Raw genomic sequence first — 55,306 nt, forward strand, 5'->3', positions numbered from 1 at the left:
GCTGCCGCTGAAGCGCAGGCGCCGCAGAACGATGCCGAGGCGCAACCCGAGCCGCACAACCCACCGTCCTCACCGCCCGCACCGTGTGATGATCCAGCGTCGGTGTGGGAACAGCTACCGCTGCCCACCACCTTCGACGAGCTCGCCGAGCGCATCGACGCGGTCGAGGCCGCCGCCGCAGCCGCAGCCACCCCGCCACCATCGCTGCCCCCGCTGACCGGCCCCGCCTACCGCGACACCCGCACCCAAGCCCAACGCCAACACGACGCCCTCAAAGCCGTGCTACGCGAGATCCTCGCCTCCGGGCGCCTGGGCCAACACAACGGGCTCCCCGTCACCGTCGTGGTCTCCACCACCTTGAGTGAGTTGGAATCCGGGGCCGGGATCGCGGTCACCGGGACCGGCACCCTGATGCCCATGCCGGACCTGATCCGGTTGGCCGAGCATGCCCACCACTATTTGGTGGTGTATCGACAACACACCGCCGAACCGCTCTACATGGGCCGCACCAAACGCCTGGCCACCAAGGCCCAACGCCTGCTGCTGTACAACCGTGACCGCGGCTGCACCCGGCCCGGTTGCACGAAATGTGCCAACCACTGCCAGGCCCATCACGCCGACCCCAGCTGGGCTAACGGCGGGCTCACCGACGCCGACACCCTCGGACTGGGCTGCGGGCCGGACAACCAACTCGCCGAACTGGGCTGGACCACCCGCATCGACCCCACCACCGGACGCGTGCACTGGCACCCACCACCGTTGATGGACACCGGCCAAGACACCATCAACCACCACTTCCACCCCGAAGAACTCCTGAAACCGGAGCGCCCGGAAGAGGATGAAAGTGGCTGAGCAGCTGGGCCGGAAGAACTCAGCCCGCCTTGAGCCGGATCTTCCAGCGCACGAAGCTCAGGTAGCCGATGCTCAGCAGCGCCAGCATGCCCATGTCGAACCACCAGGCCGACCCGGTGTGCTCCCAGTGCGAATCCTTGGGCGTCAGTGGCCCGGGCACCAGGTGGATCAAGTCCACCGTCGAGGCCGAGGCCGCGAAGCCCCAGCGCGCCGGGGTGAACCAGGACAGCTGATCCAGCACCAGACGGTCGGTCACCGGGATCATGCCGCCGGAGAACACCAGCTGGCTCATCACGGCCACCACCAGCAGCGGCATGATCTGCTCGTTGGACTTGGCCAACGCCGAGAGCGCCAGACCCACCATCGCGGCGGTCACCGTCGTCGCACCCATCACCACGAACAGCTCCAGCGTCGGGCTCAGGAACGTCAGCGCACCCTGGGTCGGCGCGCCCTTACCGGCGATGGCGATCGCGGTGACGATCGAGGACTGGATGATCGCGAACACCGCGTAGATGCACACCTTGGCCATCAGGTACGCCGTCGTCGACAACCCGACGGCCTGTTCGCGGCGGAAGATCGCACGCTCTCCGATCAGGTCGCGCACGGTCAGCGCGGTACCCATGAAGATGGCACCGACATTGAGCAGCACCAGGATCTGGCCGGGCTCGTTGGGGGCGTCGCCCATCGGATCGGGCACGCCGAAGCCGACGGTGCCGGGCACCGACAGCGACAGCACACCCATGATGAACGGCAGCACCGCCAGGAAGGCGAAGTAGCCGCGGTCGGAGACGATCAATCGCATCTGCCGTCGCGCGATGGTGGAGAACTGCCTGCGCACACTGGTTTTCGCGGGTTTGCCGAGATCGCCCGGTTTTTCCGAGGCCTCCGCCTGCGGTGGCGGACCGCTGCGCGCCAGGTAGCGCTGATGGGATTCGTCGGGATCACCGGCGACAGCGGAGAAGATGTCTGCCCAGTTGGTGGTGCCCAGCTCCGGGCCGATCTGGCTCGGCGGGCCGTAGAACGCGGTCTTACCGCCGGGCGCCAGCAGCAACACCTGATCGCACACGTCGAGGTAGGTCAGCGAGTGCGTCACCACCAGCACCACGCGGCCGGCGTCGGCCAGCTGGCGCAGCATGGTCATCACCTGGCGGTCCAGCGCCGGGTCCAGGCCCGAGGTCGGCTCGTCCAGGATCAGCAGCGACGGGCCCGTCAGCAGCTCCAGGGCCACCGACGCGCGTTTGCGCTGACCACCGGAGAGCTTGTCCACCCGGGTCTCCAGGTGCTTGGTCATCTCGAGCTCTTCGAGGACCTGCAGGACGACGCGCTCGCGGTCCTCCTTGGTGGTATCCGGGGGCAGCCGCAGCTCGGCCGCGTACATCAGTGCCTGCTTGACCGTCAGCTGGCCGTGCACCACGTCGTCCTGGGGCACCATGCCGATTCGGGAACGCAGCGAGGCGTATTCGGCGTGGATGTCGTGTCCCTCGAAGGTCACCGTGCCCGATGTCGGGTGGGTCAGGCCGGCGACCTGCTTGGCGAACGTCGACTTACCGGCGCCGGAGGGGCCGATCACCGCGGTCAGCGTGCCCGGCCGCGCGTCGATCGAGATGTTGTTCAGCAGCGTCTTGTTGTTCTCGATGGTCCACGTCAGGCCACGGACCTCCAGACCACCGGTGCGGGTGGCGGCCTGGGTCTCCGAGCCGCGCACCAGCGTGCCGCCGGTGAACACCAGGTCGACGTTGCCGATGGTGACGACGTCGCCCTCGCGCAGCAGCGCGTCGTCGACCCGCTGGCCGTTGACGAACGTGCCGTTGATGCTGCGGTTGTCCAGCAGCTCGGTACCGCCGGGGCCGGACACCAACGTGGCGTGATGCCGCGAGGCCAGCACATCGGGAATGACGATGTCGTTGTCGGTGGCGCGACCGATCTTGATCCCGCCGGGCGGCACGTCGGGTGCCTTCCCCGGACGCAGGATCTTCAGCATGCTCGTCGCGAGGTTGTTCTCCGATGGGCGGGCCACCGCCGTGGGTCCCATCGCTGTCGGTGCGGGATCCGACGGCGGGATGTAGGTCGGCTGTGAACGCGACACGGGCGCCGCCGGCCGGGGCTGCTGTCCCGTCGAGTAGGGCTGCTGTCCCGTCGGGTACGGGTTGTACGGCTGGGTGCCGCCGGGGTGGTGCGGCTGCGGACCGGACGGGTAGCGCGGCTGCGACGGCGACGGGCCGGTGGACCAGTTCGGGGGCGGCGGCGGGGGAGGAGCCTGCGGCGGAGGCGGCTGCGTCGGCGGTTGGGTCTGCCACGTGCCGCTGGGTCGCGACATCGGCACCGCGGCGGTCGGCGGGGGGCTACCCACCGCGCCCTGATGGCGGCCGACCTCGAACGCCAGCTGGGGTCCGTCCGGATTGCCGATGTTGATGTGCTGGCCGTCGGCGATATCCAGCGTCGGAACGCGCTGGCCGTTGACATACATGCCGTTGAGGCTGCCGTTGTCGATGGCGATCCAGCGGCCCTGATCGAAGCGCAGCACCAGGTGGGCGCGCGAGATCAGCGGGTGGGCGATACGCACGTCGGCACGCAGGTCGCGGCCGACGACGACGTCGTTGCCTGCGGAGAAGGTGCGGGTCGATCCCTCGTATCGAACGGTCAACGCGGGCGTTCCGGGGCGGCTCATCGGGACCAACTGTATCGGTTGGGCATCCCGCTGTGCCCGGCCGCAAGGGCGTTTGTTGCCGTTCTGGTGCCGAAGCGTCAGACGCTCAGCGTGTCCGGCGCACCGGTCACCACGCAGTGGGTGTGGCTGTAGATGGTCGGCATGCACTTGTTGCAGTGCGTGCACGCCGAGCGGACGGACGCGTCGGCCTTGATCCGATTGACCAGGTCCGGCTCGGCCAGCAGCGCGCGGCCCATCGCGACGAAGTCGAAGCCCTCGGCCATCGCCTTGTCCATGGTCTCGCGATTGGTGATGCCGCCGAGCAGGATCAGCGGCATCGACAGTTCGGCCCGGAACGCGCGGGCGTGCCGCAGCAGATAGGCCTCACGGTAGGGATACTCGCGCAGGAACTTCGTGCCGGTCATCCGCATGCCCCAACTGATCGGCGGTTTGAAGGCGCCGGCGAATTCCTTGAGCGGCGCGTCACCGTGGAACAGGTACATCGGGTTGACCAGGGAACTGCCCGCGGTCAGCTCGATGGCGTCCAGGCCGCCGTCTTCCTCGAGCCACTTGGCGGTCTGCAGGGACTCGTCGAGCGGGATGCCGCCGCGCACGCCGTCGGTCATGGTGAGTTTGGCGGTGACGGCGATCTGGCGGGCGCCGTGGTTGTCGACGGCATCGCGCACCGCCCGCACCACGCCGCGAGCCACCTTCGCCCGGTTCTCCAGTGAGCCCCCGAACTCGTCGGTGCGCCGGTTGAGCAGCGGGGAGAGGAAGGAACTGGCCAGGTAGTTGTGCCCGAGATGCACCTCGACGGCGTCGAAGCCGGCATCGATGGCCAGCCGGGCGGCATCGGCGTGGGCGGTGATGACCTCGCGGATGTCGTCCTTGCTCGCCTTGCGGGCGAACCGCATCGACAGCGGGTTGAAGAACCGGATCGGCGCCAGCGCGGGCGCTTTGTTCGTGCGGGCATTGGCCACCGGTCCGGCGTGGCCGATCTGGGCGCTGATCGCCGCGCCCTCGCCGTGCACCGCGTCGGTGAGCCTGCGCAGGCCCGGAATCGCCTCCGGGCGCATCCAGATCTGCCAGCCGTCGGTGCGGCCACCGGGGGCGACGGCGCAGTAGGCGACGGTGGTCATGCCCACTCCACCGGCCGCCGGAAGCTGGTGGTACTTGATCAGATCATCGGTGACCAGCGCATTCGGGCTGGCGGCTTCGAAGGTGGCGGCCTTGATGATGCGGTTGCGCAACGTCACCGGCCCGAGCTTGGCCTCGCCAAACACGTCGGTGAACACTTCGGGCTGGGTGTTCATACCGGGCGAGCCTGCCACAATGTCTGTCGTGGCAGCGACGATTCTGGACGGTAAGGCAACCCGCGATGAGATCCTCGACGATCTCAAGGGCCGGGTCGCGAAACTGACGGCGGCGGGACGGACCCCCGGGCTGGGCACCATCCTGGTCGGCGACGACCCGGGATCGCAGGCCTATGTGCGCGGTAAGCACGCCGACTGCGCGAAGGTCGGCATCAACTCGATCCGTCGCGATCTGCCCGCCGATATCAGCCAGGCCACCCTGGACGACACCATCGACGAACTCAACGCCAACCCCGAGTGCACCGGTTACATCGTCCAACTCCCGCTGCCCAAGCATCTGGATGAGAACGCGGCCCTGGAGCGCATCGATCCGGACAAGGACGCCGACGGCCTGCACCCGACCAACCTGGGCCGGCTGGTACTCGGTAAAGAGGCGCCGCTGCCCTGCACACCGCGCGGCATCGTGCACCTGCTGCGCCGCTTCGACGTCCCGATCGCCGGTGCCCACGTCGTGGTGATCGGCCGCGGTGTGACCGTCGGCCGGCCGTTGGGGCTGCTGCTGACCCGCCGTTCGGAGAACGCGACGGTGACGTTGTGTCACACCGGAACTCGTGACCTGCCCGAGCTGACCCGGCAGGCCGACATCATCGTGGCCGCGGTCGGGGTGCCCTTCATGGTCACCGCGGACATGGTCAAACCCGGTGCGGCGGTCGTCGATGTGGGCGTGAGCCGGGTAGAGGGCAAGCTCACCGGTGACGTGGCCCCCGACGTCTGGGATGTCGCCGGTCATGTGTCGCCGAATCCGGGTGGGGTGGGCCCGCTGACCCGGGCGTTCCTGTTGACCAACGTCGTCGAGCGCGCCGAACGCGCGTAGCGATGACACTGCAGGAGTTCGCCCGCAAGGTCTTCGCCGGCCAATGGCCGATCCTGTTGGTGGCGTTGATCTTCGCGGCGTCCTTCGGCCTGGTGGTCACCGGCTACTGGCGCCGCGGTGCGCTGGTGATGGGGATCGCCGTCGGGGTGGCCGCGGCGCTGCGGCTGGCGCTGCCCGACGACCGTGCGGGTCTGCTGGTGGTCCGTTCGCGGGCAATCGATTTCGCGACGACGGCGAGCGTCAGCGCGGCGATGCTCTACATCGCCTGGACGATCGACCCGCTGGGGACCAGCTAACGTCGAATCTGAAGTAGATGAGGAATTTTGACTGCTTTTCCGCCATCTACTTCAGATTCGGTATCCAATTCAGCCCAGCTCGGCGCGGATCCCCACCGTGACGTACGGCAGCGCCAGTCCCGAACTGTTGGCCAGCGCCGGATGCGTCGCCAGCAGATCGCGGACCTGGTCCAGCGTGCGGGTGCGCACCGCGGCCGGTGAGGTGATGCAGTAGCTGCGCGAGGCCACCAGATCGATCAGTGCCTGCGGTGTCAGGTAACTGGTCCACTCGACCTGGGTCCGCTCGATCGGACCGAACGGATCGGCGAGTGTCACCTCGTGGTTCAGCGGATCGTGCTCATGCCCGATGATGGCGCCCAGATCCTTGACCCAGCCCATGCGTTCGTCGCGGGTGTTCCACACCAGGCCGAGTCGCCCGCCGGGGCGCAGCACCCGAGCGATCTCCGCGGCCGCCCGCTGCGGGTCGAACCAGTGCCAGGCTTGAGCGACCAACACACAGTCGACGCTGTCGTCGGGCAGCGGAATCTCTTCTGCGGTTCCCAGCAGCGCGGGAGTGTCGGGCAGCGAGGAGGACAGCACGTCGAGCATCTCCGGGATCGGGTCCACCGCAACGACATCGAGGCCGCGTTCGACCAGGCGAACCGTCAACTTGCCGGTGCCGGCGCCGAGGTCGAGGACCTTGTTGGCGCCGTCGGGCAGCAGCCAGTCGATGGCCTCCGGCGGATAGGAGGGCCGCCCGCGTTCGTAGGCGGCGGCCTCCTCACCGAAGGACAACGACCTCGGATCAGGGCGGCTCACCGGGCCGCGATCTGCAGTGTCCGGCGGATCAGCGGCGCGACGGCGTCGGTCTCGACCAGGAAACCGTCGTGCCCGTAGATCGAATCGACGACCGACAGGCCGTCGCAACCCGGCAGTAGCTCAGCCAGTTCCTGCTGTTGGCGCAGCGGGTAGAGCCGGTCGGAGGTGATCCCGCCGACCACCACGGGCACCGGGCAGCCGGCCAACGCAGCCTGCACCCCGCCGCGGCCGCGGCCGACGTCATGGCTGCTCAGCGCGTCGGTCAGCGCCACGTAGGTGCCCGCGTCGAACCGGGAGACCAGCTTGCCGCCCTGATGCTCCAGATAACTCTGTACCGCATAGCGGCCGCCGTTGGTCGGGTCCTCGTCGCCTTGGGCCTCGTTGGCGAACCGCGAATCCAGTTCGGCCTCACCGCGATACGTCAGGTGCGCCACCCGACGGGCGATCTCCAGCCCGGCGGCCGGACCGCGTCCGGTGCCGTAGTAGTCGCCGTCCTGCCAGTCCGGGTCGGCCTTGATCGCGGCGACCTGGGTGCTCTGGGTGCCGATCTGATCGGCGGTGGCACGGGCCCCGACCGCCAGGACCAGCCCGGCGCGCACGGTGTCGGGGTGACCGACCAGCCACTCCAGCGCGCGGGCGCCGCCCATCGACCCGCCGATCACCGCGGCCACACCGGTGATGCCCAGCGCGGCCAGGGCGGCCAGGTCGGCGTTCACCTGGTCGCGGATGGTGATTGCCGGAAACCGTGAGCCCCAGGGCTTTCCGTCGGGAGCCGGCGAGCTGGGACCGGTCGAGCCACGGCAGCCGCCGAGGGCGTTGGTCGCGATGGCGCACCACCGGTCGGTGTCGATGGCCGCGCCGGGTCCGGCCACCCCGTCCCACCAACCCGGGGTCGGGTGGTCGGGTCCGGCGGGTCCGGTGATGTGCGAGTCGCCGGTCAGTGCGTGCAGCACCATGACGACGTTGTCGCGGGCTGCGGACAGCTCGCCCCAGCGCTGAAAGGCGATGGACACGTTGTCGAGGACGACGCCGCTCTCCAGGGTCAGGGAGCCGATGTCGACGACTCCGAGCTCACCGTCAGCGGGCAGCGTCGAGGGCACGTCGCGCACGATGTCGAAGATGGTCATGTCGCCTCACACCGACGCGACGCTCTGACCGGTACCCGCAAAGGCACGCGCAGCGGCGAAACCCCGATCCAGATCGGCGAGGATGTCGTCGATGCCCTCGATGCCGACGGCGAGCCTGACCAGCCCCGGTGTGACACCGGTAGTCAGCTGTTCCTCAGCGGTGAGCTGCTGATGCGTGGTCGAGGCCGGGTGGATCACCAGCGAGCGCACGTCTCCGATGTTGGCGACGTGACTGTGCAGGGTGAGCGCGTTGACGAAGGCCTTGCCCGCCTCGATACCACCGGCCAGCTCGAAGGCCAGCACCGCGCCGGTGCCCTTGGGTGCGAGCTTGCGCCCGATCTCATACCAGGGCGAGCTCGGCAGGCCCGCGTAGTTGACCGAGATGACCTCGTCGCGGCCTTCCAGGTACTCGGCCACCCGCTGTGCGTTGGCCACGTGGCGCTCGATGCGCAGGCTCAGGGTCTCCAGACCCTGGGCGATCAGGAACGCGTTGAACGGCGCGGCCGCCGAGCCCAGATCACGCAGCAGCTGCACACGCGCCTTCAGCGCGTAGGCCGGCGGGCCGAGTTCGGCGAACACCACACCGTGATAGCTGGGGTCCGGGGTGGTGAACGCGGGGTGGCGGCCCTGGGTCCAGTCGAAGCGGCCGCTGTCGACGATCACGCCGGCGATAGCCGAGCCGTGCCCGCCCAGATACTTGGTGGCCGAGTGCACGACGATGTCCGCGCCGTGCGCGATCGGCTGGATCAGGTACGGCGTGGCGATGGTGTTGTCCACGATCAGCGGGACGCCGTTGTCATGGGCCACCGCGGCGACGGTCGGGATGTCGAGCACGTCGATCTGGGGATTGGAGATCGACTCGGCGAAGAACGCCTTGGTGTTCGGCCGGACCGCCGCGCGCCAGCTCTCGGGATCGTCCGGGTTGTCCACGAACGTAGTCTCGATGCCGAGCTTGGGCAGCGTGTAGTGCAGCAGGTTGTAGGTGCCGCCGTAGAGCCGCGGGCTGGAGACGATGTGGTCGCCGGCGCCGGCCAGGTTGAGGATCGCGAACGTCTCGGCGGCCTGGCCCGAGGACAGGAACAGGGCCGCGACACCGCCCTCGAGGGCGGCGATGCGCTGCTCGACGACGTCGGTCGTCGGATTCATGATGCGGGTGTAGATGTTGCCCGGCTCGGCCAGGCCGAACAGCGCGGCCGCGTGCTCGGTGTCGCGGAACGTGTACGACGTCGTCTGGTAGATCGGCAGGGCCCGCGCATTGGTCGCGATATCGGGCGTCTGACCGGCGTGGATCTGTTTGGTCTCGAACGACCAGTCCTGATCTGGCGTGCTCATGAAGAACGAACCTCCATCTGTGTCTGGGGGCCCGGTTTGAGCGGACCCGCGCTTGCCGCGTAGCCGTCACGGCTACTCAACCTGGTCTTCACCCGGAGCACCCCACCGCGGTTGGAGGGTTGCCGGCCAGCAAGCCGGGGCTTGATGCTGGCGCTCATGACCGAAACAAAGACTAACTCACCACCTTGACCTGGTGCCACCTGGTTGCCGTCGTCCTGTCAGGACAAACCTACTGACCAGTAGCGAAAGCTGACCCGTCACGGGTTCGTCGGCCCTTGTAGTGTTGCCCGTGAGGGCAGCCCCCGGTCGTCACCCATGCGGTCGCGGGCCGTCCGCCGAGCGGAATCGTCGCTGTCGAATCACATACGGCAGAGCCGATTTTCGCTGCATCTGTCCGACAGTGACGCCGGGAGTACACATGAGCGCCGAGCAGCCGACCATCATCTACACGTTGACCGACGAGGCGCCGCTGTTGGCGACATACGCCTTCCTGCCGGTGATCCGTACCTTCGCCGATGCCGCCGGCATCGACGTCAAGACCAGTGACATCTCCGTGGCCGCGCGCATCCTGGCCGAGTTCAGCGACCGCCTGACCGACGAGCAGAAGGTGCCCGACAACCTCGCCGACCTCGGTGAGCTGACCCAGGATCCCAGCGCCAACATCATCAAGCTGCCCAACATCAGCGCGTCGGTACCGCAGCTGCTGGCCGCGATCAAGGAGCTCAAGAACAAGGGCTACGACCTTCCCGACTTCCCCGGCGACCCCAAGACCGACGAGGAAAAAGAGATCCGCCAGCGCTACGGCAAGGTGCTGGGCAGCGCGGTGAACCCCGTGCTGCGCGAGGGCAACTCGGATCGCCGCGCGCCCAAGGCGGTCAAGGAATACGCCAGGAAGAATCCGCACAGCATGGGTCAGTGGTCGCAGGCCTCGCGCACCCACGTGGCCACCATGAAGACCGGCGACTTCTACCACGGTGAGAAGTCGATGACCGTCGACAAGGACTGCAAGGTCAAGATGGTCCTGCAGACAGGCTCGGGCGAGACGGTGCTCAAGCCCGAGGTCAAGTTGACCGCCGGCGACGTCATCGACAGCATGTACATGAGCCGCAAGGCGCTCGTCGAGTTCTACGAGGAGCAGATCGAGGACGCCTACAAGACCGGCGTGATGTTCTCGCTGCACGTCAAGGCCACCATGATGAAGGTCAGCCACCCCATCGTGTTCGGGCACGCGGTGAAGGTCTTCTACAAGGACGCCTTCGCCAAGCACGGCAAGCTCTTCGAGGAACTCGGCGTCAACGTCAACAACGGCTTGTCCGACCTGTACGACAAGATCGAGACGCTGCCGGCCAGCCAGCGCGAGGAGATCATCAACGATCTGCACGCCTGTCACGAGCACCGGCCCGAACTCGCCATGGTCGACTCGGCCAAGGGCATCTCGAACTTCCACTCGCCCAGCGATGTCATCGTCGACGCCTCGATGCCGGCGATGATCCGCCTCGGCGGCAAGATGTACGGCGCCGACGGCCGCACCAAGGACACCAAGGCCGTCAACCCGGAGTCGACCTTCTCCCGGATCTACCAGGAGATGATCAACTTCTGTAAGACCCACGGCCAGTTCGATCCCACCACCATGGGTACCGTTCCGAACGTCGGTCTGATGGCGCAGAAGGCCGAGGAATACGGCAGCCACGACAAGACCTTCGAGATCGCCGAGCCCGGCACCGCCCAGATCGTCGACATCGACACCGGTGAGGTGCTGCTGGAGCAGGACGTCGAGGAGGGCGACATCTGGCGCATGCCGATCGTCAAGGACGCCGCCATCCGCGACTGGGTGAAGCTGGCCGTCAACCGGGCCCGGCTGTCCGGGATGACGACGGTGTTCTGGCTCGACGACGAACGCCCGCACGAGAACGAGCTGCGCAAGAAGGTCAAGGAGTACCTCAAGGAAGAGGACACCGAGGGCCTGGACATCACGATCCTGCCGCAGGTGTGGGCCATGCGGTACACCCTGGAGCGCGTCATCCGCGGCCAGGACACCATCGCCGCGACCGGCAACATCCTGCGCGACTACCTGACCGACCTGTTCCCGATCCTGGAGCTGGGTACCAGCGCCAAGATGCTCTCGATCGTGCCGCTGATGGCCGGTGGCGGGCTGTACGAGACCGGTGCCGGCGGCTCGGCGCCCAAGCACGTCAGCCAGCTGGTCGAGGAGAACCACCTGCGCTGGGATTCGCTCGGTGAGTTCCTGGCCATCGGTGCCAGCCTGGAGGACCTGGGCAACAAGACCGACAACCCCAAGGCCAAGGTGCTGGCCGAGACGTTGGACACCGCGGTCGGCCGGCTGCTGGACGAGAACAAGTCCCCGTCACGCAAGGCCGGCGAGCTGGACAACCGCGGCAGCCAGTTCTACCTGTCGCTGTACTGGGCGCAGGCGCTGGCCGACCAGTCGCAGGACAAGGAACTGGCCGAGCACTTCGCGCCGCTGGCCAAGACCCTGGCCGAGAACGAGGACACCATCGTCGGTGAGCTCAACGAGGTGCAGGGTGGGCACGCCGACATCGGCGGCTACTACTACCCGGACCCGGAGAAGACCGCGGCGGTGATGCGGCCGTCCAAGACGTTCAACTCCGCGCTGGAGTGCGCGCGGAGCTAGTTCGTCGCGATCTACGTCAGTTCAGCCTCGATGGGGTCAACCCGTCGAGGCTGAACTCGTGTAGGGGTCGGCTGCTTGGCCGCTATCCCGCCGGGGGTGACTCGCGCTTCGGCTCGGTGTGCTGGTCGACGAACTCGGCGATCAGCTCGGTGATCTGCCCGGGCGCCTCCAGCATCGGGATATGACCGAGTCCGGGCAGTCGGGTCACCTTCGCGTCGGTCGGCAAATTCTCGATGAAGTACTTCGTGCCGCGCGGGCTCGGGAACACCCGGTCCTTCTCGCACAGCACCAGGTGCGTGGGCACACCGACGCTGGCCAGCTCCAGCAGGCCGGGCAGCCGCAGCGTCTTCACCAGCAGCTGGATATAGGCCGTGCAGTGTGTCGCGTCGTCGACGAGGGCGACCAGGTCGGCGCGGCTCGGGCCGTCGGCCGGGCCGCTGACCGGCAGCGTGGCGATCCGCGTGCCGAACGGCAGGTCCAGGATGCGCGGGCCGATCAGCCGGGCGGCGATCAGAGCCGGGCCGCCGGCCAGGAACTTGAGCACGGTCTCGTACTTGGTGGGGGAATGCTGGCTCCAGCCGCCGGCCGGGGCGATGGCGGTCAGGGTGCGGGCCCGCCCGCGCCGTTCCAGTTCGAACGCTACCCAGCCGCCCAGTGAGTTGCCGACGACATGGGCTGTCTCCCAGCCGATCTGGTCCATCCGACGTTCCACGTCGTCGACCAGCGCGGCGGTGTCCAAGAACCAGGTGCCCGACCGGGCGCCGCCGTTGTGTCCCACCATGGTGGGCGCAAGCACCTCGAAGCGGCCGGTGTCGGCCAGTTGATCGGCCACCGTGCGCCAGACGTTCTGGGAGCACAGGAACGGGTGCAACATGAGTATCGGTTCACCCGATCCGCGATGGATGGGCGCGCGTTGGGTCATAGCGCCCGACAGTATGGCGGTACCGCCGGTACCGCAAGGGGTCCTTGTCGGGGTGCTGGACTAGGGTCGTCGACCGTGATCGTCACCACCGTCAACGCCAACGGCATCCGGGCCGCGGTCAAGCAGCGCTCGACGGAGAACCTCGGGATGCTGCCGTGGCTCAAGGAGAGCACTGCGGACGTCATCTGCCTGCAGGAGACCCGTGCCGACGACGAACAGCTGGCCGACGCACTGGCGCCGGCGCTGGCCGACGGCTGGCACCTCGCCTCGGCCGAGCCGCATGTGAAGGGCCGCAACGGCGTCGCCGTGTTGTCCCGCACACCGTTCGACGCGGTGCGCATCGGTTCGGGCGCCGACGAGTTCGCCGCGCACGGCCGCTACATCGAGGTCGACACCGCGGGCGCCACGGTTGCGAGCGTCTACCTGCCCACCGGCGAGGCCGAGACCGACCGCCAGCTGGAGAAGGAACGCTTCATGGCCGCCGTCCAGGCGCGCATGGCGGTGCTCTTGGCGCAGGGCCGCGACACCGTGCTGTGCGGCGACTGGAACATCGCGCACACCGAGAATGACATCAAGGCTTGGAAGAACAACGTCAAGAAATCCGGTTTCCTGCCCGCCGAACGGCAGTGGCTCAGTGATCTGATGGCGACCGGCTGGGTGGACGTGGTGCGCCAACTGCATCCCGACGTTGCCGGCCCGTACAGCTGGTGGTCATGGCGCGGCAAGGCTTTCGACAACGACGCGGGCTGGCGCATCGACTATCACCTGGCCAGTCCGGGTCTGGCTGCCCGTGCGGTGTCGGCGCGGGTCGAGCGTGCCGAGTTGTATGCGCTGCGGTGGTCCGATCACGCACCGGTGACCGTCGAGTTCTGTTGAGCCCAGTCCGGGCGCCGGCCCAGATGTGCGAGGATCCGGTCGAAATCGGTTGCGGCGGAACCGTGGTGGGCCGGGCCGAAGGGTGCCTCGGGTGCCGTTCGGGTCTCATCGTCGGGGATGCCCAGCACGATCGGTAATGCCGCGGTGACGCTTTCGTCCGACGGCCGGTAGTTGCGGCCCAGGCCGGCCGCGACATCCCAGCCATGCACCAGGTAGTCCACGAAGTGCATCGCCATGGCGACCGATCCGGGAACCGCGGCGTCCGGGCCGAATTCGGGCAGGGCACACATGGTGTCGGCGACGCCCTCGGCGCCGAACGCATCGAGCACGTCATGGGCGGCCGCGGCGTAGTCGTCGCGCGGATCGCTGACCGTGGCGGGATCCCATAGTCGCAGATCGCGGCCGGCGCCGCGGACCGAGGCGGCGAAGCCGCGGTGCTGGACGGTCATGTGTGCCAGCAGTTGTTCCAGCGTCCAGTCCGCGCATGGGGTGGGCCGCGCGAGGTCCGACGCGTCGACGGCGTCCACGATGGCGATGGAATCCAGGACAACCGCGTGGTGCAGGGGTGCGATGTCAGCGATATTGATAAGCATGTACATACGATAGGCGCGGGCTTATTATTGCGCAACGCTTAGCATGAGCCGGTGCCGCGACGTCCCGATCTGGCGGCCATGCTCGCCCCGTTGCTTCGCGACATGGCCGCCGCCGAAGTACCGGTGTTGACCGCGCACGGGCTGACCATGTGGGGCTACGCCGTGCTGTGTGCGCTGGACGGGGGGCCGGTGCGCACCCAGGCCGCCCTGGCCGAGGCCATCGGCGCCGACAAGACCCGCATCATCCGCACGCTCGACGAGCTGCAGGACCGCGGACACATCGAACGGCACGCCGATCCCGAGGACCGGCGGGTGCGGCTGCTGTCGATCACCGTGCGTGGCCGGGAGGTCAAAGACGCCGCCCAGGCCGAGATCCAGCGCGGAGAGGAACGCTGGCTCGGCCGGTTGAGTGCCGCCGATCGGCGCTCGTTTTTGCGCGTGCTCGACCTGCTGAGCCACGCCGAAGCCGAGTAGGCGAAAATCGAAGCATCATGAGCGTCCCCACCAAGAGCGTCGTGTTCTCCGGCGCGCAGCCCACATCGGATTCCCTGCATCTCGGTAACGCCCTCGGTGCGGTCAACCAGTGGGTGAGCATGCAGCGCGACTACGACGCCTACTTCTGCGTCGTGGACCTCCACGCCATCACCGTCCCGCAGGATCCGGCGGTGCTGCGCAGGCGCACCCTGGTCACCGCCGCGCAGTATCTGGCCCTCGGTGTGGACCCGGCCCAGGCGACGATCTTCGTGCAGAGCCACGTGCCCGCGCACACCCAGCTGGCGTGGGTGCTCGGCTGCTTCGCCGGGTTCGGCCAGGCCTCCCGGATGACGCAGTTCAAGGACAAGTCCCAGAAGCAGGGCGCCGAGGCGACCACCGTCGGCCTGTTCACCTATCCGGTGCTGATGGCCGCCGACATCCTGCTCTACGACACCGATCTGGTGCCCGTCGGTGAGGATCAGCGCCAGCATCTGGAACTGGCCCGCGACCTCGCCGAGCGCATCAACGCCCGGTTCCCCGACACCTTCGTCGTGCCCGAGGCGACCATCCCGAAGGCGACGGCGAAGATCTTCGACCTGCAGGACCCGACGGCCAAGATGAGCAAGTCCGCGGCCACCGACGCCGGTCTGATCAGCCTGCTCGACGACCCGAAGAAGACGGCCAAGAAGATCCGCTCGGCCGTCACCGACAGCGAGCGCGAGATCCGCTTCGACCGCGAGGCCAAGCCGGGCGTGTCCAACCTGCTCACGATCCAGTCCGCGGTCACCGGCGCCGATATCGACACCCTGGTCGCCGGATACGCCGGCCGCGGGTACGGCGACCTGAAGACCGAGACCGCCGACGCCGTGGTGGAGTTCGTCACCCCGATCAAGACGCGGGTGGACGAATTGCTCGACGATCCCGCCGAACTGCAGGCGGTGCTGGCCAAGGGGGCCGAGCGCGCCAACGGGGTGGCTTCAGCCACCGTCCAGCGGGTATATGACCGGATGGGTTTCCTGGCGCCGACCATCTGATCTGAAGGGATGCCATGCCTGAGCCTGACTCGGACGACAAACCCGGTGTGGTGGACCGGTTGCGCAATCGATATAGGTGGTTCGACCGGGTCATGGTGGCCCAGGAGCGCTACAACGACTGCAAGGGCGACTTCTACGCCGCGGGCATCACCTACTTCACGATCTTTGCGCTGTTCCCGTTGTTGATGGTGGGCTTCTCCATCGGCGGTTTCGTCCTGGCCAACCAGCCCGATTTGATGGTCGAGGTCGAGGACAGGATCCGTTCGGCGGTCTCGGGGGACCTCGGCGCCCAGCTCGTCGAGCTGATGGACTCGGCCATCGAGTCGCGCGGCACCGTCGGCATCATCGGCCTGGCCACCGCGGCCTGGGCCGGCCTGGGCTGGATGAACAACCTGCGCGAGGCGCTGAGCCAGATGTGGGAACAGCGCCACGAACCCGCCGGCTTCGTGGCGACCAAGCTCTCGGACCTGGCCGCACTGGTCTCGGCGTTCGTCGCGTTGATGTTGACGATCGGCCTGACCGCGCTGAGCAAGCAGTCGGCGATGACCACCGTGCTGGGGTGGTTCGGGCTGCGCGACGTCCCCGGCCTCGGGGTGGGGCTGCAGGTGGCGTCCTGGTTCGTCGCGATCCTCATCTCCTGGATGCTGTTCACCTGGATCATCGCCCGGCTGCCGCGCGAATCGGTCAGCTTCCGCAGCTCGCTGCGCGCGGGACTGCTCGCGGCGGTCGGGTTCGAGATCTTCAAGCAGGTGGCCTCGATCTACCTGCAATCGGTGCTGACCGGTCCGGCGGGCGCGACGTTCGGCCCGGTGCTCGGGTTGATGGTGTTCGCCTACATCACCGCGCGACTGATCCTGTTCTCCACCGCATGGGCGGCCACCGCGCCGGAGAACCTGGCCGCCGCCCCGGTGGACCCACCGGGACCGGTGCTGATCCGGCCCCGGGTGGAAGTCCGCGAGGGTGTCGGATTGCCGGGCGCAGCAGCCGGTTTCGCCGCAGGAGCGCTGGGCGGCCTGGGGCTGGCCCGGTTGTTGCGCCGCAATCGTCAGTGACCGATCGACGCCTCCGGCGTCAGTGACCGATCGACGCCTCCGGCGTCAGTGACCGATGAGTTTGAGACCGACGACGCAGCCGATGATCCCGACGATGAGCGCCACCTTGATCAGCGAGGCGCCCTCGGAACCGGTCAGCATGGCGTAGCCGACGGTCAGCGCGGCGCCGATGCCCACCCAGATCGCGTAACTCGTGCCGATCGGGAGGGTGCGCATCGCGTACGCCAGTCCGCCCATCGAAAGCACCAGTGCGACACCGAAGACCACCGACGGAACGAGCCGGCTGAAACCCTCCGATTTACCCAGCGCGGTGGCCCAGACGGCCTCCAGCACGCCCGACACCACCAAGATCAACCATGCCATGGCACACCTCCGTTGGCTGCCGTCTTGTCGCTGGCCGGGTACGGTGCCGTCTCGTCCGGTGTCACATGGTGACAATTCGACGGTAGCAAATGGGGGTAGCGTCGGGCCGGTGTCCTTGGTCACCAGCTGGTCGGAGTCGATGGGCCTGCGCGTCCCGATCGTGAACGCCCCGATGGGCGGTGCCGCGGGCGGGCGACTGGCCGCCGCGGTCACCGCGGCCGGCGGCCTGGGCATGATCGGGATGGGCAGTTCGGCCACCCCCGACGCGCTGCGCCACGAACTGGGCTTCGTCGACGGCGTTTTCGGGATCGGGCTGGTGCACTGGGTGATGCGCGACCGGCCGGAACTGTTCGACGTCGCCGTGGCCGCCGGGCCGGCCCTGCTGAGTATCAGCTTCGGTGACGAGTGGAGCTGGGTGCGCCGCGCCCACGAGGCCGGCGTCACGGTGACCACCCAGGTCGCCTCGGTCGAGGCTGCCCGGCGTGCGGTCGACGCCGGTGTCGACGTGCTGGTGGCCCGCGGTGCCGAGGGCGGTGGCCACGGCGAACCGCTGCTGGGGACGCTGCCGTTGTTGACGGGAGTGCTTGACGCCGTAGATGTTCCGGTGCTGGCCGCCGGCGGCATCGCGTCGGCGCGCGGGTTGGCTGCGGTGCTGGCCGCGGGTGCCTCGGGGGCCTGGCTGGGCACGGTGTTCGCGGCCTGCCCGCAGGCGCTGACCCCGGATTCCGCACGTACCCAGTTGGTGGCCGGACAGGACACCGAACTGACCACGGCGCACGATGTCGCCGCCGGATACCGGTGGCCGGCCCACATTCCCGAGCGGGTGCTGCGCGGGTCCCCGGTCAATGCGGGCCAGGGTGTCGGGCAGGTGCGCGCGTCCGTCGACGCGGGTCAACTGGTGGCCGATCTGTGCGCCGGAGCCGAGCAACTGTTGCGCCGCTGGGGATCTGGCTGATGTCAGGCGCGCTGCGGACGCCTGTTCAGTGACCTGGCCACCATGATGAGGGCGAACACGATGATCGCGCCGACCAGTCCGACCCCGATGCGCACCGGCACGGCATCGACGGTCGTGGGCAGTGCGGTGGCCGCGACGGCTGTCGGGTCCGGGGCTGCTTCGGGCTTCTCTGGACTGAGCGAGGGGTCGGGTTCGATGAGCGTGCCGACCTTGGTGCCCGCCGGCGTCGCGAAGCCGTAGTCCAGCAGTCGGGCCGCCTGCTCCCACGGCGCGATCGGGACCCGGGTGCCCTTGAGCAGGACCGCGACCAGACGGCGACCGTCGCGTTCGGCGGCGCCGACGAAGGTTTGTCCGGCGTCGTCGGTGTAGCCCGTCTTACCGCCGAGTGCGCCCGGGTAGTTGTACAGCAGCCGGACGTCGTTCTCCAGCTCGTAGGTCGGCCACGCGTACTTCTCGGTGGCGACGATCTTGGCGAATGTCTCGTTCTGCCAAGCGTATCGGTAGAACAGGCCGATATCGTAGGCCGAGGTGCTCATGCCCGGTCCGTCCAGGCCGGACGGGGTGGCCGCGCGGGTGTCGCGGGCGCCGAGCTTGCGGGCCAGGGCGTTGATCTTCTGCAGCGCGGCGTCCATGCCGCCCAGCTGCATGGCCAGCGCATGGGCGGCATCGTTGCCGGACACCATCATCAGCCCGTGCAGCAGATCGTTGACGGTGTAGCGCTCGCCGATCTTGACGCCGACGCTGCTGCCCTCGGCGTGCTCGTCACCCTCGGTGCCGGTCACCACCCGGTTGATGGGCAGTTCCTGGATGGACTGCATCGCGGTGAGCACCTTGATGATGCTCGCCGGGCGGTGCCGGCCGTGCGGATCCTTGGCGGCGATGACGTCACCGGTGTCCAGATCGGCGATCAGCCACGCCTCGGCCGACACGTCGCCGGGCACCGGTGCGGTGCCTGCCGCGGTGACGATCCCGCAGCCGCCGAGTGCGTCGCCGCCCAGTGGAGTGGCGGGCACCGGCAGCGGCCCCGGGGTCGGGTCGCCGGGCTTGGGGACCTCAGAGGCGTCGACGGCCGGCGGTGTCGTCTCCCGGTACGGGCACGGGTCCGGCGCCGGATCAGCGCCCGCGGCGGGCGTACCGACCAGCGCCGGACCGGTCAGCATCAGTGCCGTGGTGACCACACAAGCCACTCGGCGCAACGTCGCGAAGGAAGCCATGATGAGTGCAGATTAGGAGACCGCAGCCCGATTTCCGGCTCGCCACGCTGTGGCTGATGTGACTTATGTGATTGATGAGGTTCAACGACGGCGACGGTGCGCCCAGATCGAGAAAACACCGCTCATCTCGAGCTGGACGCACCGTCGGCGCTCGTCCAGGTGTGCCGCCGTCACATCCGGCGGCCGGCCTCCGACAACACGTTGTGCAGGATGTCGTAGATCGCGTCGAACTCGGCCTGCCCGCTGATCAGCGGGGGAGCCAACTGCACCACTGGGTCGCCACGGTCGTCGGCGCGGCAGTACAGGCCGGCCTCCCACAGGGCGGGGGTCAGGAAGCCACGCAGCAGCCGCTCGGACTCCTCGTCGTCGAACGTCTCCTTGGTGGTCTTGTCCTTGACCAGTTCGATGCCGTAGAAGAAGCCCTCACCGCGCACATCGCCGACGATCGGCAGGTCGTAGAGCTTCTCCAGGGTGGCCCTGAACGCCGGGGCGTTCTCCTTGACGTGGGCGTTGATGCCCTCGCGTTCGAAGATGTCCAGGTTGGCCAGCGCGACGGCCGAGGACACCGGATGGCCGCCGAAGGTGTAGCCGTGGCCGAACACCGTCTGGCCGTCGTCGAACGGTTCGAACAACCGGTCGCTGGCGATCATCGCCCCCAGTGGCGAGTAGCCGGACGTCAAACCCTTTGCGCTGGTGATGATGTCGGGGACGTAGCCGAAGTCGTCACAGGCGAACATCGAGCCGATCCGGCCGTAGGCGCAGATCACCTCGTCGGAGACCAGCAGCACGTCGTATTCGTCGCAGATCTCGCGCACCCGCTCGAAGTATCCCGGCGGCGGCGGGAAGCAGCCGCCGGCGTTCTGCACCGGCTCCAGGAACACCGCGGCGACGGTGTCGGGGCCCTCGAACTCGATGGCCTCGGCGATCCGGTCGGCGCAGTACCGGCCGAACGCCTTCTCGTCGTGCGCGTATTCGGCAGGCGCCCGGTAGAAGTTGGTGTTCGGTGCGCGGAAGCCACCGGGGGTCAGTGGCTCGAACGGTGCCTTGAAGGCCGGGATACCGGTGATCGCCAGCGCACCCTGCGGGGTGCCGTGATAGGCGATCGAACGCGAAACCACCTTGTGCTTACCGGGTTTGCCGGTCAGCTTGAAGAACTGCTTGGCCAGCTTCCAGGCCGACTCGACGGCCTCGCCACCGCCGGTGGTGAAGAACACGCGGTTCAGGTCACCGGGTGCGTAATGGGCGATCCGTTCGGCCAGTTCGATCGCGGTCGGGGTCGCGTAGGACCACAGCGGGAAGAAGGCCAGCTGCTCGGCCTGCTTGGCCGCGGCGGCGGCCAGTTCCTCCCGGCCGTGGCCGACCTGGACGACGAACAGGCCGCTCAAGCCGTCGATATAGCTGTTGCCCTGGTCGTCGAAGATCCGGGTGCCTTCACCGCGGGTGATGATCGGCGGGGTGATACCGGCACCGTGGCGGGAGAAGTGTCCCCACAGGTGGCGGTTGGCTTTGGCGGCGAGATCGCTTGCCGCGCTTGTGTTTGTCTCAGTGATAGTCATCTCGTGCCCCAGTTGTATTGCTGCTTGACAAGTTTCAGATAAACCAGCGTTTCGGTGGATATCACCCCTGGGACGGCGCGGATCTTGGTGTTGAGCAGGTCGAGCAGGTCGCCGTCGTCCTCGCAGACCACCTCGACGATGGCGTCGAACGTTCCGGCGGTCAGGACCACGTAGTCGACGGACTCCAACGCGGCGAGCTTCTCGGCCACCTTGGTGGTGTCACCGGTGCAGCGGATGCCGATCATGGCCTGGCGGGCAAAGCCCAATTGCATCGGATCGGTGACCGCGACGATCTGCATGACGCCGGCGTCGACCATGCGCTGCACGCGCTGGCGGACCGCCGCCTCGGACAGGCCGACGGCCTTGCCGATGCCGGCGTAGGACCGCCTGCCGTCCTGCTGCAGCTTCTCGATGATGGCTTTCGAGAGCTCGTCGAGCTGGAACGCCGCGCCGGGGCGCGAATGGTTGATCCGCAGGGACACAGCGGAGGCGCCGGGCGGGGAGTCCGGGTTCGACATGCCCACGATTGTGCACGGAATCCGTCGTCGCAAGCAACCATTTGTATGAAATCAGGCGTTCGCGATGCCGCCTATTGCCGGAATGCGTAGCCTTGCTGGTTGTGAGTGCTCAGAACGTGGCCCTTGCGGGCAGTTGGATCAATGGTGCAGCAACAACCACGGCGGGGCCGTCTTTTGACGTGATCAATCCCGCCACCGGCGCGGTGGCCGCGACATATGCGCTGGCCACCCCGGCCGATGTGGACGCCGCGGTGGCGGCGGCGCGCGCGGCGCAACCCGCCTGGGCGGCCGCGCCGCCGGTCGAGCGTGCCGGCGTGCTGGCCAAACTGGCCGAGTTGATGGACGCGGCCGCGGACGTCTTCATCGCCGAGGAGGTCGCCCAGTGCGGCAAGCCGGTGCGGCTGGCCACCGAGTTCGATGTCCCGGGCAGCATCGACAACGTCGCTTTCTTCGCCGGGGCGGCACGGCATCTGGAGGGCAAGGCCAGCGCCGAGTACTCCGCCGATCACACCTCGGCCATCCGGCGCGAGGCCGTCGGCGTCGTCGCCACCATCACGCCGTGGAACTACCCGCTGCAGATGGCGGTGTGGAAGGTCATCCCCGCACTGGCCGCCGGCTGTGCGGTGGTCATCAAACCCGCCGAGATCACCCCGCTGACCACGCTGACGCTGGCGCGCATCGCCACCGAGGCCGGGCTGCCCGACGGCGTGCTCAACGTGGTGACCGGTTCGGGCGCCGATGTGGGCGCGGCGCTGGCCGGACACCGTGATGTCGACGTCGTCACCTTCACCGGGTCCACCCCGGTGGGGCGCAGGGTGATGGCCGCCGCCGCCGTGCACGGTCACCGCACGCAACTCGAACTCGGCGGCAAGGCGCCGTTCGTGGTGTTCGACGACGCCGATCTGGACGCCGCCATCGCTGGCGCGGTCGCCGGATCGTTGATCAACTCGGGCCAGGACTGCACCGCGGCGACCCGGGCCATCGTCGCGCGCGATCTCTATGACGACTTCGTCGCCGGTGTCGGTGAGGTGTTCTCCAAGATCGTCGTCGGCGACCCGCATGACAAGGACACCGACCTGGGGCCACTGATCACCTACGCGCATCGGGAGAAGGTGGCCGCGATGGTCTCGCGGGCACCCGATCAGGGCGGACGCATCGTCACCGGCGGTGTCATCCCGGATCTGCCCGGCGCGTTCTACCGGCCGACGCTGATCGCCGATGTGTCCGAGGCCTCGGAGGTGTACCGCGACGAGATCTTCGGTCCGGTGCTGACCGTGCGCGCGTTCACCGATGACGACGACGCGCTGCGCCAGGCCAACGACACGGATTACGGGCTGGCCGCCTCGGCGTGGACGCGCGACGTGTACCGCGCCCAGCGCGCGTCGCGGGAGATCAATGCCGGATGCGTGTGGATCAACGACCACATCCCGATCATCTCGGAGATGCCGCACGGTGGGGTGGGAGCATCCGGCTTCGGAAAAGACATGAGTCAGTACAGCTTCGAGGAGTACCTCACCATCAAGCACGTGATGAGCGATATCACCGGGGCGGCCGACAAACAGTGGCACCGCACCATCTTCACCAAGCGCTGATCACTATTCGTCGCGCGGGATGACGATCACCGGCGCGTCGGTGCCGGCCAGGATGCGCGAGGCGGTCGAGCCCAGGAAGATCCGTTTGGGAGCGGCGAAGCGGCTGGAGCCGACGACGAGGATGTCGTCGGTATCCCAGTTCAGTTTCTTCAGAGCGGATTCCAGCGTCATGCCGTCGGCGACCAGCGATTCGATGTCCGGCGAGTCGGGCAGCGCGCGGGCCGCCACGTCCAGATTCTGCTGTGCCGCGCTGACCTGCATGGTGCGCAGATCCTGTAGGTCCTCGGCCTCGGCGAGGTTCTCCGCCGACACGAGCGACACCATCCGGATAGCCAGGTTGGCCGCACTGGCCAGCGTGATGGCGAACGGCAGCGGGTTGTCATCACCCGGGCGGCTGGGCACCGCGGCCGTGACGGTGGTGATGGTGTCGGGCGCATCGTCGGCATAACCGCGTGGGGCCAGCGCCACCGGGATCGTCGAACTGTGCAGCAGCGCACTGGATACCGGGCCGATGACATGGCCGCCGAAGAAGCCGTCGCGGGCGCCGCCGACGACGATGAGGTCCGATTCGTGCGCCTCGGCGAATTTCTCCAGTTCCTCGGCGAACGATTCCCCGACGAGCACGGTGGCATCGACCGACTTGGCCGGACCGGTCAACGCAGAGACCGCCCGGGCGATCCACTGCTTGCCTTTCTCGACGAGTAGTTCCTGGTACTGCGCACGGCCGGGATGCCCGTCGGGCAGCTCCTCGCGCACCACCAGCACGACGTCGACGTCGGCATCGAAGGTGCGGGCCAGGGCGGCCGCCAACGCGACGCCGTCGTCTCCGGTGGGGGTGGCCAGATAGCCGACCGTCAGATGCATTGTCGTGCCTGCGCTTTCGTGTCAGTAGACATCGGGGACCTTGACTTCGGTCTCGGCATTCAGCGTCTCACCCCGGAAGAAGCGTTTGGTGCCGAATGCGAAACACGCCAACATCAGCGGCACGCCGAGCACCAGCATGCCCACCCCGAGGACAAAGACGCCGCCGACCGGGCCGAAGGCGGTGAACCCGTAATCGGGGGCGATCATGTCCTTGGCGCTGATGCCGAACGCGACGGCCATCGCCGTTCCGCCGAGCAGTGGGAAGATGCCGCGGAAGAACAGATCTCGCGCCGAGCGCAACAGCGTACGGCGGAAGTACCAGACGCAGGCGAAGGCGGTGATGCCGTAGTAGAACGCGACCGCCAGGCCCAGCGATGCGACCGAGTCGGCGAGCGCGTTCTCCGACAGGAAGGTCAGTACGAGATAGAAGAACAGCGCCATACAGCCCATCACGATGGTGCCGAACGCCGGTGTCATGTACTTGGGATGCACGTTGGCGAATCGTCTGGGCAGCGCCTCGTAGACCGCCATCGACAGCGTGCCGCGGGCGGTCGGCAGGATGGTGGTCTGCGTCGACGACAGCGCCGACACCGAAACCGTGAGCAGCAGAAGCGAAGCCAGGATGGCCCCGCCCACCGGTTCGCCGAGCACGGTCAGCACGTCGTCGGTGTTGTTGGGGTTGTTCAGGCCGATACCCACGACACCGAAACCGGCGAACGACTGCACCGCGTAGGCCACCAGGACGTAGGTGCACACCAGGATGACGGTGGTGATGACGGCTGCGATACCCGGTGTGCGGCCGGGGTTCTTGGTCTCCTCGCCGACGGCCAGGCAGGCATCCCAGCCCCAGTAGATGAAGACGCACAAAATGATCGCCGCCGCGATCGACGAGATGTCCAGGCCCGCCGGCCACAGCCAGGCCGGCGACGGGCTGACGGCCTGAGCGCCCGCGGTGCCGCCGAAGACACGGATCAACGCCCAGATGCTGGCCGTGATGAGCACACCGAATTGGATGGCGATCAAAACGTTCTGCATGCGTTCGGAGACCACTACGCCGCGCGCGCTGACCAGTGTCATCGCGATGATGAAGAAGGAGCCCAATGCCACCTTGGCGAACAGGTTGTCCGCCAACGCCTCCTGGCCGAGGAACTTGAACAGGTAGATCGCGGCGATCTCGGCGACGTTGGCCAGCACGATGATCGCCGACACGGCCAGTCCCCAGCCGCCGATCCAGCCGATCCACGGGCCGAATGCCTTGGTGCCCCACGTGAACGTGGTGCCGCAGTCCGGGGTATCGGCGGACAACTCCTTGTAGGCGAAGGCGACCAGCAGCATCGGGATGAAGGCCAGCACGAACATGGCAGGCGCCTTGTCCCCGACGTTGAGCACCACATACCCGAGCGTGGCGGCCAGACTGTAGGCCGGTGCCACCGCGGCCAGACCGATGACCACATTGCCCACCAGTCCCAGCGCGCCGGCCTGCAGGCCCTTGTCGGTGGTGATCGGCTGTTCCGCGAGTGCCATGGCTAGGAATATATGGTTTCAGTTGTCTCTCGACACCGATACGACGGAAAGATTGCTTGATCCAGGTTTCAGCGACGGATTCGTGATTCGGGAAGGGGTTGGTATCCGCCCTAGACTCGGCTCATGACGGCGAGCGCGTGGACCGACGAGTTCGAGCGGTTGCGTCCACACCTGCTGGCCCTCGGCTACCGGCTCACCGGAACCTTCGCCGATGCCGAGGACATCGTGCAGGACGCGTGGTTGCGCCGGCACGGGACCGCCGAGCAGATCGTCGATCTGCGTGCCTGGCTCACCACGGTGGTCAGCAGGCTGGGACTGGACCGGCTGCGCTCGGCCGCACATCGTCGCGAGACCTATGTCGGGCAGTGGCTGCCCGAGCCGGTGGTGACCGGTATCGCGGGCGGGGATCCCCTGGCCGCCGTGGTGGCGGGCGAGGACGCGCGGTTCGCCGTGATGGTGGTGCTCGAGCGGCTGACGCCCGAACAGCGCGTCGCCTTTGTGCTGCACGACGGGTTCGGTGTGGCGTTCGCCGAGATTGCCGAGATCCTGGGCGTGAGCGTGGCGGCGGCCCGCCAGCACGCCTCGCGGGCGCGCCGGGCGGTCTCGGCCGCCCCGCCGCCCACGCCCAGTGACGCGCACAACGACGTAGCCGGGCGACTGATGGCGGCGCTGGCCGACGGGGACATGGACGCCGTCGTTGCACTGCTGCACCCCGACGTCACCTTCACCGGTGACTCCAACCGCCGGGCGCCGACGGCCGCACGCGTCATCCACGGGCCGGACAAGGTGGCGCGGTTCCTGTTCGGGCTCGCGCAGCGGTACGGGCCGAACTGGCTGGCCGGCACCGAGTTGGTGCTGATCAACGGCGAGCTCGGCACCTACACCGTGGGTGCGCCGGCCGTCGACGGCTACCCCGAACTGATGCCGCGCATCAGCGCGATGACCATCACTGACGGTTTGGTGCGCGCGGTGTGGGACATCGCCAATCCGGACAAGTTCACGGCGTCTCCGCTTGCTGCGCCCACGGGACCCGGCACGCGTCCCCGGAGCTGAAGCCCTGCTCGGTGATGCCCAGCGCCGAGTACATCCGAGCCCGCATGTTCTCCACCCCGATCTGATAGGTCAGCTCGATGACCCCGTCGTCGCCGAATCGTCGTCTCAGGTCGGCGACCTGCTTATCGGTGACGCTGTGCGGGTCGGTGGTCATCGCGTCGGCGTAGCCGATGGCGGCGCGCTCGTCGGCGCTGAACAGCGGTGACGTCGCGTAGTCGTCGATGTGGCTGAGCCGGTCGACGTCCAGGCCGTCGAGCCGCTGCAGCATGGACCCGAAATCCACGCACCACGAGCAGCCGATGGTGCGGGCCGCCCAGAACACCGCGAGTTCGCGGACGCTGGCAGGCAGCTTCTTCGACCCCGCCTGCAGCAACATCTCGTGCACCGCGTTCGCGGTCAGCAGCCGGGGATGATGCGCGGCGACCGCGAACGGTTCGGGCACCTCACCGAACTTGCGCTTGGCGAACCGGTACATCAGCCGGGTCAGCACGCCGGAGTCCTTCGGGGACAGGGGAGCAATTCTCGTTGTCATAACCCTCAGACGAGACAGCACCGCCGATTGTGACAGCGGTTCTAGTTCGAACCCACCGGGTGCGGGTAGAGAAGAAGCGTGACTGAGAAGCAGCTGCCGAGCCGGGGCTCGGTGTTCGGTGCCCATCTCCGATCGTCGGCCATGGTCGCCATACAGATCGTCGCGGTGGCCGCGGCGCTGTGGATCTTCGCCTGGGTCGTCGGGAAGGCGTGGGTGATCATCCTGCCCGTCGCGCTGGCGGTGGTGATCTGCACGGTGCTGTGGCCACCGGTGCGCTGGATGCGAGACAAGGGCGTACCGGCCGCCGCTGCCGCGTTGTCGGCGCTGTTGGCCGCCTTGGCCGTGATCGCGGGACTGATCACCGCGGTGGCGCCCGCGATCGTCGAACAGTCCACCGAGCTGGCCGAGCAGGCCACCGCCGGTGTGGTGCAGGTGCGCGATTGGCTGGACGGCCCGCCGCTGAACATCAGTCAGGCGCAACTGGATTCGGCGGTCACCGCGATCACCGACCGGCTCAACTCGAGCAGTGCGCAGATCGCGACGGGCGTGTTCACCGGTGTGGGTGCGGCAACCTCGGCGCTGGTCACCCTGTTCACCACCATCGTGGTGCTCTTCTTCCTGCTCAAGGACGGGCCCCGGTTCATCCCGTGGCTGCGCCGGTCGGTCGGGTATCCCGCCGCCCCGCACCTGGCCGAGGTGTTGCAGCGCATCTGGGCCACCCTGGGCGGGTTCATCCGGACCCAGGCGCTGGTCAGCCTCGTCGACGCCGTGCTGATCGGGATCGGACTGGTGGTCCTGGGCGTGCCGTTGGCCTATGCGCTGGCGATCATCACCTTCATCGGCGGCTTCGTGCCGATCGTCGGTGCGTTCGTCGCCGGTGGTCTCGCGGTGCTGATCGCCCTGGTGGCCAACGGGCCGATCAACGCGCTTCTGGTGCTGGCGGTCATCATCGCGGTGCAGCAGCTGGAGGGCAATGTCCTGCAGCCGTGGTTGCAGTCGAAGTCGATGAAGCTGCACGCGGTGCTGGTGCTGCTGGCGGTGACCCTGGGCGCCTCGACGTTCGGTGTCATCGGTGCCTTCCTGGCGGTGCCGGTCGCTGCGGCGGTGGCGGTCATCGTGCGGTACTACGACGAGCAGGTCGCCGAGCGGGCGGGGGAGAACATCGGGCCCGAGCCGCCGCCGGAGTAGCGCCGCGAAAGTGAAGTCGATCGCTGGAAAACTGCGAAAAGTCGCGATCTTCTTCACTTTCGTCATGGGTGGAACCGAACATCGGTGGGCTGCGTCTGAATCTGCATGCTCATCCGTGGAAGTGCGGCCCTGGCCGCAGGGACCGTCACCCGGCACCAGCTGAACACCAGCTTCGACATGCTGCACCGCGATGTCTACGTCGCCCGCGGTACGGCGCTGACCCCGGCCGACAAAGCGATGGCGGCCTGGATGTGGGCGGACGGTCGGGGCGTCGCCGTGGGACTTTCTGCGGCCGCGCTGCACGGTACGAAGTGGATCGACCCGGCTGAACCGGCCGAACTGAACCAGGCGAGCAGGCACAAGACCCGCGGAATCCTGCTTCACAGCGACCGGCTGACCGAATCCGAGATCTGTGTCGTCGACGGCATCAGGGTCACGCCGCCGGCGCGCACGGCGTTCGATCTCGGCCGCCGACGCGGGCTCACCCAGGCGGTGACGCGGGTCGATGCGCTGCTGCAGGCGGTGCCGGAACTGCAACTGGCCGAGGTGCAGGCACTTGTCGACGGACATGGGGGAGCCCGCGGGATGGTGCAGCTGCGGAAGGTACTGGGTCTGGTCGACTACGGCGCCGAATCACCGCAGGAGACGCGACTGAGGCTTGTGTTGACCTGGGAAAGACTGCCGCCCAGCGCAACTCAGATCAACGTCTACGACGGGTACAGCCTGGTGGGCCGCCTCGACATGGGCTGGCCCGAATGGAAGGTCGGGGTCCAATACGACGGCGCGCAGCACTGGACCGATCCGCGCCAACGGACACTCGATATCGAGCAAGACGCCCGTTATCGCGAGTTGGGCTGGCGAATCATTCGGGTGGGGGCGGAGCTGCTGAGATATCGCAGGCCGACGATCATCCGGCGGGTCCGGGCGGAGCTCGATGCCGCGGGCGCACCCCACCCCCTGCCGAACGTGAACACGATCGCGGGGATCGGGCGGAAACTCGCCATCTAGCTCACGTTCGGCCGGCAAGAACCTAGCGCGCGAACATCAAAGCGCGCTTGACCTCCTGGATCGCCTGGGTCACCTGGATGCCGCGCGGGCAGGCCTCGGTGCAGTTGAACGTCGTGCGGCACCGCCACACCCCGTCGACCTCGTTGAGGATGTCCAGGCGCTCGGCCGCACCCTCGTCACGCGAGTCGAAGATGAAGCGGTGGGCGTTGACGATTGCGGCCGGGCCGAAGTAGGACCCCTCGCTCCAGTACACCGGGCACGACGTGGTGCAGCAGGCGCACAGGATGCACTTGGTGGTGTCGTCGAAGCGGGCCCGGTCGGTCGCGCTCTGCACACGTTCCTTGGTGGGCGGGTTGCCGCTGGTGATCAGGAACGGCTTCACCGCGCGGTAGGCATCGAAGAACGGCTCCATGTTCACGATCAAGTCCTTTTCCACGGGCAGGCCGCGGATCGGCTCGATGGTGATGGTCAGCGCCTTGGAAGCCTTCTTGGGCAGCATGTCGCGCATCAGCACCTTGCAGGCCAACCGGTTCACACCGTTGATGCGCATGGCGTCCGACCCGCACACGCCGTGCGCGCAGGACCGGCGGAAGGTCAACGTGCCGTCGAGGTACCACTTCACGTAGTGCAGCAGGTTGAGCAGTCGGTCGCTCGGCAGGCACGGCACCCGGAAGCTCTGCCAGCCGGCCTCGTCGGGGGCGTCCGGGTTGAACCGCGCGATCTTCAGCGTGACCATGACCGCGCCGTCGGGTACGGGCGGCAGCTCCGGCCCGTCGGTGGCGGGCTTCTCGAGAACGCTAGTCATATCAGTACTTCCGTTCCATCGGCTCGTACCGGGTCTGGACCACGGGCTTGTAGTCCAGCCGGATATCGCTCAGCAGATCGGTGCCCTCTTTGTAGGCCATCGTGTGACGCATGTAGTTGGTGTCGTCGCGGTTGGGGTAGTCCTCACGCGCATGCCCGCCGCGGGATTCCTTGCGGTTGAGCGCGCCGACGACGGTGACCTCGGCGAGCTCCAGCAGGAAGCCCAGCTCGATGGCCTCGAGCAGGTCGCTGTTGTAGCGCTTGCCCTTGTCCTGCACCGTGATCCGCGAGTAACGCTCCTTGAGCGCGTGGATGTCGGTGAGGGCCTGCTTCAGCGTCTCCTCGGTGCGGAACACCGCGGCGTTGTTGTCCATCGACTGCTGCAGCTGGGTGCGGATGTCGGCGACGCGCTCGTTGCCGTGCTCGGAGAGGATGTCGCCGACCCAGTTGACCACCATGTCGGCGGGGTTCTCCGGCAGCTCGACGTGGTTGTGGTTGAGCGCGTACTCGGCGGCGGCGATACCGGCGCGGCGACCGAACACGTTGATGTCCAGCAGCGAGTTGGTGCCCAGCCGGTTGGCGCCGTGCACCGACACGCACGCGCACTCACCGGCGGCGTACAGGCCGGGGATGACGTTGGTGTTGTCGCGCAGCACCTGGCCGTTGACGTTGGTCGGGATGCCGCCCATGACGTAGTGGCAGGTCGGGTACACCGGCACCAGCTCGGTCACCGGGTCCACACCCAGGTACGTGCGGGCGAACTCGGTGATGTCGGGCAGCTTGGCTTCCAGCACGTCCTCGCCGAGGTGGCGCACGTCGATGTAGACGTAATCCTTGTTCGGTCCGGCGCCGCGGCCCTCGAGGACCTCCAGCACCATCGAGCGGGCCACGATGTCACGCGGGGCCAGGTCGACGATGGTCGGCGCGTAGCGCTCCATGAAGCGCTCACCGTCGGCGTTGAGCAGGCGTCCGCCCTCACCGCGCACGGCCTCGGAGATCAGGATGCCCAGGCCGGCCAGACCTGTCGGGTGGAACTGGTGGAATTCCATGTCCTCCAGGGGAAGTCCCTTGCGGAAGATGATGCCCAGGCCGTCACCGGTCAGGGTGTGGGCATTGGACGTGGTCTTGTACATCCGGCCCGAACCGCCGGTGGCGAACACGATCGCCTTGGCGTGGAAGACGTGGATGTCACCGGTGGCCAGCTCGTAGGCGACCACACCGGTGGCCACGGGGCCGCCGGGGGTGTCGGTGAGAACGACGTCGAGGGCGTAGAACTCGTTGAAGAACTGCACGTCGTGCTTGACGCAGTTCTGGTACAGGGTCTGCAGGATCATGTGACCGGTGCGGTCGGCGGCGTAGCAGGCCCGGCGGACCGGCGCCTTGCCGTGGTCGCGGGTGTGACCGCCGAAGCGACGCTGGTCGATGCGGCCCTCGGGGGTGCGGTTGAAGGGCATGCCCATCTTTTCGAGGTCATAGACCGCGTCGATGGCTTCCTTGCACATGATCTCGACGGCGTCCTGGTCGGCGAGGTAGTCCCCACCCTTGACGGTGTCGAAGGTGTGCCATTCCCAGTTGTCGTCCTCGACGTTGGCCAGCGCGGCGCACATACCGCCCTGGGCCGCGCCGGTGTGGCTGCGGGTGGGGTACAGCTTGGTCAGCACCGCGGTGCGGGCGCGCGGCCCGGCTTCCACGGCCGCGCGCATACCCGCGCCACCGGCACCGACGATGACGACGTCGTAGCGATGTTCCTGAATCATGCTTTGTCCTTAATTCCCGTCGCTTCGCTCGCCCAGGGTCCGATTAGATGTTCGCGTCGAAGGTGACCAGCACGTAGCTGCCCAGCACCAACGTGAAGCCGGTCGCCAGCAGCAGCAGCGAGTTCAGCCAGAACTTGGTGGTGTTCTTGCGCGCGTAGTCGCCGATGATGGTGCGCATGCCGTTGGCGCCGTGGATCATCGCCAGCCACAGCAGTGCCATGTCCCAGATCTGCCAGAACGGCGACGCCCAGCGCTGCGCGACGAAGTTGAAGTCGATGCGGTACACACCGTCTTGCCACATCAGCATGATGAACAGGTGGCCCAGCGCCAGGAAAACCAGCGCGACGCCGGAGAACCGCATGAACAGCCAGGCGTACTTCTCGAAGTACGGGATGCCGCGGGGCCTACGCGGTGCGCGCGGGTGATCCAGGCTCGCGGGCCGGTCGTGCTCCTTCTCCTGCACCGGGGCGATTCGCCCCTCCTTGTGGTGCGGGGACCATGCTCCGGTTGTCTCGCTCACAGGAAACGCTCCGCCATGTGCATTCCGATCACTCCCACGGACGGGACCATCACGGCGATCCACACGCCGGCGATGACCCACAACATCTTGCGCTGATACTTGGGACCCTTTTGCCAGAAGTCGATCAGGATCACCCGGATGCCGTTGAGCGCGTGATACAGCACCGCGGCCACCAGGCCGAGCTCCATCAATCCGATGATCGGCGTCTTGTACGTCTCGATGATCGAGTTGTAGGCCTCCGGGCTGACCCGGACCAGTGCCGTGTCGAGCACGTGCACCAACAGGAAGAAAAAGATCGTGGCACCGGTGATGCGGTGCAACACCCAGCTCCACATGCCTGGGTCGCCGCGGTACAAGCTGCGGCGGCGCGCCGGTTTGGATCGCGGTGCCGGGATATCGGATTCCGCGGTCGTGGCTGTGCTCATCGAGTCCTCCAACGCCTTCGGTGGACGTCCGGGGACAAGGCTGAATCAGTCCCCAAACCTCGGGGCGACTCTAATCCCATTTGTGGTGCCCGAAGAACTAGCGTGGGGGCCGAAAGGGGTCCTTTACCATAAAGTTAGGGTTACCTATGTTGCTTCCCTGCTTCGGGAGGGTGGTTCTCGGAATGCATTCAGACGATGGTGAACGGGCGCCCAATGACTGGTGAAATCGACTGGAAGGCGTTGCGGGACAAGGCGATCGAGGTTGCCAGGCGGGCGTACGCGCCGTACTCGGGATTTCCCGTCGGGGCCGCGGCGATTGTCGACGATGAGCGATTCATCCTCGGATGCAATGTGGAGAATGTCTCATATGGCCTAGGTCTCTGTGCTGAGTGTGCTGTGGTCTGCGCCCTGCATTCCAGCGGTGGGGGACGCCTGATCGCGCTCAGCTGTGTGGCCGCCGACGGCGCCCCGCTGATGCCCTGTGGGCGGTGCCGGCAGCTGCTCTTCGAGCATGGCGGCCCAGAGCTGTTGATCGATCATCCGACGGGGCCGAAAAGGCTGGCTGACCTGCTGCCGGACGCGTTCGGCCCCGATGACCTGGAGCGGGTATGAGCATGTTCGATGCACCCTCGGTGATCCGGACCAAACGCGACGGCGGCGTCCTGTCCGACGCCGCCATCGACTGGGTGATCGACGGGTACACCCACGGCCGGGTCGCCGACGAGCAGATGTCGGCGCTGCTGATGGCGATCTTCCTGCGCGGGATGACCCGTGCGGAGATCACCCGCTGGACCGCGGCCATGATCGGTTCCGGGGAGCGGTTCGACTTCACCGATCTGGGCCGGCCACTGGTGGACAAACATTCCACCGGCGGCGTCGGCGACAAGATCACCATCCCTTTGATACCGGTGGTACTGGCTTGTGGCGCAGCGGTTCCGCAGGCAGCCGGGCGCGGGCTCGGCCACACCGGCGGCACCCTGGACAAGCTGGAATCCATCGCCGGATTCACCGCCGAACTGTCCAGGGCGCAGATCCGCGATCAGCTCGCCGGGGTGGGTGCGGCGATCTTTGCCGCCGGTGAGCTGGCCCCGGCCGACCGCTTGATCTACGCGCTGCGCGACATCACCGCCACCACCGAGTCGCTGCCGTTGATCGCCAGCTCGGTGATGAGCAAGAAGCTCGCCGAGGGCGCCCGGTCGCTGGTGCTCGACGTCAAGGTCGGCAGGGGCGCATTCCTCAAAACCGAGGCCGAGTCACGCGAGCTCGCCGCGACCATGGTGGCGCTCGGCAACGACTCGGGCATCCCGACCCGCGCGCTGCTCACCGATATGAACCGGCCGCTGGGCCGCACCGTCGGCAACGCCGTCGAGGTGGCCGAGTCCCTGGAGGTGCTGGCCGGCGGCGGACCCGACGACGTCGTGGAGCTCACGCTGGCGTTGGCCACCGAGATGCTCGGCGCCGCCGGCGTCGACGCCGTGGACCCCGCCCAGACCCTGCGGGACGGCACCGCCATGGACCGCTTCCGCGAGCTCGTCGCCGCCCAAGGGGGAGACCTGGACCAACCGCTGCCGATCGGCGCGCACACCGAGACGGTGACGGCCGATGCCGGCGGCGTGATGGGCGATATCGACGCGATGGCCGTCGCCATGGCGGCCTGGCGACTCGGTGCCGGTCGTGCGGCGCCCGGACAGCCCGTGCAGTTCGGTGCCGGGGTGCGCATCCACCGTCGCCCCGGCGAACCGGTCGCCGCCGGCGAGGCGTTGTTCACGCTGTACACCGACACCCCGGACCGGCTGGCGCCCGCCCTCGCCGAACTCGAGGGTGGCTTCGGCGTCGGGACGCAACCGGCCGAGATCGGTCCGCTGGTCATCGACCGCATCGGTTAGCGGCGAACCGGCGACGGTTCGGTGAACAGCGCTGCCCCGGCTTGCGGTGGCGAGCAAGATGGACAGATGAGTACGCCATTGACGCTGGACCTCATCCAACAAGCCCCCAAGGCCCTTCTGCACGACCACCTCGACGGCGGACTACGCCCGGCCACCGTGCTGGAATTGGCGCAGGAGACGGGCTATGACGGCCTGCCCGCCGCCGACGTCGACGAGTTGGCGACGTTCTTCCGGACCGCCGCACACAGCGGGTCGCTGGTGCGTTACCTGGAGCCGTTCGCCCACACCGTCGGGGTGATGCAGACCCCGGATGCCCTGCATCGGGTCGCCTTCGAGGCCGTCGAGGATCTGGCCGCCGACAACGTCGTCTATGCCGAGATCCGGTTCGCCCCGGAACTGCACATCGACGGTGGGCTGTCCCTGGACGCGGTCGTCGACGCGGTGCTCGACGGTTTCGCCGAGGGTGAGAAGGCTGCCGCCGGGGCCGGCCGCGCGATCGTGGTGCGCTGCCTGGTCACCGCGATGCGCCACGCCGCCCGGTCCCGCGAGATCGCCGAGTTGGCGGTGCGCTTCCGCGACCGCGGGGTCGTCGGCTTCGACATCGCCGGTGCCGAGGCCGGCTACCCGCCGAGCCGCCATCTCGATGCCTTCGAGTACATGCGAAGCAACAACGCGCGCTTCACCATTCACGCCGGCGAGGCGTTCGGGCTGCCGTCGATCCATGAGGCCATCGCGTTCTGCGGGGCCGACAGACTGGGCCACGGGGTGCGCATCGCCGACGACATCACGGTGGCCGAGGACGGCAGCTTCGAGCTCGGCCGATTGGCGGCGATCCTGCGGGACAAGCGAATTCCGCTCGAGCTGTGCCCCAGCTCGAATGTGCAGACCGGCGCGGTCGGCAGCATTGCCGAGCACCCGTTCGACCTGCTGGCGCGGGCCCGGTTCCGGGTCACCGTCAACACCGACAACCGGTTGATGAGCGACACCACCATGAGCCAGGAGATGCTGCGCCTGGTCGAGGCGTTCGGCTACGGCTGGAGCGATCTGCTGCGCTTCACCATCAACGCGATGAAGTCGTCGTTCCTGCATTTCGACGAGCGACTGGCGCTCATCGACGGGGTGATCAAACCGCGCTACGCGGTGCTGATCGGCTGATCACTCGGTGCGCAGCCGCGATTCGACGAACCGCTCCAGCTCTTCGAACTGCTCGACGGCCGCGGCCGTGGAACCCCTGGGCGCGGGCTTCTTCGGATCGAGCACATGGGCGACGAAGGCGCCGAGGGGCTGATCGGCCTCCAACGCCTTGGACACGCTGGGATCCTCGGCGTAATCGCCGACGTCGGTGAGGAATTCGAGAGCGAGGTCGAGCTGGTCGCGGTCCACGGCCTCGGGTCCGTCGGCGATGTCATCGGCCAGCCCGGAGAGCACGTAGATGTTCTCGTCGGTGACCTCGACGCGCAGCGAGCCGTCGGTGGCGGCGGTCCGGATGATCTCGTAGGTGCTGAATCCGGAAAGGTCGCTCTCGTGCTCGTCGGCCAGATAGCGGGCCAGCGTGCGCTCGGAACTGAACACGCTGATGCGACCGTTGCGGCCGAGGAAGCGCGGTTCGTCGCCGATGTAGCAGCGCAGCGTGTAGAGGGTGCCGCCGCTGGTCATGATGCGGATCGGGTCGATGCCGACCTGGGTCCAGAAATCCTCGTCGCTGCCCAGCACCTGGCGCTCGGCCTCGGCCTCCAGCGCGTCTTCCTCTTCCTCGGTGTCGACCTCACCCTCGATCACCACATCGTCGTCATCGTCGACGGCGATGTCGTCTTCCTCCGGGGCGGGCTCGGCCAGTTCGGCCTCGGCCTTGGCCGATTCGGCCGCGTTCACCTCGGGGGTGCTGACCAGCCCGTCGAGAGTATCGATGACACCGTCCCAGGCGCGGCCGATGACGGCTTCGATCTCCGACCAGCGCTTGCGGCCCGCGCGGCCCTCGAACGCCTCGATACCGCCGCCGAGGGTGCCCAGCACCGGGTTGCCGTTGAAGAACTTGGTGATGGTGGGCAGCTCGCACACGTTGCCGATGGCCGAGACGATGCCGAGCGCACCGCGCAACGCGGCCACCGAGTCGGCGTTCGGCTTCTCGGCCACCACCTCGGGCACACCGATCAGGTCGTGCTGCTGGTCCTCGGCCGGGTCGAACCGGTGCGCGTTGGCCCGGGTGAGCCTCTCCCAGGCCGGGTGATCGGTCAGATCGTTGTCGTCGTTGGTCCGCACGAACGCGGCCAGGTCGGCGGCCGACTCGAAGGCGAAGATGTCCTCGTCCTTGCCGAGGAAGGCCTCCCACTCGTCGCCGGCGTCGCGCCACCGCGGAGCCCACAGGGTGTACAGGTCGCCATTGGTCAGTCCGAGCCGGACCGGCACGATGTCAGCCGCCATGCGCCATAGCGTAACGATGCGGGCTGTGAGCTCACGCAGGTCGTCCCACTTCGCGACCGGCTCATGCGGTCGGCCGCCAGAAGCCCTGGAATCCCTGCCCGGCATTGGTGGTGCGGATCGGCGACAGCTGCACCGGATCACCGGCCTCGATCATGGTGCCGTTGCCGACGACCATCGCGACGTGACCGTCCCATACCGCCAGATCCCCGGGGCGCAGTGAACCGGCGTCGACCGGGGCGCCGATGTCCTGTTCCTGGGCCAGTCGCGGGATGGTCAATCCGGCCTCGCGGTAGGCCCACTGGGTCAGGCCGCTGCAGTCCAGCCCGACCCCGGCCGTCGTACCGCCCCACTGGTAGGGCACTCCCAGCTGGGTGAGCGCGTGCCGGACCGCGCCCGCGGCGACGGGATTGGGTGCGGTCACGGTGCTGCCGTCGGGCAGCCGCACCGCCTCGCCGGCACCGAACTGCGCGGCGTCGGGCAGCGGGGTGTCCCGGTGCGCGGCGAGCACGGCCTCGGCGGGCGCCGAACCCGGCCAGGGCATCGCAGGCGGCATGAACCCGGCCGGTGCCGCGGTCGGCAGCGGCGGTGCCGCGGACGCGCCGCCCGAGGCGACTCCGCTCAACCGGCCCTGCAGGTCGTCGACCAGCCGGCCCGCGGTCAGCTGTGCGCGGCGGGACTCGTCGGCGAGGGTCTGGGCGACACCGGGGGTGTCGAGCGCGGGCTCCAGGACGGCGGCGCGCGCCTCGAACTCGGCGATCAGGCTTTCCAGTTCGCCGCGCACCGAGTCGACGGCGTCGGCCGCGCGTTGTACGTCCGCGCGCAGGTCCTCGAGATGATCGGCGAGCCCCTGTGCCGCGGCGACGGCCCGGCCGAGGTAGGTCTGCGCGGACGCCGCGCCGGCCCCGCGCCAGAGCTCACGCAACCGGTCACCGGCGCGGGCGAGCGCGTCGGCGGCGTCGGTGAGCCGGCGGTGCAGTCCGGCCAGTTGCGTGATCGCCTGTGCGGAATCGCCGGAGCCGAGCTGGGCCAGCAGCCCGTGTAGCGGGGCGCTCAGCGCGGACGGCACGTCACCCGCCCAGCGCGGCGACGGCGCGGTGCTCGGCGTCGGCGTAGGCCGTCGCCGTATGCCCGGCGGTGGCGGACGCTCCGACCAGATCGGCACCGAGGTCGCGGGCACGCTGCGCCGCCGTGGCCAGTGCGCGCGTCAGCGCGGTCGAGAACTCGGCGCCGACGGGACCCAGCGCGGCGTGCACCGCGGGCGCGGCGGCGGGCAGGGCGGCGGCGACTGCGTCGAGATCGGTGGCGATCCGGGACAGCTCGGCGCCGAGGACGGTGATGGCCGCGGTATCAGCGAACATGTGGTTATGACGCGGCGGGCGGCCGTTCGGTTCCATCGGGTTTCCGGTGCGGGTCCCGCCGCCACGCCGACTAGTCTCTGAGCCCATGGATGTCCGCGTCGTCGATCACCCGCTGGCCGCCGCCCGTCTGACCGCGCTGCGCGATGAGCGCACCGACAACGCGGCGTTCCGGGCCGCGCTGCGCGACCTCACCCTGATGTTGATCTACGAGGCCACCCGGGATGCGGCGACCGAGAGGATCACGGTGCGCACGCCGCTGACCGAGACGACCGGGACCCGACTGGCGAATCCACCGCTGCTGGTACCGGTGCTGCGCGCCGGGCTGGGCATGGTCGACCAGGCGCATGCGCTGATTCCGGAGGCCCAGGTCGGCTTCGTCGGGATCGCCCGCAACGAGGAGACCCACCAGCCGACGCCGTATCTGGCCTCACTGCCCGACGATCTGCGCGGCCGTTCGGTTTTCGTGCTCGACCCGATGCTGGCCACCGGCGGATCGATGGCGCACACGCTGGGTCTGCTGCAGGAACGCAACGCCGATGACATCACCGCGGTGTGCGTGGTGTGCGCGCCCGAGGGCATCGCCGCCCTGGAGCGGGTCGCTCCCGGGATCCGGCTGATCACCGCGACCGTCGACGAGGGACTCAACGAGATCGCCTATATCGTCCCGGGCCTCGGTGATGCCGGTGACCGGCAGTTCGGTCCGCGCTAGCTACCAGCGCTCGGCGACGGCGCGCACGGCCTCGGCCAGTTCGGTGGCCTGCGCCCGGGCGGCGGCCAGGTCATCGGTGGGTGGACGCCGAATCTCGATATAGGACTTGAGCTTCGGTTCGGTGCCCGAGGGACGCACGACCACCCGTAACCCGTCCCCGGTGAAGATCAACGCGTCGGTGCGCTGCTGCCCGCGGTGCTGTGCGAGGTCCTCGACGGTCACCGGGTAACCGGCGAGTTCGGTCGGGGGTTGGGCGCGCAACCGGGCCATCGCCGCATCGGCGTCGTCGACGCGCCGCGACACGGCGGCGGTGTGGTGCACGCCGTGCCTGCGGGCCAGGTCGTCGAGGGCGTCGAGCAGGGTGCGGTGCTGAGCGCGCAGGGCGGCGACCAGATCGCACACCAGCACCGCGGCGCTGATTCCGTCCTTGTCGCGCACCGCCTCCGGGTCCACGCAGTGACCGATCGCCTCCTCGTAGGCGTAGATCAGGTCGGATCCGGCGCGCGCCAGCCATTTGAATCCGGTCAGCGTCTCGGCGTGACGTGCGCCGTGACTCGCGGCGATGGCCGCCAGCATGCGTGAGGACACCACGGTGCTCGCCACCAGCGCCTGTCCGGGTGAGGGGTGCAGTGACAGCAGGTGATCGCCGAGCAGCCAACCGGTTTCGTCGCCGCTCAGCATGCGCCAGCCAGTGGGCACAGCCACGCCTACCGCACAGCGGTCGGCATCGGGATCCAGCGCGATCGCGATCTCGGCGCCGACCTCGGCGGCCAACGCGAGCAGGGCGTCGGTCGCTCCGGGTTCCTCGGGGTTGGGAAATGAGACGGTGGGGAAGTCCGGGTCCGGCGCGAACTGGGTGTCGACCACATGCACGTCGTCGATACCCGCCAATGCCAATGCGTCCAGGGCGAATTCGCCGCCGACACCGTGCAGTGGGGTCAGGGCCACGCGCACCGGGCCCGCGGATCGGCGCACGGATGCCGCGCGCTCCAGATAGGCCGTGACGATCTCGGCGCCCGACGGCGACACCGGCACCCGGGTGATCTCGTCGGCATGCGGAGCGCGGGCGATCGCGGCCTCGATATCGCGGTCGGTGGGGGAGATGATCTGCAGACCACCGTCACCGAACACCTTGTAGCCGTTGTCGGTGGCCGGGTTGTGCGAGGCGGTGATCTGCACACCGGCCGCAGCGCCGAGTCGCCGGACCGCGAAGGCGACCACCGGGGTCGGCGCCGGGGCGAACAGCAGTCTCACCGAGAACCCCTCGGCGGCAAGTACTTCGGCGGCCGCCGTAGCGAACTGTTCCGAACCGTGCCGGGCGTCGCGGCCGACCACGACCTGCGATCCGCCCAGGCAACGGTCCTTGAGCACCTGGGCCAGTGCCCAGGTGGTGCGCAGGACGACGGCCAGGTTCATCCCATCCGGGCCGCCGCGCAGCGGACCGCGCAATCCCGCCGTGCCGAAGGTCAACGGGTGGGCGAAGCGGCGGTCGAGTTCGTCGTCGGCACAGCCGGCCAGTTCGGCGGCGGTGGCCGGGTCCGGGTCGTGGGCGATCCAGTCCTGCGCCGAAGTCATGCCCCGATTGTGCCCGCCTCGGCGTCGGCGAGCTTGCGCAGCACCGGGGCGACGAGCATCAACAGGTCGAATTCCAGATCGGTGAGGTTCTGCCGCATCGAGTTCGACAGCCAGGTGTCACGTTCGGCGCGGTCGGCGGCCAGCAGTTCGGCCCCCGCATCGGTGAGTTGGACGAGCTGCCGTCTGCGGTCGGCGTCGTCGGTGCGGCGCGAAGCCAGCCCGGCCGCCACCAGGCCGTTGATGCCGTCGGTCAGCGATTGCACCCGCACGTGCATCCGGGCCGCCAACTCGGCGGGTGTCGCGGCACCGGTCCGGGTGACCTCGGCCAGCACCTGCATCTGACTCAGCGTCAGTCCGTGGTCGGGCCGGTGCCGGCGCAGCTGGCGCGCGACGGCCATCACCGATTCCCGCAGTTCGGTGGCCGCGGGAATGTCCGCATGCGTCATATACCAAGTTATACCTTGGTATTTTTCGGATAACCAGCAATTTGCTCCGTTCTATTCACAAGGGGATACTTGTCATCAAAGGAGGTGGGCATTGACCGGCAAGGTGCGCGGGGCGGCGAAGTGGGCGGTGCTGGCGGTCGTCAGTGTCGCGGTCAGCGCCGGCTTCGGCGCACTCGGTGTGCCCTCGGCCGCCCTGTTCGCCGCGTTGGTCGTCGGCATCGTGCTGGCCCTGTCGTCGTTCGCCCCGGCCGGCGTGCCGCGGCGCGCCGGCGTGACCGCCCAGGGAATCCTCGGCGTCTACATCGGGACGATGGTGTCCGAGGACGCCGCGGGAGCGCTGGGGCCGCACTGGCCGGTGGTGATCGCGGTGGCGGTGGGGACTCTGGTGCTCAGTGTGCTGTCGGGAGCCCTGTTGGGATTGCGTCGAGATGTCACTCCGCTGACCGGGTCGCTGGCGTTGACGGCCGGTGGCGCGTCCGGTCTGGTCGCCATCGCGCGGGAACTCGGCGGTGACGAACGCCTGGTCTCGGTGGTGCAGTATCTGCGCGTCGGACTCGTGACGGCATCCATGCCGATCGTCGTGACGCTGGTCTTCCATGCCGACCGGTCGCATCCGTCGTCGACGCCGTTGAGCCAGGCAGACCCGGCGCCGTGGTATCTGAGCCTGGCGATGCTGCTGGCCCTGGTGGTGGTCGGGACGCTGGTCGGCAAGGCCGTCCGGCTACCGGGAGCCGGCCTGCTCGGTCCGCTGGCGTTCACGGTGGCCCTCGAATTGTCCGGCCAATCTAACGGTTTGACCGTCCCGGTGGTGCTGGTCCAGATCGCGTACCTGTTGATCGGCTGGCAGGCCGGATTGGCGTTCACCCGCGAATCGCTGCGCTCGGTCGGCCGGGCGCTACCCGCGGCGCTGACGCTGATCGTGGTGTTGACCGTCGCCACGGCGGGCCTGGGCGTGTTGCTGGCCCACGTCACCGGCCTGACCCTGCTGGAGGGCTACCTGGCCACCAGCCCGGGCGGGGTGTACGCCGTCCTGGCCACCGCCGTCGAGACCGGCTCCAACGTCACCTTCATCATCGCCGCCCAGGTGGTGCGGATCCTGCTGATGCTGTTCGCGGCGCCGTTTTTGGCAAAGGGGATGGCCGCGTTGAGCCGGCGGCGGAGTCGAGACCCGGTCGGCGTCAGCGCAGCACCCGATAGATGATGGGCTGGGCGGCAACGCCATTGGCCTTGAAGATGGCGAGCACGAACCGCCGGAACTCCGGATGGAACAGCAGCACCGGCAGGAAGGTGCGCAGGTTCGGCCAACTCGCGTGGTTGACGATGCGGAAGTCGGTGCGTTCACCGGGCAGCGGGCGCAACAGCGTCGAGTTCGGCAAATCGGTGTGCCGCTGGAACCAGCCCGCCGTGTACTCCCACACGTCGTAGACGGTGTCGGCGTCGTCGCAGTGGAAGTAGTTGAACAGGAACCAGTCGTCGCGGCGATGGTCGACGGCGGCGATGCGCGCGGCATTGTCGGCGGCCACCTGATAGGTGTTCTCGCCGAGTTCGGCGAGCAGCGCGCGGAAGTCCGGGTCGGCGCGCACGCGATCGACGCCGTCGTGGTCACGGGTGCGGATCAACACCACGATGTCGTGACGCGCGGGCCGGACCCCGGCGCGGGCCAGCAGTGCGGCGCCCTCGCCGGGCGGCCGCACCGCGGGGCGAAAGAGCGTCACCTCGAGCACATCCGCGCGGGTTCGCAGGGTGCGGCACAGCGCGGCGGCCCGGGCCAGCACGGCGCTGCGCCGCCGCGAGGGCAGCGGGAACGGCCCGGCCCACTTCCCGATCTCGGCGGCCAGCACGAGGTAGCCGGCACCGTCGGGATCGGTCAGTGTCGCGGGTATGGCCAGCTGGGCGTTGACGATCTCCATGGGTGTCTCCTTTCTCAGCGCCGGTCCAGTCCGGACAGGCGGAAGGCGAGGGCGCGTCGCACCGCGGGCACCGTGCCTGCGGTGCGCATGACGGCATTGCGCAGCGGGCGGCGCCGGGCCGACAGCGTCGCCATATCGGTGAGCCGGCCCGCCAGCGCGACCACCCCCTGGGCGGTGCGCCTGCGCGTGCGGGCGTAGTCGCCGAGCAGCTGTGCCGGTTCGCCGCGCAGCACCCGTGACAGCGTCTCGCCGGCGGCGACGGCGTCCTCGATGCCCAGATTCATGCCCTGCCCGCCGGCGGGAGAGTGCACGTGCGCGGCATCGCCGGCCAGCAGGATCCGGCCCTGGCCGAAGGTGTCGGCGATGCGGTGGTGCACCCGGAACCGCGAGCCCCACAGCACCTGCTCGACGACCGCGGGATGTCGCTGCGGCCCGCGCTCGTCGAGCAGGCCCTGCACGAAGGCGGTATCGGGCTCGGCGGGGGCCTTCTCGACCGTCGCGACGATCCGGTGGCGGTTGTCGGGCAGTGGGGCGACCACCACCAGGCCGGCCGGCGAGAAGTAGAGGATCACCTCATCGGCCGGGACGCCGCCGGACAACTGCACATCGGCCAGCACGAACGATTCGGCGTAAGTGCTTCCGATGAAACCGATTCCGGCCTGCGTCCGGACGGTGCTGTGCAGGCCGTCGGCGCCCAGCAGGTAGTGCGCGTCGATCCGGCGGCCGTCGGCGCAGGTGGCCACGATGCCGTCGTCATCCTGGGTGATGCCGGTCAGGGCGACCGGTCGCAGCACCTGCCCGCCGAGGTTCGCCAGGCGCTTGCGCAGGAGGGTTTCGGTGTCGGCCTGCGAGATCATCAGCGTGTAGGGGTACGCCGTCGGCAGCGAGTCGAAGGGCACCTCGATGAGCACGGCGTCGCGGTCGCGGATGGTGAAGGCCGGGGTGTGCACACCGCGGGCCACCAGGTCCGGCGTCACGCCGTAGGGCTGCAGCAGTTCCAACGTGCGGGCGTGCACGACCGCGGCACGTGAGGTGTTGGCCCCCTCGGCCGCGCGGTCGATCACGGTGACGTGGTGGCCGCGTTGGGTCAGCACTATCGCGGCGGTCAGCCCGACCGGTCCGGCACCGGCGATCAGGACTTCTGGCATCACGGCTCCTTTGTCAACAAGCGTTGGTCAACGGCTGTTGACTTACCGTAGGCGAGTGTTGCGCGGATTGTCAACGGTCGTTGGCCTACGATCGTTGACATGAGGCGACCGGCGTCCGAGACCAAAGCGGTGATCTTGTCCGCGGCCCGCGAACGCTTCGCGGCCGACGGCTACGAGCGGGCGACCATTCGGTCCATCGCCGCCGACGCCGGGATCGACCCGGCGATGGTCATGCGCTACTACGGCAACAAAGAAGGGTTGTTCGCGGCCGCCGCGGAGTTCGACCTGGAACTGCCCGATCTGGCGCAGGTGCCGGTCGACGGCATCGGGGCCGCGCTGGCCGCCCACTTCGTCGAACGGTGGGAACGCGATGAGGCGCTGCTGATCCTGCTGCGCGCCGGCGTCACCAACGAGGCGGTGGCCCAGCGGATGCGGACCATCTTCGCCGCACAACTGGCGCCGGTGATCGCCAAGGCCATCGGGGATCCCGAGCAGGCGCCGACGCGCGCCAGCCTGGCCGCCTCGCAGGTGCTCGGCATGGCGCTGTGCCGCTACGTGCTGGCCTTCCCGCCGCTGCAGCAGATGACGCGCGACGAGGTGGTCGGGTGGATCGGGCCGACCCTGCAGCGCTACCTGGTCGGCTGACCCGGCGAGCTACAGTCGCGCGATCACCGACGCCAGCAGCGCACCCATCCGGGTCGCCGACTGCCTGCCGGCCTCCAGCACTTCCTCGTGGTTCAGCGGCTGCCCGGTCATGCCGGCGGCCAGGTTGGTCACCAGCGAGATGCCCAGCACCGCGGCGCCGGCCGCACGCGCGGCGATGGTCTCGTGCACCGTCGACATGCCGACCAGGTCCGCGCCCAGGGTGCGCAGCATCCGGATCTCGGCCGGGGTCTCGTAGTGCGGGCCCGGCAACCCGGCGTAGACCCCCTCCGCCAGCGACGGGTCGATCTCGAGGGCGACCGCCCGCAGCGCCGGGGAGTACGCGTCGACCAGATCGACGAACTGCGCGCCGACCAGTGGTGAGCGTGCGGTGAGGTTGAGGTGGTCGGCGATCAGCACCGGTTGCCCGACGGACATGTCGGCGCGCAGCCCGCCCGCGGCATTGGTGAGGATGACGGTCCGCGCGCCGGCGGCGCAGGCGGTGCGCACCGGGTGCACGACGTGGCGCAGGTCGTGTCCCTCATAGGCGTGGATGCGCCCGACCAGCACCAGCACCCGATGTGCGCCGATGACGACGGAGTGCACCTGGCCGCTGTGGCCGGCGGCGGTGGGCGGGGTGAAGCCGGGCAGGTCGGCCATCGGCAGCGACGCCGACGGCGCACCCAACGCGGTCAGCGCGGGCGCCCAGCCCGACCCCAGGACCACCGCCACATCGTGGCCGGATACACCGGTCTGTTCATGGATCGCGCGGGCGGCGTCGTCGGCGGCCGACTGGGGATCTGACACGAGTGAGATACTGCCAGGATGTCCACGGTTACCGCGTCGTCGAGCGTCGAGGACGCCGTCAACCGCAACAGTGGCGACCTCATCGCGCTGTCCCACGACATCCACGCCGAACCGGAACTGGCCTTCGCCGAGCATCGCAGCTGCGCCAAGACCCGGGCGCTGGTCGCCGAGCGCGGGTTCGCCGTCACCGATGCGGCCGGCGGTCTGGACACCGCCTTTCGCGCCGAGTACGGCAGCGGGCCCCTGGTCATCGGGGTGTGCGCCGAGTACGACGCGCTGCCGGGGATCGGGCACGCCTGCGGGCACAACATCATCGCGGCGTCCGCCGTCGGTACCGCGCTGGCCCTGGCCGATGTCGCCGACGAGCTCGGGCTGACGGTGGTGTTGGTCGGCACCCCGGCCGAGGAGGCCGGCGGCGGAAAGGTGCTGCTGATCGACGCCGGGGTGTTCGACGACATCGCCGCGGCGGTGATGCTGCACCCCGGTCCCGCCGATATCGCGGCCGCGCGGTCGCTGGCGTTGACCGAGGTGGCCATCGGCTACACCGGGCGTGAGTCGCATGCGGCCGTCGCGCCGTACCTGGGCGTCAACGCCGCCGACGCGGTCACCGTCGCGCAGGTGGCGATCGGGTTGCTGCGCCAGCAGTTGGCACCCGGGCAGATGATGCACGGCATCGTCACCGACGGCGGACAGGCCACCAACGTCATCCCGGCGCACGCCGAGCTGCGCTACACCATGCGGGCCACCGACATGACGTCGCTGAAGGCGCTCGAAGAGCGGGTCGCGGGGTGCTTCGCCGCCGGCGCGGTGGCCACCGGCTGCTCGCACACCGTGCGCGAGACCGCGCCGCCGTATGACGCGCTGGCGCCGGACCCGTTCCTGTCCGAGGTGTTCCGGGCCGAGATGGTGCGGGCCGGGCGGCATCCGCTGCCCGTCGAACTGGAGGCGGCGCTGCCGCTGGGCAGTACCGATATGGGCAATGTCACCCAACTGCTGCCCGGTATCCATCCCGTCGTCGGCATCGACGCCGGCGGGGCCTCGCTGCATCAACCGGAGTTCACCGCCGCGGCCGTGGGGCCGAGTGCGGACAAGGCCGTCGTCGACGGCGCGATCATGTTGGCCCGCACCGTCGTTGCGTTGGCGGAGAACGCCGACGAACGCGACCGGGTGCTCGAGGCGCAGGCCCGGCGGAGGGCATCATGACGCTGCGAACCCACACCGAGGCCTGGCTGGCCGCCCATCACGACGATCTGGTGGCCTGGCGCCGGCACATCCACGCGCACCCGGAACTGGGCCGCCAGGAGTTCGCGACCACCGAGTTCGTCGCCACCCGGCTGGCCGAGGCCGGACTCAACCCGAAGGTGCTGCCCGGCGGCACCGGGCTGACGTGTGACTTCGGGCCCGAGGACCGCCCGCGGGTCGCGTTGCGCGCCGATATGGATGCGCTGCCGATGGCCGAGCGCACCGGTCTGCCGTTTTCCTCGACGGTGCCCGGCGTCGCCCACGCCTGCGGTCACGACGCACACACCAGCGTGCTGCTCGGCGCGGCCCTGGCGATGGCGTCGGCACCGGAACTGCCGGTCGGGGTGCGGCTGATCTTCCAGCCCGCCGAGGAATTGATGCCCGGCGGGGCCATCGACGCGGTGGCCGCCGGTGCGGTTGCCGGGGTGTCGCGGATCTTCGCGCTGCACTGCGATCCCCGCCTGGAGGTCGGCAAGGTCGCGGTGCGGCTGGGGCCGATCACCTCGGCGGCCGACTCCATCGAGATCACCCTGCATTCGCCCGGCGGGCACACCTCACGCCCGCACCTGACCGGGGACCTGGTGTACGCGCTGGGTTCGTTGATCACCGGGGTGCCCGGGGTGCTGTCGCGCCGTATCGATCCGCGCAAGAGCACGGTGATGGTGTGGGGTGCGGTCAACGCCGGTGTGGCCGCCAATGCGATACCGCAGACCGGGACACTGGCCGGCACCATCCGCACCGCGAGCAGGGAGACCTGGCTGACGTTGGAATCACTTGTCCGCGAGGTGGTCTCGTCGCTGCTGGCACCGTTGGCCGTCGAGCACAGCGTGAACTACCGGCGCGGGGTGCCGCCGGTGGTCAACGAGGAGCTGTCCACCCGGATCTTCACCCACGCCATCGAGGCGCTCGGGCCGACGGCGTTGGCCGACACCCACCAGTCCGGTGGCGGCGAGGACTTCTCCTGGTACCTGGAGGAGGTGCCCGGCGCGATGGCACGGCTCGGGGTGTGGCCGGGGCACGGGGCGCAGCTCGATCTGCACCAGCCGACGTTCGACCTGGACGAGCGGGCGCTCGCGGTGGGTGTGCGCACGATGGTCAACCTGGTGGAGATGTCTGCCTAGGCGCGAGCGACCGTGTCGGTACGTTGACACGCCGTATTTCTGGGCACTTTGCGGTCGCTCACGCCAGAGGCGAGTTGTGCACAGTGCCGGATTCATGCACAGATGAGTCCGAGGGTCTATCGCCGCCAAGCCGCGTACGCCCAGCATCGCAGAGGTGAGCGATGCATTGGATGAGTTGTTCGACCGCCAGGGCGGGGTGGCCACCGGCGCGCAGCTTCTCGGTGTGCTGTCGCGGCGCAAACTCCAGACAGCCCTTGCCTACGGGTCGGTCGAGCGGCTGTGGCACGGCATCTACAGCCGCGCCGAACCCGATCGTCGGCTGCTGCTCAGAGGTCTCGATTTGGCCTGCGGCACAAGTGTTCCGATCTGCCTGGGGACGGCCGCCGCGGAGTTCGGATTCGATACCGAGGATCCACCCGACCTCCACGTCCTCAGCCCGGACGGGTCGCGGTTGCGCAGCGCCGACGGGCTGGTGGTCCACCGGCGCGACGGTGCGCCGCTGATCGAGATCCGCGGCCGGCCGGCGACGGCGCCGGCGTGGACGGCGGTGGAGGTTTCCCGCGCCTTGCGCGGCGGTCGGGCACTGGCCACGCTCGATGCGGCATTGCGCAGCGGACACTGCATTCGCGACGAGTTGGTCTGCGCCGCGCGGGCCCAGGCCGGTCGGCGGGGGATCGTCGAGGTCCGGCGGCTGATCCCGTTGGCCAACCCGCTCGCGGAATCTCCGATGGAGAGCGAGGCGCGGTTGGTCATGCTCGACGGTGGTCTGCCGGAGCCGCAGCTGCAGTACGAGATCCGCGACGGCAACGGCGATCTGCGCCGATTCGACTTCGCCTGGCCGCAGGCCAAGGTCGCCGCCGAGTACGAAGGCGTCGACTGGCACAGCGGGGCCGACGAGATGCGTCGGGACCGACGAAAGCTGGCGGCGGTTCAGGATGTCGGCTGGGTCTCGGTGCCCATCCTGCTGGAGGACGTGCGCTATCGGCCGGCGGGACTGGTGGCGCGGCTGGATCAGCACCTGCGCAGAAGAGCGGCGGCGTGAGCGACCGCAGAATGCGCGCCGACGCGGCGTGTCAACGTACAGACACGGTCGTTCGCGCCAAAGGGGCTAGGGGCCGACGTTGCGTGCCGGCCGGGTCCGGATGTCGTGCACGTACTCCGCGGGCGCGCCGGCGATCTCGGCGGCATCGGCCATCACCCCGAGATAGCGGGCCGAGGGCAGCCCGCCCTCCCAGGCGTCGACGACATACAGCCACGCCAACGCCGGATCGGTGCTGGTGTCGGAGGACAGCCGCTCCACCCGGCACCGGATCTTCTTGTGGAAGCCCAGTTCGGAGCCCTCCCAGCGGTCGAGGTTGGCCTCGTCCTCGCTCGTCACGTCGTAGAGCACGACGAACACCTTCGAGTCCGGGTCCTCGACCAGGGTGGCCAGCGACCCTTCCCAGCTGTAGTCCTCGCCGCCGAAGGTGAGGCGCCAGCCGTGCAGCCAGCCGGTGCCGGCCATCGGCGAATGCGGCGCGCGCTGCAGCATCTGTTCCGGATGCATGTTCGATCCGTAAGCGGCGTAGAGCGGCACGCGCCAACTCTATGCGGTTGCCCGGGCCCGAGCGCAGCGACCCGGGGGATTGGGTTCGGTGGGCGCGCTCGCGACGAACCACTAGGTTTAGACCGTGCCTACCAGGATCGTGATCATCGGCGGTGGACCGGCCGGCTACGAAGCCGCTCTGGTGGCGGCGACCCGGGGCCCGCAGGTCGCCCAGGTCACCGTCGTCGACAGCGACGGAGTCGGCGGGGCGTGCGTGCTGTTCGACTGCGTGCCGTCCAAGACGTTCATCGCCTCCACCGGTGTGCGCACCGAGTTGCGGCGCGCCAACGGACTGGGATTCGACATCGCGATCGACGACGCCAAGATCTCGCTGGCGCAGATCCACAACCGGGTCAAGACGCTGGCGCGGTCGCAGTCGGCCGATATCGGCTCGCAGCTGCTCAGCCACGGCGTCTCGGTGGTGGCCGGCCGCGGTGAACTCGTCGATGACGTCCCGGGCATGGCGCATCACCGGGTGAAGGTGACCACCCCCGACGGCAAGACCGGGGTGCTCAAGGCCGACGTGGTGCTCATCGCCACCGGCGCCACCCCGCGGGTGCTGCCCAACGCCAAGCCCGACGGTGAGCGCATCCTGAATTGGCGTCAGCTCTACGACCTGACCGAGCTGCCCGAGCATCTGGTGATCGTCGGCTCCGGTGTCACCGGTGCCGAGTTCTGCAGCGCCTACACCGAGCTCGGCGTCAAGGTGACGGTGGTGGCCAGCCGCGACCAGATCCTGCCGCACGAGGACTCCGACGCCGCCGCGGTGCTGGAGGAGGCCTTCGCCGAGCGCGGTGTCGAGTTGGTGAAGAACGCCCGCGCCGACGCGGTCACCCGCACCGAGCGCGGCATCAAGGTGGCGATGGCCGACGGCCGTGTGGTGGAGGGCAGCCATGCCCTGATGACCGTCGGCTCGGTGCCCAACACCACGGGTCTGGGGCTGGAACGCGTCGGCATCGACCTGGGTCCGGGCAACTACCTCAAGGTCGACCGGGTGTCGCGCACCTCGGCCCCCGGCATCTACGCCGCCGGGGACTGCACGGGCTTGCTGCCGCTGGCCTCGGTGGCCGCGATGCAGGGCCGCATCGCGATGTACCACGCGCTCGGCGAGGGCGTGTCGCCGATCCGGCTGCGCACGGTGGCCGCGGCGGTGTTCACCCGCCCCGAGATCGCCGCGGTCGGTGTGCCGCAGACCCGGATCGACAGCGGTGAGGTGCCGGCCCGCACCCTGATGCTGCCGTTGACCACCAACGCGCGGGCCAAGATGTCGCTGCTGCGGCGGGGTTTCATCAAGATCTTCTGCCGGCCCGCCACCGGTGTGGTGATCGGCGGTGTGGTGGTCGCGCCGATCGCCTCCGAGCTGATCCTGCCGATCGCGCTGGCGGTGCAGAACAATCTGACCGTCACCGACCTGGCGCAGACGCTGTCGGTGTACCCGTCGCTGTCGGGTTCCATCGTCGAGGCGGCACGGCGCCTGATGTCGCACGACGATCTGGACTGACCTCGACTAACGGTCAGGTCCTGGGCTCGACGGGCCACACCGGCCGGTCGCGCAACGTAGGCTCGAGGGCGTGACTGACCCGATCTCTGGCAATGGTCAAGCTCAACTCGGTCCCGCCCAGCGTGCGACGGCGTGGGAGCGGCTCGGCAGCGAACAGTTCGACGTCGTCGTCATCGGCGGCGGCGTCGTCGGCGCCGGGGCCGCGCTGGATGCCGCCACCCGCGGGCTCAAGGTGGCGCTGGTCGAGGCGCGCGATTACGCGTCGGGCACGTCGAGTCGCAGCTCCAAGATGTTCCACGGCGGTCTGCGCTATCTGGAGCAGCTTGAGTTCGGCCTGGTGCGCGAGGCGCTGCACGAGCGCGAACTGTCGCTGACGACGCTGGCGCCGCACCTGGTCAAACCGTTGCCGTTCCTGTTCCCGTTGACCAAGCGGCTGTGGGAACGCCCCTACATCGCCGCAGGCATCTTCCTCTACGACCAGCTCGGCGGCGCGAAATCCGTTCCGGCGCAGAAGCATCTGCTCAGGGCCGGCGCGCTGCGGTTGGCGCCCGGGCTCAAGCGCAGCTCACTGATCGGCGGTATCCGCTACTTCGACACTGTCGTCGACGACGCCCGGCACACCATGATGGTGGCGCGCACCGCGGCCCACTACGGCGCGGTGGTGCGCACCTCGACGCAGGTGGTGGCCCTGCTGCGCGAGGGCGACCGGGTGACCGGGGTGCGGGTGCGTGACTCGGAGAATGGTGCGGTCACCGAGGTGCGCGGCCACGTGGTGGTCAATGCGACCGGGGTGTGGACCGACGAGATCCAGGCGCTGTCCAAGGAACGCGGACGGTTCCGGGTGCGCGCATCCAAGGGTGTGCACATCGTGGTCCCGCGCGACCGCATCGTCAGCGAGGTGGCGATCATCCTGCGCACCGAGAAGTCGGTGCTGTTCGTCATCCCGTGGGGCACGCACTGGATCATCGGCACCACCGACACCGACTGGAATCTGGACCTGGCCCATCCGGCGGCCACCAAGGCCGATATCGACTACATCCTGGGCCACGTCAACGCGGTGCTGGCCACCCCGCTGACCCATGACGACATCGACGGTGTCTACGCCGGTCTGCGTCCGCTGCTGGCCGGGGAGAGCGAGTCGACCTCCAAGCTGTCCCGCGAGCATGCCGTCGCCGTGCCGTCACCGGGTCTGGTGGCCATCGCCGGGGGCAAGTACACCACCTACCGGGTGATGGGCGCCGACGCCATCGATGCCGCAGCGCAATTCGTGCCGACCCGGGTGGCGCCGTCGATCACCGAGAAGGTCCCGCTGGTCGGCGCCGACGGTTACTTTGCGCTGGTCAACCAGACCGAACACGTCGGCAACCATTACGGGTTGCATCCCTACCGGGTGCGTCATCTGCTGGATCGCTACGGGTCGCTGATCGGGGAGGTGTTGTCGATGGCCTCCGAGAATGGGGTGGTCAAACCCGAACTGCTGGAACCGATCACGGCCGCACCGGTGTACCTGAAGGTGGAAGCGGTGTATGCCGCCGCGGCCGAGGGGGCGCTGCACCTGGAGGACATCCTGGCCCGCCGGATGCGCATCTCGATCGAGTATCCGCACCGCGGTGTCGACTGTGCCCGTGAGGTCGCCGAAACCGTTGCGCCCGTGCTGGGTTGGAGTGCCGAGGAGGTGGACCGCGAGGTCGAGACCTACCTGGCCCGGGTGGAGGCCGAGGTGCGATCGCAGACCCAGCCCGATGACGAGTCCGCGGATGCCCTGCGGGCGGCCGCTCCCGAGGCGCGCGCCGAGATCCTGGAACCGGTCCCGCTGAATTGAGCATGCCGTCCAGTCACGCCGGTATCGGACCGTCGCGGGTGCGCGTCCACGGCGGCAGGCTGGTCGACGAGTTCGAACGGCGATGGGCGGCCGGGTCGAAAGTGGTTGCCGGGGAGGTTTTCTCGGCAGCAGGACTACCGTTCGACGAGCATTCCGTGCTGGCCCCGGGAGCCTACGTGTACCTGTACCGGGACCTGCCCGACGAGGTCGAGGTCCCCTTCGAGATGCCGATCCTGTATCGCGATGAGGACATCCTCGTCGTCGACAAGCCGCATTTCCTGGCGACCATGCCCCGCGGCGGCCATGTGGTGCAGACGGCGCTGGTGCGGCTGCGCCGAGAACTCGGTCTTGCCGAGCTCAGCCCGGCGCATCGACTGGACCGTCTGACGGCCGGGGTGCTGCTGTTCACGGTGCGCCGTGAGGTGCGGGGCGCCTATCAGACGATGTTCGCCGCCGGCCGCGTGCACAAGACGTACCTGGCGCGGTCGGCCGGGTCGCCTGCGGTGGGACTGCCGACCGTGCTGCGCAGCCGGATCACCAAGGTGCGCGGGCGGCTGCAGGCGTTCGAGGAGCCGGGAGACCCGAACGCCGAGACGCATGTCGAGGATCTCGGTGCCGGGCTGTACCGGTTGCAGCCGACCACCGGACGCACCCATCAACTGCGGGTACACCTGGCCTCGATCGGCATCCCCATCGCCGACGACCCGCTCTACCCCGACATCGTCGACGTGGCGGCCGGGGACTTCTCCCGTCCGCTGCAGCTGCTGGCGTACCGCATGAGGTTCGGCGACCCGCTCAGCGGGGTGCCGCGCGAGTTCGTCAGCGGCCGACGTCTGGACGGCGGATGATCTGCGAGATGCCGCCGTAGTGCCGCAGCGTGTGCGTCTCGGCCAGCGGGTTCTCGTCGAACAGGTACTCGACGTAGATCTTCTTGATGTTGCGCGCGAGATCGACGGGGATGTTGGCGATGACGGCGGCTTCCAGGCCCTCGATGTCGATCTTCAGGATGTCGATCTGCCCGTGCTTGTCGATGACATCACGCAGCACCTGCTGAGAGTTGACGCACGTCACGGTCAGTGAGCTGCCGAACTCGGCGTTCACGCCGCCGTAGCGGCCCGACTCCTCGAAACCGAATTCGACCTCGCCGGCGACCGCGCCGACCGCGACCTCCTGCAGGGTGTAGCGGCCCTCGAACGGGCGCAGATTCTCCTGCAGGCGGGTCACGTTGCGCGGCAGCGGTTCGAACAGGTACGTGTACGCCTCGGGACTGCGCGACAAGAAGTAGGCGGCCGAGATGCCGATATTGGACCCGAAGTCCACGATCACCCGGTCGGTGGCATCGGCGTGGTAGTCGGTCCGGCAGAAGATCTCGTTGACGGTCAGCACATCATGCGACGAATACAGCCGCAGCGCGACCCATCCCTGCGGTGTGCGCACCCGGACCGTGGTGGGGTATTCGCCCGAGCTGGTCAGATAGCGCCGGAAGATGTCCACCGGGTGCTCGTAGACCCGCAGCATATTGCGCGCGGCGGTGTAGTTCCGGCGGTGCAGCACCGAACCGGCAATTTTGCCGACGCCGCGCCCAGCGATCTGCATTGCACCTCCACCAGTGACGGGCCGCCCTTCGGAGACGGGTGCCCGGTTGCCAATGAGGTTAGTCGTCGCTGGGGATATCCACAGCTTAGGTGAACCTGGTTACCCAGGTGATGCCGCCGGATGTCGGCGCCGACGATGACCCGCCCGGACGGGTTTACCGCACGTCAGCGTGCCGGTCTGGTCTACTACCGGCGTGGACCGCAGCGCGTTTGACCAATTGTTCGACATGTCCGATCGCACGGTGATCGTGACCGGTGGCACCCGCGGTATCGGGCTGGCGCTGGCCGAAGGCTTCGTGCTGGCCGGTGCCCGGGTGGTGGTGGCAAGCCGCAAGCCCGATGCTTGCTCGGCCGCGGCGCAGCATCTGCGCGAGCTCGGCGGCCAGGCCATCGGGGTGCCGACGCACATGGGTGACGTCGACGATCTCGGCGCGCTGGTGGCGGCCACCGTCGCCGAGTTCGGCGGTGTCGACGTCGTCGTCAACAACGCGGCCAACGCGCTGGCACAGCCGATCGGGCAGATGACGCCGGCGGCGTGGGAAAAGTCCTATGCGGTGAACCTGCAGGGGCCGGTGTTCCTGGTGCAGCACGCCCTGCCGCATCTACGCGAGAGCCCGGCTGCCGCGGTGCTCAACATGGTGTCGGTGGGTGCCTTCAATTTCGCGCCGTCGCTGTCGATCTACGCCTCCGGGAAGGCGGCGTTGATGTCGATGACCAGGTCCATGGCGGCCGAACTGGTCTCTGCGGGTGTCCGCGTCAACGCGATCGCCCCCGGGCCGGTGGACACCGACATGATGCGCAACAACCCGCAGGAGGCCATCG

General features: G+C 68.6%; 53 protein-coding genes, 1 pseudogene and 2 riboswitches (1 of these 56 cut by a window edge). Of the genes and pseudogenes, 26 read left to right on the forward strand and 28 right to left on the reverse strand.

The window, feature by feature from the left end:
* A partial coding sequence (locus ACWDUN_RS25270; RefSeq protein ID WP_449932969.1) for a DUF222 domain-containing protein occupies positions 1 to 852 on the forward strand: 852 nt, incomplete at its 5' end.
* Positions 853 to 871: 19 nt separating this feature from the next.
* Here ACWDUN_RS25270 and ACWDUN_RS25275 read toward each other — a convergent pair.
* Positions 872 to 3,520: an FHA domain-containing protein gene (locus ACWDUN_RS25275; RefSeq protein ID WP_449932970.1), complete on the reverse strand. Its 2,649-nt coding sequence runs from the start codon at positions 3,518 to 3,520 to the stop codon at positions 872 to 874.
* A gap of 77 nt (positions 3,521 to 3,597) precedes the next feature.
* Entirely contained in the window at positions 3,598 to 4,812 is a 1,215-nt protein-coding gene (locus tag ACWDUN_RS25280) for an NADH:flavin oxidoreductase (protein ID WP_449932972.1), read from the reverse strand.
* A 28-nt stretch (positions 4,813 to 4,840) separates the two neighbouring features.
* Between ACWDUN_RS25280 and ACWDUN_RS25285 the strand changes: the two genes are divergently transcribed.
* Positions 4,841 to 5,686, forward strand: a complete 846-nt coding sequence (locus ACWDUN_RS25285) for a bifunctional methylenetetrahydrofolate dehydrogenase/methenyltetrahydrofolate cyclohydrolase (protein WP_449932973.1) — start codon at positions 4,841 to 4,843, stop codon at positions 5,684 to 5,686.
* Positions 5,687 to 5,688: 2 nt separating this feature from the next.
* Complete coding sequence (locus ACWDUN_RS25290; RefSeq protein WP_449932975.1) at positions 5,689 to 5,982, forward strand: DUF3017 domain-containing protein; 294 nt, start codon at positions 5,689 to 5,691, stop codon at positions 5,980 to 5,982.
* A gap of 69 nt (positions 5,983 to 6,051) precedes the next feature.
* Here the strand turns inward: ACWDUN_RS25290 and ACWDUN_RS25295 are convergent, their stop codons facing one another.
* From ACWDUN_RS25295 to ACWDUN_RS25305, 3 genes are read right to left on the reverse strand one after another with little or no spacing between them, the layout of a single operon-like run.
* Positions 6,052 to 6,780, reverse strand: a complete 729-nt coding sequence (locus tag ACWDUN_RS25295) for a methyltransferase domain-containing protein (protein ID WP_449932977.1) — start codon at positions 6,778 to 6,780, stop codon at positions 6,052 to 6,054.
* Positions 6,777 to 7,907: a homoserine O-acetyltransferase MetX gene (gene metX / locus ACWDUN_RS25300; protein ID WP_449932979.1), complete on the reverse strand. Its 1,131-nt coding sequence runs from the start codon at positions 7,905 to 7,907 to the stop codon at positions 6,777 to 6,779. Before metX ends, ACWDUN_RS25295 begins: the two co-directional genes overlap by 4 nt.
* A gap of 6 nt (positions 7,908 to 7,913) precedes the next feature.
* Positions 7,914 to 9,239, reverse strand: coding sequence for a bifunctional o-acetylhomoserine/o-acetylserine sulfhydrylase (locus ACWDUN_RS25305; protein WP_449932981.1), 1,326 nt, complete (start codon positions 9,237 to 9,239; stop codon positions 7,914 to 7,916).
* A gap of 43 nt (positions 9,240 to 9,282) precedes the next feature.
* Positions 9,283 to 9,401, reverse strand: a riboswitch (SAM riboswitch).
* Between the two features lie 256 nt (positions 9,402 to 9,657).
* Here ACWDUN_RS25305 and ACWDUN_RS25310 point away from each other — a divergent pair.
* Positions 9,658 to 11,892: an NADP-dependent isocitrate dehydrogenase gene (locus tag ACWDUN_RS25310; RefSeq protein WP_449932982.1), complete on the forward strand. Its 2,235-nt coding sequence runs from the start codon at positions 9,658 to 9,660 to the stop codon at positions 11,890 to 11,892.
* An 82-nt stretch (positions 11,893 to 11,974) separates the two neighbouring features.
* On the opposite strand, the gene ACWDUN_RS25315 is transcribed toward ACWDUN_RS25310, so the two are convergent.
* The gene (locus ACWDUN_RS25315) at positions 11,975 to 12,814 is read right to left on the reverse strand and encodes an alpha/beta fold hydrolase (RefSeq protein ID WP_449932984.1); all 840 of its coding nucleotides are present in this window, start codon (positions 12,812 to 12,814) and stop codon (positions 11,975 to 11,977) included.
* 75 nt (positions 12,815 to 12,889) lie between these two features.
* Here ACWDUN_RS25315 and ACWDUN_RS25320 point away from each other — a divergent pair, with 75 nt between their 5' ends.
* Positions 12,890 to 13,690, forward strand: a complete 801-nt coding sequence (locus ACWDUN_RS25320) for an exodeoxyribonuclease III (protein WP_449932986.1) — start codon at positions 12,890 to 12,892, stop codon at positions 13,688 to 13,690.
* On the opposite strand, the gene ACWDUN_RS25325 is transcribed toward ACWDUN_RS25320, so the two are convergent.
* Positions 13,660 to 14,283 (reverse strand): TIGR03086 family metal-binding protein, encoded by a 624-nt coding sequence (locus ACWDUN_RS25325; protein WP_449932987.1) that lies wholly within the window; start codon positions 14,281 to 14,283, stop codon positions 13,660 to 13,662. The two genes, ACWDUN_RS25320 and ACWDUN_RS25325, sit on opposite strands and share 31 nt — an antisense overlap.
* Positions 14,284 to 14,361: 78 nt before the next feature.
* Here ACWDUN_RS25325 and ACWDUN_RS25330 point away from each other — a divergent pair, with 78 nt between their 5' ends.
* Genes ACWDUN_RS25330 through yhjD form a run of 3 tightly spaced genes read left to right on the forward strand, consistent with a single transcriptional unit; the run spans position 14,362 to position 16,843 of the window.
* Positions 14,362 to 14,757: a MarR family winged helix-turn-helix transcriptional regulator gene (locus ACWDUN_RS25330; RefSeq protein WP_449933102.1), complete on the forward strand. Its 396-nt coding sequence runs from the start codon at positions 14,362 to 14,364 to the stop codon at positions 14,755 to 14,757.
* A gap of 17 nt (positions 14,758 to 14,774) precedes the next feature.
* Positions 14,775 to 15,791 carry a tryptophan--tRNA ligase gene (gene trpS, locus ACWDUN_RS25335; RefSeq protein WP_449932989.1) on the forward strand — a complete coding sequence of 339 codons (1,017 nt, stop codon included), beginning with the start codon at positions 14,775 to 14,777 and terminating at the stop codon, positions 15,789 to 15,791.
* Between the two features lie 14 nt (positions 15,792 to 15,805).
* Positions 15,806 to 16,843 carry an inner membrane protein YhjD gene (yhjD, locus tag ACWDUN_RS25340; protein ID WP_449932991.1) on the forward strand — a complete coding sequence of 346 codons (1,038 nt, stop codon included), beginning with the start codon at positions 15,806 to 15,808 and terminating at the stop codon, positions 16,841 to 16,843.
* Positions 16,844 to 16,888: 45 nt separating this feature from the next.
* Here yhjD and ACWDUN_RS25345 read toward each other — a convergent pair whose 3' ends face one another.
* Complete coding sequence (locus tag ACWDUN_RS25345) at positions 16,889 to 17,206, reverse strand: DMT family transporter (RefSeq protein ID WP_449932993.1); 318 nt, start codon at positions 17,204 to 17,206, stop codon at positions 16,889 to 16,891.
* 11 nt (positions 17,207 to 17,217) lie between these two features.
* A riboswitch (guanidine-III (ykkC-III) riboswitch) is annotated at positions 17,218 to 17,284 on the reverse strand.
* Positions 17,285 to 17,315: 31 nt separating this feature from the next.
* Between ACWDUN_RS25345 and ACWDUN_RS25350 the strand changes: the two genes are divergently transcribed.
* Positions 17,316 to 18,161, forward strand: a complete 846-nt coding sequence (locus ACWDUN_RS25350) for a nitronate monooxygenase (RefSeq protein ID WP_449932995.1) — start codon at positions 17,316 to 17,318, stop codon at positions 18,159 to 18,161.
* 2 nt (positions 18,162 to 18,163) lie between these two features.
* Here the strand turns inward: ACWDUN_RS25350 and ACWDUN_RS25355 are convergent, their stop codons facing one another.
* The 3 genes from ACWDUN_RS25355 to ACWDUN_RS25365 form a co-directional block, all read right to left on the reverse strand.
* On the reverse strand, positions 18,164 to 19,321 hold the full coding sequence (locus ACWDUN_RS25355) for a serine hydrolase (RefSeq protein ID WP_449933104.1): 1,158 nt from the start codon (positions 19,319 to 19,321) through the stop codon (positions 18,164 to 18,166).
* Positions 19,322 to 19,545: 224 nt separating this feature from the next.
* Positions 19,546 to 20,931, reverse strand: coding sequence for an aspartate aminotransferase family protein (locus ACWDUN_RS25360; RefSeq protein ID WP_449932997.1), 1,386 nt, complete (start codon positions 20,929 to 20,931; stop codon positions 19,546 to 19,548).
* Positions 20,928 to 21,449 (reverse strand): Lrp/AsnC family transcriptional regulator, encoded by a 522-nt coding sequence (locus ACWDUN_RS25365; RefSeq protein WP_449932999.1) that lies wholly within the window; start codon positions 21,447 to 21,449, stop codon positions 20,928 to 20,930. Before ACWDUN_RS25365 ends, ACWDUN_RS25360 begins: the two co-directional genes overlap by 4 nt.
* 101 nt (positions 21,450 to 21,550) lie before the next feature.
* On the opposite strand from ACWDUN_RS25365, the gene ACWDUN_RS25370 reads away from it, so the two are divergent.
* Entirely contained in the window at positions 21,551 to 23,041 is a 1,491-nt protein-coding gene (locus ACWDUN_RS25370) for a gamma-aminobutyraldehyde dehydrogenase (RefSeq protein WP_449933000.1), read from the forward strand.
* A 3-nt stretch (positions 23,042 to 23,044) separates the two neighbouring features.
* Here ACWDUN_RS25370 and ACWDUN_RS25375 read toward each other — a convergent pair whose 3' ends face one another.
* Positions 23,045 to 23,905: a universal stress protein gene (locus ACWDUN_RS25375; RefSeq protein WP_449933002.1), complete on the reverse strand. Its 861-nt coding sequence runs from the start codon at positions 23,903 to 23,905 to the stop codon at positions 23,045 to 23,047.
* Positions 23,906 to 23,926: 21 nt separating this feature from the next.
* Complete coding sequence (locus ACWDUN_RS25380) at positions 23,927 to 25,429, reverse strand: APC family permease (RefSeq protein WP_449933004.1); 1,503 nt, start codon at positions 25,427 to 25,429, stop codon at positions 23,927 to 23,929.
* 123 nt (positions 25,430 to 25,552) lie between these two features.
* Between ACWDUN_RS25380 and ACWDUN_RS25385 the strand changes: the two genes are divergently transcribed.
* Positions 25,553 to 26,482 carry a sigma-70 family RNA polymerase sigma factor gene (locus tag ACWDUN_RS25385; protein WP_449933006.1) on the forward strand — a complete coding sequence of 310 codons (930 nt, stop codon included), beginning with the start codon at positions 25,553 to 25,555 and terminating at the stop codon, positions 26,480 to 26,482.
* On the opposite strand, the pseudogene ACWDUN_RS25390 reads toward ACWDUN_RS25385, so the two are convergent.
* Positions 26,427 to 27,026, reverse strand: a pseudogene (locus ACWDUN_RS25390) (carboxymuconolactone decarboxylase family protein); the annotation flags it as partial. The gene ACWDUN_RS25385 and the pseudogene ACWDUN_RS25390 overlap by 56 nt on opposite strands.
* Positions 27,027 to 27,155: 129 nt before the next feature.
* Here ACWDUN_RS25390 and ACWDUN_RS25395 point away from each other — a divergent pair.
* A complete protein-coding gene (locus ACWDUN_RS25395) occupies positions 27,156 to 28,202 on the forward strand; it encodes an AI-2E family transporter (RefSeq protein WP_449933106.1) in 1,047 nt (348 codons plus the stop codon).
* Between the two features lie 105 nt (positions 28,203 to 28,307).
* A complete protein-coding gene (locus tag ACWDUN_RS25400) occupies positions 28,308 to 29,210 on the forward strand; it encodes an endonuclease domain-containing protein (RefSeq protein WP_449933008.1) in 903 nt (300 codons plus the stop codon).
* A gap of 22 nt (positions 29,211 to 29,232) precedes the next feature.
* Here the strand turns inward: ACWDUN_RS25400 and ACWDUN_RS25405 are convergent, their stop codons facing one another.
* The 4 genes from ACWDUN_RS25405 to sdhC are packed head-to-tail and all read right to left on the reverse strand — an operon-like array spanning position 29,233 to position 32,716.
* Positions 29,233 to 30,015: a succinate dehydrogenase iron-sulfur subunit gene (locus tag ACWDUN_RS25405; RefSeq protein ID WP_449933010.1), complete on the reverse strand. Its 783-nt coding sequence runs from the start codon at positions 30,013 to 30,015 to the stop codon at positions 29,233 to 29,235.
* A gap of 1 nt (position 30,016) precedes the next feature.
* Positions 30,017 to 31,771, reverse strand: a complete 1,755-nt coding sequence (sdhA, locus tag ACWDUN_RS25410; RefSeq protein WP_449933011.1) for a succinate dehydrogenase flavoprotein subunit — start codon at positions 31,769 to 31,771, stop codon at positions 30,017 to 30,019.
* Between the two features lie 43 nt (positions 31,772 to 31,814).
* Positions 31,815 to 32,243, reverse strand: coding sequence for a succinate dehydrogenase hydrophobic membrane anchor subunit (locus tag ACWDUN_RS25415; protein WP_449933108.1), 429 nt, complete (start codon positions 32,241 to 32,243; stop codon positions 31,815 to 31,817).
* A gap of 44 nt (positions 32,244 to 32,287) precedes the next feature.
* The gene (gene sdhC / locus ACWDUN_RS25420; RefSeq protein ID WP_449933013.1) at positions 32,288 to 32,716 is read right to left on the reverse strand and encodes a succinate dehydrogenase, cytochrome b556 subunit; all 429 of its coding nucleotides are present in this window, start codon (positions 32,714 to 32,716) and stop codon (positions 32,288 to 32,290) included.
* Between the two features lie 213 nt (positions 32,717 to 32,929).
* Between sdhC and ACWDUN_RS25425 the strand changes: the two genes are divergently transcribed.
* The 3 genes from ACWDUN_RS25425 (at position 32,930) to ACWDUN_RS25435 (ending at position 35,757) form a co-directional block, all read left to right on the forward strand.
* Positions 32,930 to 33,328 carry a cytidine deaminase gene (locus ACWDUN_RS25425; protein ID WP_449933015.1) on the forward strand — a complete coding sequence of 133 codons (399 nt, stop codon included), beginning with the start codon at positions 32,930 to 32,932 and terminating at the stop codon, positions 33,326 to 33,328.
* Entirely contained in the window at positions 33,325 to 34,602 is a 1,278-nt protein-coding gene (locus ACWDUN_RS25430; protein ID WP_449933017.1) for a thymidine phosphorylase, read from the forward strand. The genes ACWDUN_RS25425 and ACWDUN_RS25430 overlap by 4 nt, the downstream gene beginning before the upstream one ends.
* Positions 34,603 to 34,668: 66 nt before the next feature.
* On the forward strand, positions 34,669 to 35,757 hold the full coding sequence (locus tag ACWDUN_RS25435; RefSeq protein WP_449933019.1) for an adenosine deaminase: 1,089 nt from the start codon (positions 34,669 to 34,671) through the stop codon (positions 35,755 to 35,757).
* Here the strand turns inward: ACWDUN_RS25435 and satS are convergent, their stop codons facing one another.
* From satS to ACWDUN_RS25450, 3 genes are all read right to left on the reverse strand, one after another.
* Complete coding sequence (gene satS, locus ACWDUN_RS25440) at positions 35,758 to 37,023, reverse strand: protein export chaperone SatS (protein WP_449933021.1); 1,266 nt, start codon at positions 37,021 to 37,023, stop codon at positions 35,758 to 35,760. It lies immediately after the preceding gene.
* 61 nt (positions 37,024 to 37,084) lie between these two features.
* Complete coding sequence (locus tag ACWDUN_RS25445) at positions 37,085 to 38,089, reverse strand: bifunctional WXG100 family type VII secretion target/C40 family peptidase (protein WP_449933023.1); 1,005 nt, start codon at positions 38,087 to 38,089, stop codon at positions 37,085 to 37,087.
* 1 nt (position 38,090) lies between these two features.
* Positions 38,091 to 38,381 carry a type VII secretion target gene (locus ACWDUN_RS25450; RefSeq protein ID WP_449933024.1) on the reverse strand — a complete coding sequence of 97 codons (291 nt, stop codon included), beginning with the start codon at positions 38,379 to 38,381 and terminating at the stop codon, positions 38,091 to 38,093.
* An 85-nt stretch (positions 38,382 to 38,466) separates the two neighbouring features.
* Here ACWDUN_RS25450 and upp point away from each other — a divergent pair, with 85 nt between their 5' ends.
* Positions 38,467 to 39,090, forward strand: a complete 624-nt coding sequence (gene upp / locus ACWDUN_RS25455) for a uracil phosphoribosyltransferase (RefSeq protein WP_449933026.1) — start codon at positions 38,467 to 38,469, stop codon at positions 39,088 to 39,090.
* Here upp and ACWDUN_RS25460 read toward each other — a convergent pair whose 3' ends face one another.
* Positions 39,091 to 40,665, reverse strand: coding sequence for a phospho-sugar mutase (locus tag ACWDUN_RS25460; protein ID WP_449933028.1), 1,575 nt, complete (start codon positions 40,663 to 40,665; stop codon positions 39,091 to 39,093).
* A complete protein-coding gene (locus ACWDUN_RS25465) occupies positions 40,662 to 41,111 on the reverse strand; it encodes a MarR family winged helix-turn-helix transcriptional regulator (RefSeq protein ID WP_449933030.1) in 450 nt (149 codons plus the stop codon). The genes ACWDUN_RS25460 and ACWDUN_RS25465 overlap by 4 nt, the downstream gene beginning before the upstream one ends.
* A gap of 91 nt (positions 41,112 to 41,202) precedes the next feature.
* Here ACWDUN_RS25465 and ACWDUN_RS25470 point away from each other — a divergent pair, with 91 nt between their 5' ends.
* A complete protein-coding gene (locus ACWDUN_RS25470) occupies positions 41,203 to 42,312 on the forward strand; it encodes an AbrB family transcriptional regulator (RefSeq protein WP_449933031.1) in 1,110 nt (369 codons plus the stop codon).
* Here ACWDUN_RS25470 and ACWDUN_RS25475 read toward each other — a convergent pair.
* A complete protein-coding gene (locus ACWDUN_RS25475) occupies positions 42,290 to 43,021 on the reverse strand; it encodes a hypothetical protein (protein WP_449933033.1) in 732 nt (243 codons plus the stop codon). The two genes, ACWDUN_RS25470 and ACWDUN_RS25475, sit on opposite strands and share 23 nt — an antisense overlap.
* Before the next feature lie 14 nt (positions 43,022 to 43,035).
* Positions 43,036 to 44,169 carry an FAD-dependent oxidoreductase gene (locus ACWDUN_RS25480; protein WP_449933034.1) on the reverse strand — a complete coding sequence of 378 codons (1,134 nt, stop codon included), beginning with the start codon at positions 44,167 to 44,169 and terminating at the stop codon, positions 43,036 to 43,038.
* Positions 44,170 to 44,268: 99 nt separating this feature from the next.
* Between ACWDUN_RS25480 and ACWDUN_RS25485 the strand changes: the two genes are divergently transcribed.
* Complete coding sequence (locus ACWDUN_RS25485; protein WP_449933036.1) at positions 44,269 to 44,814, forward strand: TetR/AcrR family transcriptional regulator; 546 nt, start codon at positions 44,269 to 44,271, stop codon at positions 44,812 to 44,814.
* Between the two features lie 9 nt (positions 44,815 to 44,823).
* Here the strand turns inward: ACWDUN_RS25485 and ACWDUN_RS25490 are convergent, their stop codons facing one another.
* On the reverse strand, positions 44,824 to 45,618 hold the full coding sequence (locus ACWDUN_RS25490; protein WP_449933038.1) for a purine-nucleoside phosphorylase: 795 nt from the start codon (positions 45,616 to 45,618) through the stop codon (positions 44,824 to 44,826).
* A gap of 18 nt (positions 45,619 to 45,636) precedes the next feature.
* On the opposite strand from ACWDUN_RS25490, the gene ACWDUN_RS25495 reads away from it, so the two are divergent.
* From ACWDUN_RS25495 to ACWDUN_RS25505, 3 genes are all read left to right on the forward strand, one after another.
* The gene (locus tag ACWDUN_RS25495; RefSeq protein ID WP_449933040.1) at positions 45,637 to 46,821 is read left to right on the forward strand and encodes a M20 family metallopeptidase; all 1,185 of its coding nucleotides are present in this window, start codon (positions 45,637 to 45,639) and stop codon (positions 46,819 to 46,821) included.
* Complete coding sequence (locus ACWDUN_RS25500) at positions 46,818 to 47,981, forward strand: amidohydrolase (protein ID WP_449933042.1); 1,164 nt, start codon at positions 46,818 to 46,820, stop codon at positions 47,979 to 47,981. Before ACWDUN_RS25495 ends, ACWDUN_RS25500 begins: the two co-directional genes overlap by 4 nt.
* Before the next feature lie 154 nt (positions 47,982 to 48,135).
* Positions 48,136 to 49,023, forward strand: coding sequence for a hypothetical protein (locus ACWDUN_RS25505; RefSeq protein ID WP_449933044.1), 888 nt, complete (start codon positions 48,136 to 48,138; stop codon positions 49,021 to 49,023).
* 66 nt (positions 49,024 to 49,089) lie between these two features.
* Here the strand turns inward: ACWDUN_RS25505 and ACWDUN_RS25510 are convergent, their stop codons facing one another.
* Positions 49,090 to 49,557 carry a gamma-glutamylcyclotransferase gene (locus tag ACWDUN_RS25510; protein ID WP_449933046.1) on the reverse strand — a complete coding sequence of 156 codons (468 nt, stop codon included), beginning with the start codon at positions 49,555 to 49,557 and terminating at the stop codon, positions 49,090 to 49,092.
* Positions 49,558 to 49,651: 94 nt separating this feature from the next.
* On the opposite strand from ACWDUN_RS25510, the gene ACWDUN_RS25515 reads away from it, so the two are divergent.
* The 3 genes from ACWDUN_RS25515 (at position 49,652) to ACWDUN_RS25525 (ending at position 53,737) form a co-directional block, all read left to right on the forward strand.
* Complete coding sequence (locus ACWDUN_RS25515; protein ID WP_449933047.1) at positions 49,652 to 51,067, forward strand: NAD(P)H-quinone dehydrogenase; 1,416 nt, start codon at positions 49,652 to 49,654, stop codon at positions 51,065 to 51,067.
* A gap of 70 nt (positions 51,068 to 51,137) precedes the next feature.
* On the forward strand, positions 51,138 to 52,889 hold the full coding sequence (locus tag ACWDUN_RS25520; RefSeq protein WP_449933049.1) for a glycerol-3-phosphate dehydrogenase/oxidase: 1,752 nt from the start codon (positions 51,138 to 51,140) through the stop codon (positions 52,887 to 52,889).
* A 2-nt stretch (positions 52,890 to 52,891) separates the two neighbouring features.
* Positions 52,892 to 53,737, forward strand: a complete 846-nt coding sequence (locus ACWDUN_RS25525) for a pseudouridine synthase (RefSeq protein WP_449933051.1) — start codon at positions 52,892 to 52,894, stop codon at positions 53,735 to 53,737.
* On the opposite strand, the gene ACWDUN_RS25530 is transcribed toward ACWDUN_RS25525, so the two are convergent.
* Entirely contained in the window at positions 53,709 to 54,485 is a 777-nt protein-coding gene (locus tag ACWDUN_RS25530) for an FkbM family methyltransferase (RefSeq protein ID WP_449933053.1), read from the reverse strand. The genes ACWDUN_RS25525 and ACWDUN_RS25530 overlap by 29 nt on opposite strands.
* A 193-nt stretch (positions 54,486 to 54,678) precedes the next feature.
* Here ACWDUN_RS25530 and ACWDUN_RS25535 point away from each other — a divergent pair, with 193 nt between their 5' ends.
* Positions 54,679 to 55,306, forward strand: the 5' portion of a protein-coding gene (locus tag ACWDUN_RS25535; RefSeq protein ID WP_449933054.1) for an SDR family NAD(P)-dependent oxidoreductase. It continues 143 nt past the right edge of the window; only the first 628 of its 771 coding nucleotides appear in the window; its start codon is at positions 54,679 to 54,681; its stop codon lies beyond the right edge, outside the window.

The sequence above is a fragment of the Mycobacterium sp. NPDC003323 genome (assembly GCF_053589535.1).

What these genes read in the sequence shown, in the direction of transcription:
- ACWDUN_RS25275 (WP_449932970.1), bottom strand. Translation starts at nt 3,520, where the DNA reads ATGAGCCGCCCCGGAACGCCCGCGTTGACCGTTCGATACGAGGGATCG.
- ACWDUN_RS25280 (WP_449932972.1), bottom strand. Translation starts at nt 4,812, where the DNA reads ATGAACACCCAGCCCGAAGTGTTCACCGACGTGTTTGGCGAGGCCAAG.
- ACWDUN_RS25290 (WP_449932975.1), top strand. Translation starts at nt 5,689, where the DNA reads ATGACACTGCAGGAGTTCGCCCGCAAGGTCTTCGCCGGCCAATGGCCG.
- metX (WP_449932979.1), bottom strand. Translation starts at nt 7,907, where the DNA reads ATGACCATCTTCGACATCGTGCGCGACGTGCCCTCGACGCTGCCCGCT.
- ACWDUN_RS25305 (WP_449932981.1), bottom strand. Translation starts at nt 9,239, where the DNA reads ATGAGCACGCCAGATCAGGACTGGTCGTTCGAGACCAAACAGATCCAC.
- ACWDUN_RS25310 (WP_449932982.1), top strand. Translation starts at nt 9,658, where the DNA reads ATGAGCGCCGAGCAGCCGACCATCATCTACACGTTGACCGACGAGGCG.
- ACWDUN_RS25315 (WP_449932984.1), bottom strand. Translation starts at nt 12,814, where the DNA reads ATGACCCAACGCGCGCCCATCCATCGCGGATCGGGTGAACCGATACTC.
- ACWDUN_RS25325 (WP_449932987.1), bottom strand. Translation starts at nt 14,283, where the DNA reads ATGCTTATCAATATCGCTGACATCGCACCCCTGCACCACGCGGTTGTC.
- ACWDUN_RS25330 (WP_449933102.1), top strand. Translation starts at nt 14,362, where the DNA reads ATGCTCGCCCCGTTGCTTCGCGACATGGCCGCCGCCGAAGTACCGGTG.
- trpS (WP_449932989.1), top strand. Translation starts at nt 14,775, where the DNA reads ATGAGCGTCCCCACCAAGAGCGTCGTGTTCTCCGGCGCGCAGCCCACA.
- yhjD (WP_449932991.1), top strand. Translation starts at nt 15,806, where the DNA reads ATGCCTGAGCCTGACTCGGACGACAAACCCGGTGTGGTGGACCGGTTG.
- ACWDUN_RS25345 (WP_449932993.1), bottom strand. Translation starts at nt 17,206, where the DNA reads ATGGCATGGTTGATCTTGGTGGTGTCGGGCGTGCTGGAGGCCGTCTGG.
- ACWDUN_RS25355 (WP_449933104.1), bottom strand. Translation starts at nt 19,321, where the DNA reads ATGCTGACCGGTCCGGCGCTGGTCGGTACGCCCGCCGCGGGCGCTGAT.
- ACWDUN_RS25360 (WP_449932997.1), bottom strand. Translation starts at nt 20,931, where the DNA reads ATGACTATCACTGAGACAAACACAAGCGCGGCAAGCGATCTCGCCGCC.
- ACWDUN_RS25365 (WP_449932999.1), bottom strand. Translation starts at nt 21,449, where the DNA reads ATGTCGAACCCGGACTCCCCGCCCGGCGCCTCCGCTGTGTCCCTGCGG.
- ACWDUN_RS25375 (WP_449933002.1), bottom strand. Translation starts at nt 23,905, where the DNA reads ATGCATCTGACGGTCGGCTATCTGGCCACCCCCACCGGAGACGACGGC.
- ACWDUN_RS25380 (WP_449933004.1), bottom strand. Translation starts at nt 25,429, where the DNA reads ATGGCACTCGCGGAACAGCCGATCACCACCGACAAGGGCCTGCAGGCC.
- ACWDUN_RS25385 (WP_449933006.1), top strand. Translation starts at nt 25,553, where the DNA reads ATGACGGCGAGCGCGTGGACCGACGAGTTCGAGCGGTTGCGTCCACAC.
- ACWDUN_RS25395 (WP_449933106.1), top strand. Translation starts at nt 27,156, where the DNA reads ATGGTCGCCATACAGATCGTCGCGGTGGCCGCGGCGCTGTGGATCTTC.
- ACWDUN_RS25400 (WP_449933008.1), top strand. Translation starts at nt 28,308, where the DNA reads ATGCTCATCCGTGGAAGTGCGGCCCTGGCCGCAGGGACCGTCACCCGG.
- ACWDUN_RS25405 (WP_449933010.1), bottom strand. Translation starts at nt 30,015, where the DNA reads ATGACTAGCGTTCTCGAGAAGCCCGCCACCGACGGGCCGGAGCTGCCG.
- sdhA (WP_449933011.1), bottom strand. Translation starts at nt 31,771, where the DNA reads ATGATTCAGGAACATCGCTACGACGTCGTCATCGTCGGTGCCGGTGGC.
- sdhC (WP_449933013.1), bottom strand. Translation starts at nt 32,716, where the DNA reads ATGAGCACAGCCACGACCGCGGAATCCGATATCCCGGCACCGCGATCC.
- ACWDUN_RS25425 (WP_449933015.1), top strand. Translation starts at nt 32,930, where the DNA reads ATGACTGGTGAAATCGACTGGAAGGCGTTGCGGGACAAGGCGATCGAG.
- ACWDUN_RS25430 (WP_449933017.1), top strand. Translation starts at nt 33,325, where the DNA reads ATGAGCATGTTCGATGCACCCTCGGTGATCCGGACCAAACGCGACGGC.
- ACWDUN_RS25435 (WP_449933019.1), top strand. Translation starts at nt 34,669, where the DNA reads ATGAGTACGCCATTGACGCTGGACCTCATCCAACAAGCCCCCAAGGCC.
- satS (WP_449933021.1), bottom strand. Translation starts at nt 37,023, where the DNA reads ATGGCGGCTGACATCGTGCCGGTCCGGCTCGGACTGACCAATGGCGAC.
- ACWDUN_RS25450 (WP_449933024.1), bottom strand. Translation starts at nt 38,381, where the DNA reads ATGTTCGCTGATACCGCGGCCATCACCGTCCTCGGCGCCGAGCTGTCC.
- upp (WP_449933026.1), top strand. Translation starts at nt 38,467, where the DNA reads ATGGATGTCCGCGTCGTCGATCACCCGCTGGCCGCCGCCCGTCTGACC.
- ACWDUN_RS25460 (WP_449933028.1), bottom strand. Translation starts at nt 40,665, where the DNA reads ATGACTTCGGCGCAGGACTGGATCGCCCACGACCCGGACCCGGCCACC.
- ACWDUN_RS25465 (WP_449933030.1), bottom strand. Translation starts at nt 41,111, where the DNA reads ATGACGCATGCGGACATTCCCGCGGCCACCGAACTGCGGGAATCGGTG.
- ACWDUN_RS25475 (WP_449933033.1), bottom strand. Translation starts at nt 43,021, where the DNA reads ATGGAGATCGTCAACGCCCAGCTGGCCATACCCGCGACACTGACCGAT.
- ACWDUN_RS25480 (WP_449933034.1), bottom strand. Translation starts at nt 44,169, where the DNA reads ATGCCAGAAGTCCTGATCGCCGGTGCCGGACCGGTCGGGCTGACCGCC.
- ACWDUN_RS25485 (WP_449933036.1), top strand. Translation starts at nt 44,269, where the DNA reads ATGAGGCGACCGGCGTCCGAGACCAAAGCGGTGATCTTGTCCGCGGCC.
- ACWDUN_RS25495 (WP_449933040.1), top strand. Translation starts at nt 45,637, where the DNA reads ATGTCCACGGTTACCGCGTCGTCGAGCGTCGAGGACGCCGTCAACCGC.
- ACWDUN_RS25500 (WP_449933042.1), top strand. Translation starts at nt 46,818, where the DNA reads ATGACGCTGCGAACCCACACCGAGGCCTGGCTGGCCGCCCATCACGAC.
- ACWDUN_RS25525 (WP_449933051.1), top strand. Translation starts at nt 52,892, where the DNA reads ATGCCGTCCAGTCACGCCGGTATCGGACCGTCGCGGGTGCGCGTCCAC.
- ACWDUN_RS25530 (WP_449933053.1), bottom strand. Translation starts at nt 54,485, where the DNA reads ATGCAGATCGCTGGGCGCGGCGTCGGCAAAATTGCCGGTTCGGTGCTG.